The sequence below is a fragment of the Roseiflexus sp. RS-1 genome, from assembly GCF_000016665.1.
Classification (GTDB): domain Bacteria; phylum Chloroflexota; class Chloroflexia; order Chloroflexales; family Roseiflexaceae; genus Roseiflexus.
The window spans coordinates 1,383,214-1,440,884 of the sequence record NC_009523.1 but is presented as its reverse complement, the minus strand read 5'-3'; the positions used below and the strand labels follow the sequence as shown (position 1 = coordinate 1,440,884).

53 protein-coding genes, 1 tRNA gene and 3 rRNA genes (2 of these 57 only partly in view) are annotated in these 57,671 nt (G+C 60.4%); 20 read left to right on the top strand and 37 right to left on the bottom strand.

What is annotated here, in order from left to right; translation table 11 throughout:
* The 5 genes in view from ROSERS_RS05980 to rpsI are tightly spaced (at most 21 nt apart) and all read left to right on the top strand, a layout consistent with a single transcriptional unit that may run on beyond the window.
* Window positions 1-48, top strand: partial view of a DNA-directed RNA polymerase subunit alpha gene (locus tag ROSERS_RS05980; protein ID WP_011955918.1) — the end only. The gene continues 924 nt to the left of window position 1, outside the view; only the last 48 of its 972 coding nucleotides appear in the window; its start codon lies beyond the left edge, outside the window; it ends in the stop codon at window positions 46-48.
* Window positions 49-60: 12 nt separating this feature from the next.
* Window positions 61-411, top strand: coding sequence for a 50S ribosomal protein L17 (rplQ, locus tag ROSERS_RS05975; RefSeq protein ID WP_011955917.1), 351 nt, complete (start codon window positions 61-63; stop codon window positions 409-411).
* Window positions 412-1,224 (top strand): tRNA pseudouridine(38-40) synthase TruA, encoded by an 813-nt coding sequence (gene truA / locus ROSERS_RS05970; RefSeq protein ID WP_011955916.1) that lies wholly within the window; start codon window positions 412-414, stop codon window positions 1,222-1,224.
* Window positions 1,221-1,661 (top strand): 50S ribosomal protein L13, encoded by a 441-nt coding sequence (gene rplM / locus ROSERS_RS05965; protein ID WP_011955915.1) that lies wholly within the window; start codon window positions 1,221-1,223, stop codon window positions 1,659-1,661. Before truA ends, rplM begins: the two co-directional genes overlap by 4 nt.
* A 21-nt stretch (window positions 1,662-1,682) precedes the next feature.
* Window positions 1,683-2,081: a 30S ribosomal protein S9 gene (gene rpsI / locus ROSERS_RS05960; RefSeq protein WP_011955914.1), complete on the top strand. Its 399-nt coding sequence runs from the start codon at window positions 1,683-1,685 to the stop codon at window positions 2,079-2,081.
* 68 nt (window positions 2,082-2,149) lie between these two features.
* Here the strand turns inward: rpsI and ROSERS_RS05955 are convergent, their stop codons facing one another.
* Complete coding sequence (locus ROSERS_RS05955; protein WP_011955913.1) at window positions 2,150-2,923, bottom strand: inositol monophosphatase family protein; 774 nt, start codon at window positions 2,921-2,923, stop codon at window positions 2,150-2,152.
* Between the two features lie 41 nt (window positions 2,924-2,964).
* Here ROSERS_RS05955 and ROSERS_RS05950 point away from each other — a divergent pair, with 41 nt between their 5' ends.
* From ROSERS_RS05950 to ROSERS_RS05900, 11 genes are all read left to right on the top strand, one after another.
* Window positions 2,965-3,930 (top strand): MBL fold metallo-hydrolase, encoded by a 966-nt coding sequence (locus ROSERS_RS05950; RefSeq protein ID WP_011955912.1) that lies wholly within the window; start codon window positions 2,965-2,967, stop codon window positions 3,928-3,930.
* Window positions 3,931-3,950: 20 nt separating this feature from the next.
* Complete coding sequence (locus tag ROSERS_RS05945) at window positions 3,951-4,610, top strand: HAD family hydrolase (protein WP_011955911.1); 660 nt, start codon at window positions 3,951-3,953, stop codon at window positions 4,608-4,610.
* 250 nt (window positions 4,611-4,860) lie between these two features.
* Complete coding sequence (rplI, locus tag ROSERS_RS05940; protein WP_011955910.1) at window positions 4,861-5,358, top strand: 50S ribosomal protein L9; 498 nt, start codon at window positions 4,861-4,863, stop codon at window positions 5,356-5,358.
* A 198-nt stretch (window positions 5,359-5,556) separates the two neighbouring features.
* On the top strand, window positions 5,557-6,891 hold the full coding sequence (dnaB, locus tag ROSERS_RS05935) for a replicative DNA helicase (RefSeq protein WP_011955909.1): 1,335 nt from the start codon (window positions 5,557-5,559) through the stop codon (window positions 6,889-6,891).
* 100 nt (window positions 6,892-6,991) lie between these two features.
* Window positions 6,992-7,711 carry a DnaD domain-containing protein gene (locus ROSERS_RS05930; RefSeq protein WP_011955908.1) on the top strand — a complete coding sequence of 240 codons (720 nt, stop codon included), beginning with the start codon at window positions 6,992-6,994 and terminating at the stop codon, window positions 7,709-7,711.
* Window positions 7,638-8,429 (top strand): ATP-binding protein, encoded by a 792-nt coding sequence (locus ROSERS_RS05925; protein WP_011955907.1) that lies wholly within the window; start codon window positions 7,638-7,640, stop codon window positions 8,427-8,429. The genes ROSERS_RS05930 and ROSERS_RS05925 overlap by 74 nt, the downstream gene beginning before the upstream one ends.
* Before the next feature lie 153 nt (window positions 8,430-8,582).
* A complete protein-coding gene (locus ROSERS_RS05920) occupies window positions 8,583-11,858 on the top strand; it encodes a tetratricopeptide repeat protein (protein ID WP_011955906.1) in 3,276 nt (1,091 codons plus the stop codon).
* Window positions 11,859-12,014: 156 nt separating this feature from the next.
* Window positions 12,015-12,854 carry a diadenylate cyclase CdaA gene (gene cdaA, locus ROSERS_RS05915; protein WP_011955905.1) on the top strand — a complete coding sequence of 280 codons (840 nt, stop codon included), beginning with the start codon at window positions 12,015-12,017 and terminating at the stop codon, window positions 12,852-12,854.
* Window positions 12,855-12,875: 21 nt separating this feature from the next.
* A complete protein-coding gene (locus ROSERS_RS05910; RefSeq protein WP_011955904.1) occupies window positions 12,876-14,231 on the top strand; it encodes a CdaR family protein in 1,356 nt (451 codons plus the stop codon).
* A 29-nt stretch (window positions 14,232-14,260) separates the two neighbouring features.
* The gene (gene gatC / locus ROSERS_RS05905; RefSeq protein WP_011955903.1) at window positions 14,261-14,554 is read left to right on the top strand and encodes an Asp-tRNA(Asn)/Glu-tRNA(Gln) amidotransferase subunit GatC; all 294 of its coding nucleotides are present in this window, start codon (window positions 14,261-14,263) and stop codon (window positions 14,552-14,554) included.
* Between the two features lie 14 nt (window positions 14,555-14,568).
* Window positions 14,569-16,854, top strand: a complete 2,286-nt coding sequence (locus tag ROSERS_RS05900) for a xanthine dehydrogenase family protein molybdopterin-binding subunit (protein WP_011955902.1) — start codon at window positions 14,569-14,571, stop codon at window positions 16,852-16,854.
* A gap of 35 nt (window positions 16,855-16,889) precedes the next feature.
* Here ROSERS_RS05900 and ROSERS_RS05895 read toward each other — a convergent pair whose 3' ends face one another.
* The 29 genes from ROSERS_RS05895 to ROSERS_RS05755 form a co-directional block, all read right to left on the bottom strand.
* Window positions 16,890-17,306, bottom strand: coding sequence for a PPOX class F420-dependent oxidoreductase (locus ROSERS_RS05895; RefSeq protein ID WP_011955901.1), 417 nt, complete (start codon window positions 17,304-17,306; stop codon window positions 16,890-16,892).
* A gap of 191 nt (window positions 17,307-17,497) precedes the next feature.
* Complete coding sequence (locus ROSERS_RS05890; RefSeq protein ID WP_011955900.1) at window positions 17,498-18,496, bottom strand: TIGR03557 family F420-dependent LLM class oxidoreductase; 999 nt, start codon at window positions 18,494-18,496, stop codon at window positions 17,498-17,500.
* On the bottom strand, window positions 18,466-19,134 hold the full coding sequence (cofC, locus tag ROSERS_RS05885) for a 2-phospho-L-lactate guanylyltransferase (protein WP_011955899.1): 669 nt from the start codon (window positions 19,132-19,134) through the stop codon (window positions 18,466-18,468). The genes ROSERS_RS05890 and cofC overlap by 31 nt, the downstream gene beginning before the upstream one ends.
* A gap of 14 nt (window positions 19,135-19,148) precedes the next feature.
* Window positions 19,149-20,093 carry a 2-phospho-L-lactate transferase gene (gene cofD / locus ROSERS_RS05880; protein WP_011955898.1) on the bottom strand — a complete coding sequence of 315 codons (945 nt, stop codon included), beginning with the start codon at window positions 20,091-20,093 and terminating at the stop codon, window positions 19,149-19,151.
* Window positions 20,094-20,112: 19 nt separating this feature from the next.
* A complete protein-coding gene (locus ROSERS_RS05875; protein ID WP_011955897.1) occupies window positions 20,113-20,742 on the bottom strand; it encodes a nitroreductase family protein in 630 nt (209 codons plus the stop codon).
* 22 nt (window positions 20,743-20,764) lie between these two features.
* On the bottom strand, window positions 20,765-21,520 hold the full coding sequence (cofE, locus tag ROSERS_RS05870) for a coenzyme F420-0:L-glutamate ligase (protein WP_011955896.1): 756 nt from the start codon (window positions 21,518-21,520) through the stop codon (window positions 20,765-20,767).
* 167 nt (window positions 21,521-21,687) lie between these two features.
* Window positions 21,688-21,762 (bottom strand) — tRNA-Met (locus tag ROSERS_RS05865).
* A 5-nt stretch (window positions 21,763-21,767) separates the two neighbouring features.
* Window positions 21,768-21,883: ribosomal RNA gene (gene rrf / locus ROSERS_RS05860) — 5S ribosomal RNA — on the bottom strand.
* Between the two features lie 66 nt (window positions 21,884-21,949).
* Window positions 21,950-24,883, bottom strand: a 23S ribosomal RNA gene (locus ROSERS_RS05855).
* A 173-nt stretch (window positions 24,884-25,056) separates the two neighbouring features.
* Window positions 25,057-26,534, bottom strand: a 16S ribosomal RNA gene (locus ROSERS_RS05850).
* Together the 16S, 23S and 5S rRNA genes with 1 tRNA gene alongside form the textbook arrangement of a ribosomal RNA operon.
* A 461-nt stretch (window positions 26,535-26,995) precedes the next feature.
* On the bottom strand, window positions 26,996-28,081 hold the full coding sequence (locus tag ROSERS_RS05845) for a Gfo/Idh/MocA family protein (RefSeq protein ID WP_011955895.1): 1,086 nt from the start codon (window positions 28,079-28,081) through the stop codon (window positions 26,996-26,998).
* A 14-nt stretch (window positions 28,082-28,095) separates the two neighbouring features.
* Window positions 28,096-29,562, bottom strand: coding sequence for a sugar transferase (locus tag ROSERS_RS05840; RefSeq protein WP_011955894.1), 1,467 nt, complete (start codon window positions 29,560-29,562; stop codon window positions 28,096-28,098).
* Between the two features lie 23 nt (window positions 29,563-29,585).
* Window positions 29,586-30,938 (bottom strand): NAD(P)/FAD-dependent oxidoreductase, encoded by a 1,353-nt coding sequence (locus ROSERS_RS05835; protein WP_011955893.1) that lies wholly within the window; start codon window positions 30,936-30,938, stop codon window positions 29,586-29,588.
* 222 nt (window positions 30,939-31,160) lie between these two features.
* Window positions 31,161-31,538, bottom strand: a complete 378-nt coding sequence (locus ROSERS_RS05830; protein ID WP_041333120.1) for an EamA family transporter — start codon at window positions 31,536-31,538, stop codon at window positions 31,161-31,163.
* A gap of 82 nt (window positions 31,539-31,620) precedes the next feature.
* Window positions 31,621-32,712: a non-hydrolyzing UDP-N-acetylglucosamine 2-epimerase gene (gene wecB, locus ROSERS_RS05825; RefSeq protein WP_011955891.1), complete on the bottom strand. Its 1,092-nt coding sequence runs from the start codon at window positions 32,710-32,712 to the stop codon at window positions 31,621-31,623.
* 2 nt (window positions 32,713-32,714) lie between these two features.
* On the bottom strand, window positions 32,715-33,467 hold the full coding sequence (locus tag ROSERS_RS05820; RefSeq protein WP_041333116.1) for a glycosyltransferase family 2 protein: 753 nt from the start codon (window positions 33,465-33,467) through the stop codon (window positions 32,715-32,717).
* Between the two features lie 145 nt (window positions 33,468-33,612).
* A complete protein-coding gene (locus tag ROSERS_RS05815) occupies window positions 33,613-34,590 on the bottom strand; it encodes an acyltransferase (protein WP_011955889.1) in 978 nt (325 codons plus the stop codon).
* A gap of 42 nt (window positions 34,591-34,632) precedes the next feature.
* Window positions 34,633-36,120, bottom strand: a complete 1,488-nt coding sequence (locus tag ROSERS_RS05810; RefSeq protein ID WP_011955888.1) for a polysaccharide deacetylase family protein — start codon at window positions 36,118-36,120, stop codon at window positions 34,633-34,635.
* Window positions 36,121-36,153: 33 nt separating this feature from the next.
* Window positions 36,154-37,497 (bottom strand): long-chain fatty acid--CoA ligase, encoded by a 1,344-nt coding sequence (locus ROSERS_RS05805; protein WP_011955887.1) that lies wholly within the window; start codon window positions 37,495-37,497, stop codon window positions 36,154-36,156.
* Window positions 37,498-37,526: 29 nt separating this feature from the next.
* Window positions 37,527-38,234: an SDR family NAD(P)-dependent oxidoreductase gene (locus ROSERS_RS05800; RefSeq protein WP_011955886.1), complete on the bottom strand. Its 708-nt coding sequence runs from the start codon at window positions 38,232-38,234 to the stop codon at window positions 37,527-37,529.
* An 11-nt stretch (window positions 38,235-38,245) separates the two neighbouring features.
* Window positions 38,246-38,569, bottom strand: coding sequence for a hypothetical protein (locus ROSERS_RS05795; protein WP_011955885.1), 324 nt, complete (start codon window positions 38,567-38,569; stop codon window positions 38,246-38,248).
* Between the two features lie 213 nt (window positions 38,570-38,782).
* A complete protein-coding gene (locus ROSERS_RS05790) occupies window positions 38,783-39,892 on the bottom strand; it encodes a LamG-like jellyroll fold domain-containing protein (protein WP_011955884.1) in 1,110 nt (369 codons plus the stop codon).
* Entirely contained in the window at window positions 39,892-40,848 is a 957-nt protein-coding gene (locus ROSERS_RS05785) for a LamG domain-containing protein (RefSeq protein WP_011955883.1), read from the bottom strand. Before ROSERS_RS05785 ends, ROSERS_RS05790 begins: the two co-directional genes overlap by 1 nt.
* A 276-nt stretch (window positions 40,849-41,124) precedes the next feature.
* Complete coding sequence (locus tag ROSERS_RS05780) at window positions 41,125-42,345, bottom strand: LamG domain-containing protein (protein ID WP_011955882.1); 1,221 nt, start codon at window positions 42,343-42,345, stop codon at window positions 41,125-41,127.
* 5 nt (window positions 42,346-42,350) lie between these two features.
* On the bottom strand, window positions 42,351-43,376 hold the full coding sequence (locus tag ROSERS_RS05775; protein WP_011955881.1) for a TIGR03617 family F420-dependent LLM class oxidoreductase: 1,026 nt from the start codon (window positions 43,374-43,376) through the stop codon (window positions 42,351-42,353).
* Window positions 43,373-43,972, bottom strand: coding sequence for an imidazoleglycerol-phosphate dehydratase HisB (hisB, locus tag ROSERS_RS05770; RefSeq protein ID WP_011955880.1), 600 nt, complete (start codon window positions 43,970-43,972; stop codon window positions 43,373-43,375). The genes ROSERS_RS05775 and hisB overlap by 4 nt, the downstream gene beginning before the upstream one ends.
* Entirely contained in the window at window positions 43,972-45,294 is a 1,323-nt protein-coding gene (locus ROSERS_RS05765; protein ID WP_269627564.1) for a S41 family peptidase, read from the bottom strand. Before ROSERS_RS05765 ends, hisB begins: the two co-directional genes overlap by 1 nt.
* Before the next feature lie 114 nt (window positions 45,295-45,408).
* A complete protein-coding gene (locus ROSERS_RS05760; RefSeq protein ID WP_011955878.1) occupies window positions 45,409-47,163 on the bottom strand; it encodes a peptidoglycan D,D-transpeptidase FtsI family protein in 1,755 nt (584 codons plus the stop codon).
* 2 nt (window positions 47,164-47,165) lie between these two features.
* Window positions 47,166-48,317, bottom strand: coding sequence for a sensor histidine kinase (locus tag ROSERS_RS05755; protein ID WP_011955877.1), 1,152 nt, complete (start codon window positions 48,315-48,317; stop codon window positions 47,166-47,168).
* A 302-nt stretch (window positions 48,318-48,619) separates the two neighbouring features.
* Here ROSERS_RS05755 and ROSERS_RS05745 point away from each other — a divergent pair, with 302 nt between their 5' ends.
* The gene (locus ROSERS_RS05745; RefSeq protein ID WP_011955876.1) at window positions 48,620-49,723 is read left to right on the top strand and encodes a calcium/sodium antiporter; all 1,104 of its coding nucleotides are present in this window, start codon (window positions 48,620-48,622) and stop codon (window positions 49,721-49,723) included.
* 95 nt (window positions 49,724-49,818) lie between these two features.
* Window positions 49,819-50,667, top strand: a complete 849-nt coding sequence (locus ROSERS_RS05740) for a phosphodiester glycosidase family protein (RefSeq protein ID WP_011955875.1) — start codon at window positions 49,819-49,821, stop codon at window positions 50,665-50,667.
* A gap of 15 nt (window positions 50,668-50,682) precedes the next feature.
* On the opposite strand, the gene ROSERS_RS05735 is transcribed toward ROSERS_RS05740, so the two are convergent.
* The 5 genes from ROSERS_RS05735 to ROSERS_RS05715 all read right to left on the bottom strand — a co-directional run bounded on the left by ROSERS_RS05735 (window position 50,683) and on the right by ROSERS_RS05715 (window position 55,837).
* Window positions 50,683-51,555 (bottom strand): ABC transporter permease subunit, encoded by an 873-nt coding sequence (locus ROSERS_RS05735; protein ID WP_011955874.1) that lies wholly within the window; start codon window positions 51,553-51,555, stop codon window positions 50,683-50,685.
* Window positions 51,552-52,457 carry an ABC transporter ATP-binding protein gene (locus tag ROSERS_RS05730; protein WP_011955873.1) on the bottom strand — a complete coding sequence of 302 codons (906 nt, stop codon included), beginning with the start codon at window positions 52,455-52,457 and terminating at the stop codon, window positions 51,552-51,554. Before ROSERS_RS05730 ends, ROSERS_RS05735 begins: the two co-directional genes overlap by 4 nt.
* Before the next feature lie 81 nt (window positions 52,458-52,538).
* Window positions 52,539-53,738 (bottom strand): alpha/beta hydrolase-fold protein, encoded by a 1,200-nt coding sequence (locus ROSERS_RS05725; protein WP_157040983.1) that lies wholly within the window; start codon window positions 53,736-53,738, stop codon window positions 52,539-52,541.
* A gap of 103 nt (window positions 53,739-53,841) precedes the next feature.
* Entirely contained in the window at window positions 53,842-55,305 is a 1,464-nt protein-coding gene (gatB, locus tag ROSERS_RS05720) for an Asp-tRNA(Asn)/Glu-tRNA(Gln) amidotransferase subunit GatB (protein ID WP_011955871.1), read from the bottom strand.
* A 43-nt stretch (window positions 55,306-55,348) separates the two neighbouring features.
* The gene (locus ROSERS_RS05715; protein ID WP_011955870.1) at window positions 55,349-55,837 is read right to left on the bottom strand and encodes an adenosine-specific kinase; all 489 of its coding nucleotides are present in this window, start codon (window positions 55,835-55,837) and stop codon (window positions 55,349-55,351) included.
* A gap of 104 nt (window positions 55,838-55,941) precedes the next feature.
* Between ROSERS_RS05715 and ROSERS_RS05710 the strand changes: the two genes are divergently transcribed.
* Window positions 55,942-56,454 carry a hypothetical protein gene (locus tag ROSERS_RS05710; protein ID WP_011955869.1) on the top strand — a complete coding sequence of 171 codons (513 nt, stop codon included), beginning with the start codon at window positions 55,942-55,944 and terminating at the stop codon, window positions 56,452-56,454.
* Between the two features lie 7 nt (window positions 56,455-56,461).
* Here ROSERS_RS05710 and ROSERS_RS05705 read toward each other — a convergent pair whose 3' ends face one another.
* Together ROSERS_RS05705 and ROSERS_RS05700 are read right to left on the bottom strand one after the other, a co-directional pair.
* On the bottom strand, window positions 56,462-56,821 hold the full coding sequence (locus tag ROSERS_RS05705) for a hypothetical protein (RefSeq protein ID WP_157040982.1): 360 nt from the start codon (window positions 56,819-56,821) through the stop codon (window positions 56,462-56,464).
* 26 nt (window positions 56,822-56,847) lie between these two features.
* Window positions 56,848-57,126: an Lrp/AsnC ligand binding domain-containing protein gene (locus ROSERS_RS05700; RefSeq protein WP_011955867.1), complete on the bottom strand. Its 279-nt coding sequence runs from the start codon at window positions 57,124-57,126 to the stop codon at window positions 56,848-56,850.
* A gap of 114 nt (window positions 57,127-57,240) precedes the next feature.
* Here ROSERS_RS05700 and ROSERS_RS05695 point away from each other — a divergent pair, with 114 nt between their 5' ends.
* A protein-coding gene (locus tag ROSERS_RS05695; protein ID WP_011955866.1) for a protein-tyrosine phosphatase family protein crosses the window boundary here: on the top strand, window positions 57,241-57,671 show its 5' portion. The gene runs 115 nt beyond the window's last position; the window shows 431 of its 546 coding nt (coding positions 1-431); it begins with the start codon at window positions 57,241-57,243; the stop codon falls past the right edge of the window.

Here is a 57,671-nt window from a genome sequence, read left to right as displayed (position 1 = left end):
CGGATCGGTCAAACATCGCACGCGGCTCGTGCAGAGATCGAGGGTTGATGAGGAAGTGCTATGCGACACCGCAAAAAGGGATATCTGCTTGGCAGAGAAAAAGAACAGCGTGAGGCGCTGATCCGCGGGTTGATGATCGCTCTGATCGAGCATCGCCGCATCCGGACGACGCTGGCAAAAGCTAAAGCCGTTCAACCAGAAATGGAAAAGTTGATTTCGCTGGCGCGCCAGGATACGCCTCATAACCGGCGCATGGCGCTTTCGCGGCTGGCGAGCAAAACGGCAATGCGTCGGCTCTTCAGTTTTGCGCCAACTCAGTATGCCGATCGCACAAGCGGTTTTACCCGCATTACGAAGTTGGGGCAGCGCCAGGGCGATGGCGCGACAATGGTGCAGATCGAACTGCTCTAAATGCGAAACATTGCGCTGCGGATCGAGTATGACGGCGCCGACTTTGTCGGCTCTCAGTGGCAAACGAATGGCCGCTCGGTCCAGGGGGTGCTTGAGGCTGCCTGGCAACAACTGACTGGCGAGCGCCGCCGGATGACGCTGGCTGGACGTACCGATGCCGGGGTGCATGCCCGTGGACAGGTGGCGAATGTCCGAACCGATACCCGCCATACAATATCCACGATTGTGCGGGGGTTGAACGGCATTCTCCCGGAAGATGTCGGCGTCCTTGCCGCCTGGGAAGCGCCCGATGATTTTCATGCACGCTACTCGGCAGTACGTCGCGAGTATCGCTACGTCATCGACAATGGTCGCACGCCCTCACCGCTGCTGCGCCGCCACGCGGCATATGTGCCGCGCCGCCTCGATACAGCCGCAATGGACGCTGTAGTGAGGCAGGTGATCGGAACACACGATTTCGCGCCGCTGAGCGACGGACCGCAGGAAGGATCGACGGTGCGGATCTGCTACGAGGCGCGCTGCACGCGCACTGAAGTGTGGGGACAACCGCTGGTGCTGATCGATATTGCGGCGAATGCGTTCCTCCGCCATATGGTGCGGAATCTGGTCGGGACGCTTATTCAGGTCGGCGAAGGGCGAATCGACGCCGACCGGTTTGCAGCAGTGCTGGCAGGTGATGACCGACGCGCCAGAGTGCTGGCGCCAGCCCATGGTCTCTACCTGATGGCAGTGCGCTATCCGGAAGATGGAACGGGTGCGGCGGACGAACCTGCTGCACCGCATGGAGTGACCGAGACAAGGATGCAACTATGAAAACCTACGCGCAAAAGGCGTCGGAAGTGCAGCGCGAGTGGTATGTGATCGACGCGACGAATCAGACTCTCGGTCGGCTCGCAACGCAGATCGCAACCCTGCTGCGCGGCAAGCACAAACCGACGTTTAGCCCGTATATCGATGGCGGCGACTTCGTGATCGTCGTCAATGCCGAACGTATCCGGCTGACCGGCAGGAAGCCGGAACAGAAAATGTATTACCGCCACTCGAACTACCCCGGCGGGTTCAAGGCGGTATCGTTCAAACAGTTGATGGCAAAGCATCCGGAGCGTGTGCTGCGCTTCGCCGTGAAAGGTATGCTGCCCAAAACTCGCCTGGGACGTCAACAGTTGACGAAACTGAAGATTTACGCCGGACCGAAACATCCACACGCGGCACAGCAACCGAAAGTCTACGAACCGCGACCTCGCGGCTAGCAGTGTGTACTGGAGCAACCCATGATCGAAAAGCGCTATTTTCAGGGAACGGGCCGCCGTAAGACCGCTGTGGCGCGGGTCCGGCTATTCCCCGGCAGCGGTGAGATCGTTGTCAACGGCAAGTCGATCCGCGAGTACTTCGGTGCACGCGAGTTGTACGCCCGTGAGATCCTCCAACCGCTGGAACTGACCGGTACGACCGGCGCCTACAATGTGCTGGTCAAGGTGCGCGGCGGCGGCGTCAGCGGGCAGGCGCAGGCAGTGCGCCACGGTATTACCCGCGCGCTGCTCGATGCCAATCCCGATTTCCGCCCCACCTTGAAGAAGGCCGGGTTGATCACGCGCGATCCGCGCATGAAAGAACGCAAGAAAGCCGGTCTCAAGCGCGCGCGCAAGCGGCCACAGTACACGAAGCGATAGCCTGGTCTGGGGTGCGATGCAAGCATACGGTTCGGAGGGTGACATCCCTCCGAACTGTGCTGTTGATTTTAGCGACGCGCCCGAATACGGTAACGGAGCGCTTCGACAGTGCCCGGAGCGCCAAACAGCAATGGCTCGCGTGTGACCCGTCCTTCCAGCAGTGCGGCGTTATCGAGCGGTCTACCCGATAGAGTGACGCCGACACCGCCCGCAGCCTTCAGTATTGCAATCCCGCCCGCCAGATCCCAGATGGTTGCGCAGGTCAGAACGGCGCCCAGCGCCGAACCACGGGCAACATAACAGATCGCGGCCGCAGCAGAACCCAGGCTGCGCGTCTTACCGATGAAATCGATGTCGAGCCGACGATGCGCGTCGGAAGGGATAGCCAGCCAGTCTTCACTGTTCCATTCGTGATCTGCCGCCACAACAACGCTGATCGGCTGCCGACCAAGGAACGCGCGATCCTCAAGCGCCCAGTAACAGTCGTCGGTAACAGGCATGTAAAACAGTCCAGCGCACGGAACACCACGATGCAACAACCCGATCGAAATCCCCCACACCGGCAGACCCGCGACAAACGACGCGGTTCCGTCGATTGGGTCGAGCGCCCATACATACTCTTTCGTTATGTCGATTCTCGTCTGCTCCTCGCCGATGATGCCGTGATCCGGGTAGCGCTGCGTGAGCCGTTCGACCAGCATGCGCTCGATCGTTACATCCGCCTCGGTGACCGGGCTGTTGTCGGCTTTGCGTTGAGCTTTGACGCGATTGAACAGGCGCAGCGCAATATCACCGCATTCGCGCGCCCAAACCTGCAATTCTTCAATGTCGATGTCGATCACGCACGGTCCTTGATGATTCGTTGTACGAAAGGCATGATACCATGGAAGACATCCATCAGGTTCAGTTGCCATTGCCATTCCCATTGCGAATCGTGAACGCCTACCTGATGCGTGATGACGATGGATGGACCATCATCGACGCCGGACTCAATTATCCGCCAGGTCGGGCGGCGTGGCGCGAAGCATTCAACCGCTACGGCGTCGATCCGGCATCGATCCGGCGCATTGTGCTGACCCACGCGCATCCCGATCACTATGGCATGGCAGGCTGGCTCCAGAGCCTGTCGGGTGCATCTGTGGCGCTTTCAGCAGGCGAAGCGGCATTTGCCCGGGCGCAGTGGCACAGCGACTCACGCGCCCACGAGATAACCGCCACATTCTTTGGTGCGCACGGAATGCCGCGCGATCTGATGGCAACAGTAACGGAAGATATTGTCAACCTGCGCTTGATGACCCATCCAACGCCGGTCGTCTTAACCCACCTTCCGGCTGGTGAACCATTGACGATCGGCAGGCGCGTGTTCGTGCCGGTTGCGACACCTGGACACAGCGACGACCATCTGGTGTTCTACTGCGCTGAAGAACGCCTGTTGATCTGTGGCGATGCAGTGCTGATCAAAATTACGCCCAACGTTGGGCTGTGGGGATGGACGCATGGCAATCCGCTGGCACAGTTTCTCGCATCGCTCGACCGCCTGGCGGAACTCGACGTGGCGCTGGCATTGCCGGGACACGGACCGCCGATCACGCGCTTCCACGAACGCCTTGAAGAACTGCGTATCCATCACGCCGAGCGTCTGGCAGCTATGGAACGCGCCGTTGGCGCAGGAGCGACTGCATACGATGTATGCACAGCGGTGTTTCCGCTCCAGGAACTCACATCACACCAGATGCGCTTTGCTATGGCGGAAACGCTGGCACACCTGGAATATCTGGCAACGCAGGGACGCATTGAACAGATCGAACATGATGGCGGACAGTACTCCTGGCGACGATGCACCTGCTGAAGGAAAAGGATCACAACCCTATGATCCGCGCCGTGCTTTTTGACCTCGATAACACCCTGTACGATCTTCGGGCGCACTGGATCGCCTGCCTGCGCAATGCACTGGCGAACGTCGCTGCACATATGCGCTATGATCTGGAGACGCTGGTGCACACCGCGCTGGCTGCGAAGGTCTGGATCGAGCAATTGCCCGACTTTCTGCGCGCCCAGGGTATTGTCGATCAGCGCATCATCGACGACGCTTTCACGCGCTACCGCGATATCTGGTTCGACACGCTCACCCTCGATCCAGAAGCGCCGGCATTGCTGACTGCCCTCGGCGCGCGCTATCGTCTCGCCCTTGTCACGAACGGACCGTCGTGGTCGCAGCGCCCGAAGATCGAACGCTTCAACTTATCCTTATATATGCATACAATCATCGTTTCAGAAGAAGTCGGCTGCGCCAAGCCAGACCCGCAGATCTTCCACATTGCGCTGCGCGCCCTGGCAGTTGCGCCCCACGAAGCAATCTTCGTCGGCGATTCGCCCGAACACGACCTGCACGGAGCGGCTATGGCGGGCATGCGCGCCATCTGGGTCAACCGCCACGGGGCGACGCTGCCGCCTGACACCCCCCAACCGATCGCTGTTGTCGAAGGGTTGCACGACCTTGCGGCGATCATTCATACCTGCACTTCCTGAGATATGGATAGTTGATTGTCATGCGGGCGACGAGAGGGTCGGCGACAGATTGCCCCCGGCAATTGTTTCACACGGCATTGCCTGGACAGCGGAGTTTCCGGATGTCAGCAGCGCAACACTTGCGCCCGTTGCGCTCCTGGCAATCCTGTGATACTATAGTCGCTGTTTGATCGACACGCGCCCGATGCCTCTGCCGGCAACGGCGCTTCCTTATTGTTATCTGGCAGAATATCTTTGCAGGAGCGTGACTGTGGGGAGCAAAATCAAAGTTGTGTTGACGCAAGACGTTGCCAATCTTGGCGTTGCTGGCGAGATTCGTGAAGTGTCCGGCGGATACGGTCGCAATTATCTCATTCCGCGCGGGATGGCAGTACTGGCGACGCGCGGGCAGATCAGGCAGGCCGAAGAGCGCCTTGCCGCGCAACGGCGGCGCGAAGAAGCAACGCGCCGCGATGCACAGGCAATTGCTGCACGCCTGCACGGGCAAACCCTGCGCTTCACCGCGCGCGTTGGTGAACTCGACCGGTTGTACGGTTCGATCACCAGCAGCGATATTGCCGGGAAGATTGGCGAGATCCTCGGCGTAGAATTCGACCGCCGCAAGATTCAACTGGAGGAGCCGATCAAGCGTATCGGCATCTATCCGGTAACGATCCGCTTGATGGCGGGCGTCGAGGCAGTGATCAACGTCGTTGTTGAGGGCGAGGAAGGGGCGATCCAGTTGCCCCCCGATCCAGAGACAGTCTGACCATCTGCGACATTCGATAGGACATCCGGTCTGGATAATGTGCCACGGCAAAGCGCCCTGGCACATTATCGCTTCTCAGGGTGCATGTGGACAGACGTGGGATAACCTGTCGAGAACCGGGTGAAAACGCTTCGACATCGCGTGACGCCAGAAAAGGGCGCTCCTCTGGAAAAAGTGGCGTTCGACGCCGGGGATCATATGACCACACTTCCCGATCTCCCACATAGTATCGATGCTGAGAAGGCAACGCTCGGCTCGATCCTGCTTAATCGCGATGCCATTATTGCCATTGCGCCCTGGCTGCAGGCGGATTACTTCTACCTGCAACGGCATGTTCAGATCTACGAAGCAATGCTGGCATGCTACAACGCCCGCATTCCCCCCGACACCCGCACCGTCGCCGAGGAACTCCGTCGCCGCAACCAGCTCGAAGCGGTCGGCGGCGTGCTCTACCTGGCAGAACTCGTCGATAGCGTCCCAACGTCGTACCACGTCGAATACTATGCACGGATCGTCGAGCGCACCGCTCTGCTCCGTCGCCTGATCGCAGCTGGCGGCAAGATTGCTGCGCTGGGGTACGATGAGCAGCAGGATATCGAGACAACACTCGATCTTGCCGAACAGACCCTGTTCGAAGTCTCCCAGCGCCGCACCAACCAGGATTTCATTCACATCGGTCAGGTCATCGATGCGTACTACGAGCAGATCAACTACCTCCAGGAGCATCGTGGCGAAGTGGTCGGGTTGCCGACCGGCTTCCGCGATCTTGATCAACTGACCGGCGGATTGCAGCGGAGCGACCTGATCATTCTCGCAGCGCGTCCCGGTGTGGGCAAAACCAGCCTGGTGATGAGCATTGCCCACAATGTCGCCACGCAGTACCAGGGAACGGTCGGCATCTTCAGCCTGGAAATGAGCCGCGAACAGTTGGTGCAGCGTCTGCTCTCGATGGAAACCTCGATCGACACGCATCGCCTGCGCCTGGGGCAGTTGCGCGAGGAAGAAATGGAGCGCGTCATCAGCGCGATGGGACGCCTGGCAGCCGCTCCGATCTATATCGAAGATACCGCAGGGTTGAGCATCATGGACGTGCGCAGTCGCGCGCGACGACTCCAGGCGCGCGCCGGAGTAGACCTGATCATTATCGACTACCTGCAACTGATGCAGGGACGCCGCTCCGAGAATCGCGTGCAGGAGGTGAGTGAGATTTCGCGCGGGTTGAAGGCGCTGGCGCGTGAGTTGAATGTGCCGGTGATTGCACTTTCGCAACTCTCGCGCGCCGTTGAAGGGCGCACCAGCCACGTACCAATGTTGAGCGACCTGCGCGAGTCGGGGTCGATCGAGCAGGATGCTGACATTGTGATGTTCATCTATCGTGAAGAGTTGTACGACCCGAACACTGATAAGAAAGGCATCGCCGAGATACACATCGCCAAACATCGGAACGGTCCTGTTGGCGTGGTGCCGATGCGTTTCGATCCATCGACGACACGGTTTATGGATCTGACCTATCGCACACCGGAGGGATACTGATACACCTGCTTTTTGGGACAATCCCTGTTGGAATGATGAACGTCTCGATATATAATCGTTGTAGAACATGCATGTTATGCATACAGGAGTGCAGGCGCGGATGACGTTCACCGGTTTCACAACTGACACCCTGGTCGGGCTGCCGGTTGAGTTCTTCACCGAGGTGCTGCCGCAGATCACGCTTCCCAGCGAACTCAAAGTCACGCTGCACGTGTTCTATCGCCTGAGCCGCCAGCGTGGACCGGCACCACGGCGGATCAGTTGGGACGACCTGGCGGCGGATCGTGTCTTGCGACGCGGGTTGCGCGCCATTACACGCTTACGTCCACCGGAAGAATTACTTGCTGAGGGGATTGACGCCGCCGTGCGTCGCACCACCCTTCTCCACGTTGCCCTGCCCGATGGCGCGCGCAGCGTCAGCTGGTATGTCGTAAACACTGCTGCCAACCGTGCGTGGGTCGAACAGGTGGGTCAGGCGGGCGCCGTACTCACCCCCAACCCATCCGTGCCCGACGAGCGCCCGTCGCTGATAACCCTGTACGAGCAGAATATCGGGCTGGTGACCCCCATGCTGCTCGACGACCTGCGCGAAGCGGAGGAGCGCTACCCGGCGCACTGGATCGAAGATGCACTGCGGGAAGCGGTGCGTGCCAATGTCCGTTCGTGGCGTTATGTCAAAAAGATACTCGAGAGGTGGGCTGCCAATGGACGAAACGATGCGCAGGATCGCGCCGACCGACCTATCGATGTCGAAAAATACACCAGCGGCGCCTACGGCGATCTCTTCCGCCGCGGCAGCGACGTCTCCGACCTCCAGTAGCGCGGAATGTCCGCACTGCGGCGGCGCCGGTTTCTACAAGAAAGCGGTTCCTTACGGTCATCCCGATTTCGCCAGACTCTTTCCGTGCGTCTGCAAACTGGCGGAACAGGAGCAGCGCGACGCGGCGCGTCTGCTGGAGATCAGCAACCTGGCGGCGTTCCTCGATAAGACGTTCGAGACCTTCAACCCCAATGTACCCGGCGTGCGCCGCGCCTATCTGCGCGCGCAGGAGTACGCCCGCCATCCACGCGGATGGCTCATTCTGTTCGGCAACTATGGCTGCGGCAAAACACATCTCGCGGCTGCCATCGCCAATCAACTGCTCCAGAACCACTACCGCGTCCTCTTTGCCGTTGTGCCCGACCTGCTCGACCATCTGCGCTCGACGTTCGGTCCGTCGAGCGAGATCGAGTACGATCAACGGTTTGAGGATATTCGCGAAGCGGACGTTCTCATCCTGGACGATCTCGGCACAGAAAATACCACTCCCTGGGCGCGTGAAAAACTCTTTCAGATCATCAACCACCGGTACAATTTTGCCCTGCCAACCGTCATTACCAGCAATCGCAAACCGGAAGAGATCGATCCGCGCATCTTTTCACGCATGTCTGACCGCGCCCTGTGTGAAGAACACATCATTATCGACGCTGCCGATTACCGTCGGTTGCCAATCGCGCAACGCTATCCAATCGCCGGGGCGCAACGTCGCGTGAAATAGCGCTATCATCGCTCCATCATAGGAACTGTTCCCTGATACGACCGTTTTGTGCTATCATTATCACTGGTTTTTTGCGCGATCCGTCGCGCTGCCGGAGTTATTATGCTCCGATGAAGGAGCATCCACGCCAGTCTGCCGCATCAGAGGTCATTCATGCCAGGCAATCGCGCATTGTTCGACCGTGCTATGGAGCAAAGCCGCGAGGCTGCGCGGCTCATGAACTGGGACGAGGCGCTGAAACAGGCGGTTCGCGCGCTTCAGGAGTTTCCCCAGGATCTCGACGCACGCTCAGCCGCTGCGGTGGCGCTCTTCAACACAGCAAAATATGTACAGGCGCTCCAGATGTTCGATGAACTGCGCCGCGCCGACGCCAGCAATCCGTTCTATCTGGAATACCTGGCGCGCACCCATGAGCGTCTCGGCGATCCAAAGGCGGCAACCACTGCCTATGTGCAACTCGCCGATCTCCAGATCAGTCGAAAACTGGCAGCGCGTGCGATCGATGCGTTGCGTGAAGCGCTGCGCCTGCAACCCGATGCCGATGATCAGCGGGCGCGCCTGGCACAGTTGCTCGCCGATCAGGGTGCACGGGCGGAAGCGGCAGCGCAATACCTCGATCTGGCGCGACGCGCGCAGGCGCACGGGCGCCTCGAACAGGCGGTGGATCTGGCGGAAACGGCGCTGCGCTATGAGCCGGACAACCGCGAAGCCAAAGAATTGATTGCTGCACTTCATGACGCCCTGGCGACAACACTTCAATCAGCAATCGAAGCGACGCCTGCTGCCACCGAGGCAATCCCGCTCCCGATCGCCGGAACCGGCGGTCTGCGCAGCGCACAGATCGCAGTCGAACGCATCGTTGCACTGGCGCACGAACGGCAGGAGGCCGGTGATATCGATGGCGCCATCGAACAGTATGAGCGCGCACTGAAACTGGGCGCCGACCGGAGTGATGTCTTTTACAGCCTGGGACTGCTGTACCAGGAACGGGGCGACTATCAGCGCGCTATCGAGTTGCTGCAGAGCGCCGCCGGTGATCAGGAGTACGCGCTCTCGGCGCACTATATGCTCGGTCAGGCGTATCAGGAGTTGGGGAAACTTCCCGAAGCAGCGCACGAGTATGAACAGACCATTCGCCTCCTGCCGCTGGAGTCGATCGGGCGCGCCGAAGCCGACGATATGATCCAGATGTACGAGAGCGCAGCGCAGATCTATATCCAACTCAACGACATTGCACGCGCGGCGACTCTCTACTCAACGCTGGCAAATTTCCTCCAGAGCAAACGCTGGGGGCGCGAGCGCGCCGATGAGTTTCGTCAGAAAGCCAAAGATCTGACCGAACGAAACATGTTCGCCAAGCTCCGCACGCTTGGCACCGGCGCACTCTCACTCCAACCGCCCGCTCCAGAACCCGAACCGCCGCCCGAAAGCCCCATGCCCGAAACATGGGGCAAGATCCGACCGATCACCGACTTCTTGCGCGCGCCCGAAGAACAAAAGAAGGATGAGACCCGATTCGAAACCACTCCTGTTGCCGTCGAACCGATCGATCCGCTGGCGGCGCTCGAAGCGCTGCCACCTCCTGAACGCGCTCCGACTGCGCCGGTTACTCCACTCGATACGACCGGATTGGACGAACTGTGTGAGCGGTATGTGCAGGCAAGCGAAAAATACATCGAGCAGGGACTGATGCTGGCAGCCAACGATGCCTGCATGGAAGTCATCCGGCTCAACCCGGATTACCTTCCGATCCATCTGCGGTTGGGCGAGATTTATGAACGTGATGGCCGCAGAGATGAGGCATTGATCAAGTATCAGTTGCTGATCGACACGTATGTGGCGCGTGGTGAACCGCGACGTGCCATTGATGTCTACTATCGCCTGATCGAGTTATCCCCCGATACGATCCTGCCGCGTTCGCGGCTGGCAGAATTATTACGCGCCGAAGGACGCAACGAAGAAGCCGCTCAACAACTTTCTGTGGTGGCTGGCGCCTATTTCCGCATGGGGCAGACCAATAAAGCGCTCGAAGAGTACCGTCGCGCGCTGCAATGGTCGCCTGCCAGCGCCGATCTCCACGCGCAGTATGGCCAGGCGCTGCTGAAACTCGAACGCACCGAGGCGGCGCTGGTTGCCTTCCGCCGCGCCCTCGAACTCGATCAGCAGAATCCGGTCAACATCGCGCGCATCAACCTGACGCTGGCGATCATGGGAGAACAATCGGTCGCCGTCTGGCAATCGCTGGCAACCCTGCTCGAACAGATCAAACAGCATCCGCAGCGCCTGAATGACGTGCAGGCGGAATATCGCGCTGCATTTCTGATCGCCGATCTACCGGTTCTCCACTATATTCTCGGAATCATCCAGCAAAACGCCGGTCAGCATCAGTCGGCAATCCTTGAGTTCGAACAGGCGCTCGAACTGCTGCAGAACGAGCGCGATCCATTCCTGACGTTGCATCTTGTTCATCAAGCGCTGGCAGACAGTCACATCGCGCTGGGTCAGGCTGGCGAGGCGCTGGAGCAACTCCAGCGCTGCCTTGCACTGGAACCGGCAGCGCCGCCTCCCGATAGCGCCCGCTATCCCTTCTCGACGCCACTCTCCCAGGGTGAAATTGTGCGTCGCATGGCGGAAGCGTATGCTGCAGTCGGCGATCTGGCGGGCGCTGAACGCGCCTTGCAGGAAGCCAAGCAGTTCCTCCCCTACGATCGGGCGATCTATACGAAACTCTCTGATATTTATTTCCGTCAGGGTCGCCTGAACGAAGCGCTGGCGCAACTCGAAGAACTGGCAAGCCACTATGAACAGCGTCAAATGCTGGATCGCGCTATCGAAGCTCTTGAAAGCGCGCTGCGCCTGGCGCCGAATAATACTGCAATCGGCAACCGCCTGGCGAAAATGTATATCCGACGCGGTTACCTGGATAAGGGCATCGAAGCGCTGGTGCGTGTCGCCGACTTACAGCGCAAAGAGGGGCAGATCAAGGATGCCGTCGCCAGCCTGCAACAGGCGGCTGAAGTTCACTGGACGCTCGGCAAACACGCCGAGGCGCGCGCATTGTACGACAAAATCGTGCATATCGCGCCCAACGATATCGAAGCGCGCCAGTGGCTTTCGTTCATGTATACGCTGGCAGGCATGACGCGCGAAGCTATTGCGCAAAAGAAGCAGATTATCCGTATTCTGCTCCAGCGCCGCGATCTGGATAATGCAATCGCCGAAATGCACCAGATCTACGGATTGGATCAGAACGATACTGACAATCTGTTCCAGTTGGGCGATGCCCTTATGCGTCGGCAGGAGTATGAACAGGCTATTCGCATCTACAACCGCCTGGCAAAACTGCCAGACGTGGAGATTGAGCGTGTCGAAGCATTGCAGGCAGCAGCCAGACGCATGCTCGAACAGCAACAGGCAGAGAAACGGTGATGGGGCGCAACGCAGTGACGATCTCGAAACCACCGGAAACGCACTGCCCTGCATATGCGACTCAAGGCGGCATCGTCACGCCATATCGCCGGGATAGCGGCAGCATATGCTCAACCGCAGGCTACTCCTGGCATTGCCTTGCACCGATGGAACGCTATGCCCGACATTCGTAGCATCCTGGAGTGGATCAGTCGCCTCGCCGATCGCCTCAATCCCTTCGTTGACCCGCGCGCACTGCTTGATATTGCGATCGTCGCACTGATCTTTTACTGGCTGCTCGGCGTTATTCGCGGCACGCGCGCCGTGCAGTTGCTGCGCGGTTTTGGCATTCTGCTTGCGATTTCGATTGCGCTGAGTTCGGTCTTGCCGCTCGAGACGCTCCGCTGGCTGATCGAGAATGCGATCCAACCGGCATTGATTGTGGCTATTCCGGTGTTGTTCCAGCCTGAGTTGCGTCGCGCACTGGAAAGCCTGGGGCGCACCAATGATTTGCTTGGACGACCGTTCTCGCGCTCCAACCGGTCGGAGTTGATCGAAACGGTGATCGGCATCTCGCGCGCCGCGCAGCAACTCTCGCAGCAAGGCATCGGCGCGTTGATGGTGATCGAGCGTGAGACCGGACTACAGGAGTATGCCGATCGCGGCGTCATTCTCGATGCACGACTCGCGGTGCCGCTCCTGCTCAATATCTTCTATCCCAACGCGCCGCTGCACGATATGGCAGTCATTGTGCGTGGCAATCGAATCCTGGCTGCGAACGTTGTTCTGCCGCTCAGTGAAGATATTGTCGGACCACGGCGTCTCGGCACACGCCATCGTGCGGCGAAAGGCATCTCCGAACAATCCGATGCGATTGCAGTGGTGGTTTCTGAAGAAACCGGTGCGATTTCGCTGGTGCACGACGGGCGTATGGTGAGTTATCTGAATGAAGCGCGCCTGCGAAACATGCTGGCAGGTTTGCTCAAGGTGCAACTCGATGAGGCGCTAAAAAACTAGAGCGCTCGAAAGGTCGTCATCGTGGATTTTCTGAACACTCCGGCTTTACGTTTCCTGCTGGCGCTCATCCTGGCATTTACGCTGTGGGTGTTCGTATCCTACACGCAGAATCCGGATCGGTCGATTGCCTATGATAATGTGCCGGTCGATATTGAAGGTCTGGCGCCCGGGCTGGTCGTGATCGACAAGGAAGGTCTGCCACGCATCCAGCGCCCCGAAGTCGATATTACCGTTCTGGCGGATGATGAAACGGTACGGAATGTGCGCGTCAGCGATCTGCGTCCCTTTGTGGATCTTACCGGGCGCGGACCAGGCGAGCATAATGTGCCGGTCAATGTGGTGACGACGCGCTCACTTCGTCTGCGGGCAAGCGCTGAACCCGAATATCTGCTCATTCGTCTGGATCAGGAAATCACCCGAACGGTGGCGCTGACCGTCGAAACAACCGGCATCGTGCCATTCGGTTTCGAGGCGCGTACACCACAGGTCACATCGCGTGGACAACCCGTCACCAGCGTTACGGTGCGTGGACCTCAAGGACGCGTCGAACGAGTGGCTATGGTGCGTGCGCGTGTCGATATCGACCGCCTGACGGCAAATTATAATTCACCACGAACACTCGAACCGGTCGATGCCAACGGTCAACCAATCGCTGGCGTGACCGTTGACCCGGCGACTGTCGATGTATTGGTGCCGATCATTTCGAGTGTTGGTCTCAAACGTGTGCCAGTTGTGCCCTCGGTCACCGGCGTTCCAGCCAGCGGCTCTATCGTTGCCGGTGTGTCAGTCTCACCGCTGCTGGTAACGCTGACCGGCAGTTCAGGACCGCTCGATGATGCAGAGAATGTTGTGACTGCGGATGTCGATATTACCGGCGCTTCACAAACGTTGACCCGCACGGTAGGACTCATACTGCCGCGCGGCACCCAGTTGCGCTTCGGCGAACCGACAGAGGTGGTTGTGACGGTCACAATCGTGCCAATCAACCGACCGTTTCAGGTGACTGTACCGGCATCGGTGCAGGTTATCGGCATCAGTGATGGCTTGCTCGCATCGCTCAGCCCGGGTATTGTGTCCGTTACCGTGGCGGGATCATCGCCACAACTTGAAGCATTGTCCAGCGCACAACTGCTTGGCGTGATCAATGTTCGCGGGTTGGGACCCGGAACCTATGAACTCGAACCAACATTCTCGCTACCGGAGGGAGTGACTCTGGTTCCGCCGGCGCCGCGCGTTTTCGTCACACTTCGTCTGCCGCCTACATCAACACCTGAACCGCTGGCAACCCCTGACATCGATACCCAACCAACGGCGACGCCAGGCACTGCGGAACCTGCACCGACGCCAACTATGACACCCACATCAACAACGCCATAGACATCCAGATCACAGGAGGAAAGAAAACGATGGCACTCACCCTGCAAGATGTTGAACACGTGGCGCGACTGGCGCGCCTGCGTCTCTCTCCTGCCGAACTGGAGAAGATGCGCGATCAACTGTCCAACATTCTCGACCATTTTCAAATGCTGCAACAGATCGATGTCAGCGCAGTGCCGCCCACAGCGCAGGTCACCGATCTGGTCAATGTTCTGCGCGAGGATGAGATTCGCCCGTCGCTGCCGCATGAACAGGCGCTGGCAAACGCTCCTGAGCAGCAGGATGGCATGTTCCGTGTCCGTGCAATTTTTGAGGAAGAGTAGAAGCGAGGAAACCTGTGTCGCACAATGGATCGACGTTTCGCTATCTCGGCAAGGGTCATCGTTTGATCGAAGGGTTGGAGAAGATCACCGGCAATGCAAAGTATGCGGGTGATCTGTCGCTCCCCGGCATGTTGCATGCGTGTCTGGTCTTGAGTCCCTACGCCCACGCCCGGATTGTCGCTATTGATAGGAGCGCCGCTCAGGCTGTTCCCGGCGTCGTCGCTGTGTTGACCGCCGACGACCTGCCAACGCGCGACCGGGCAGTCAATTCACGCCACAGCGCTGTTCTGGCAAAAGATCGTGTCCTCTGGCGCGGTCAACCGGTTGTCGTGGTGGTTGGCGAAACCGAGGCGGCAGCGCGCGACGCTGCCGATCGCGTGGTCGTCGAGTATGAGCCGCTGCCGCCAATTGTCGATGTGCGGAAGGCAGCCGCCCCTGATGCACCGGTTATCTGGCCCGAAGGGTTGCCCAAAGAAGGCGCCGACCTGACCGCAGCGCATGCCGCAGTAGACAAGGGTGAACAGGAAACGACCGGCGCACCTTCGAATATTCACGATGAAGTTCATTTTGCGCGCGGAGATGTTGAACGCGGTTTCGCCGAAGCCGATGTCGTCATCGAACGGGTGTACCGCACGCCGATGGTGCATCAGGGGTATCTGGAGCCGCACGCGTCGGTTGCCGAACCCGATCCCTACCGTGGCGGCGTGACTGTGTATACCAGCACGCAGGGTCAGTTCAGCGTGCGCGACGAGGTAGCGCGTCTTCTGTCGTTGCCAAAGCACAAGGTGCGCGTCGTTCCGATGACGATTGGCGGCGGTTTTGGCGCCAAGTACGGTATTATCGATCCGCTGGTTGCGGCGGTGGCCGTCACGCTCAAACGCCCCGTCCGCATGGTGCTGACCCGTACCGAGGATTTTCTTTCCACCACGCCTTCACCTGCCGCGATCGTGGAACTGAAGGTCGGTGCACGCGCCGACGGCACGCTGACGGCAATACAGGCGCGCGTGCTGATGGACAACGGGGTGTTCCCCTTTACGCTGGGCGGAATTGTCAGTATTCTGCTCGGCGGTTACTACAAATGCCCCAATCTGCGGATCGACTGCTATGAAGTGTTGACACACAAACCGCAGGCAGGCGCCTATCGCGCTCCTGGCGCGCCAACTGCCACCTTTGCCATCGAATCGACGATCGAAGACCTGGCGCGCGCTCTCGGTCGTGATCCGCTCACGTTCCGATTGCAAAACGCGGCTGAAACTGGCGATCCTATGGGCAACAACGATCCCTGGCCCCATATCGGTCTGAAACTGGTGCTGGAACGGTTGCGCGACCATCCTGCCTGGAAGGATCGGCAGGTCGGACCGAACGAAGGCGTCGGCATCGCCATTGGCGGATGGCCCTGCGGTATGTCGCCTGCGGCTTCCGTCTGCCGCGTGGATACTGACGGCACAGTGCGCGTCCATGTCGGATCGGTTGATATTTCCGGAGTCAACTCTTCACTCGTGCTTGTCGCCGCCGAGATTCTCGACATTCCCCCCGAACAGATTGAACTCATTCAGGGCGATACCCGCAGTGGTCCGTTTGCCGGTCCCTCCGGCGGCAGTCAGACGACCTACAGCGTTGCGGGGGCGGTCGCAAAGGCTGCACGCGCTGTGCGTGAGAAGCTGTTCGAGGTTGCTGCCGATCACTTCGAAGCCAGCGTCGCCGACCTCGAACTCCGCAATGGAATGGTGAGCGTGAAGGGCTTTCCCGACAAAGCCGTCTCGATCGGCACACTGGCAGCAATTGCCGAAAGCAAGGCAGGCGGACCGGGTCCGATCATTGCGGAAGGGAGCGCTGCGGTTTCTGAGAATGCACCGGGCTTCGTGGCGCACCTGGCAAAGGTTCACGTCGATCCTGAAACCGGCCAGGTGACGCTGAAGCAGTACGTTGCCGTTCAGGACGTTGGCTTCGCCCTCAACCCGACAATGGTTGCCGGGCAGATCCATGGCGGCTCGGTGCAGGGCATCGGTTGGGGACTATACGAGGCGATGATCTATGACGAGTACGGTCAGTTGCTGACGGCCAGTTTCATGGATTACAACCTGCCAGCGTTCGATCAGGTTCCAGACATCGAGGCGGTGTTGGTGGAAAACCCGTCGCCTCACGGTCCATTCGGCGCACGCGGAGTCGGTGAACCCCCGATCACTGCAGGCGCTGCCGCGATCGCCAACGCTATCCGCGATGCAACCGGCGTCCGCATGACTGAACTGCCAATCCGGGCGGAAGCGCTCTGGCGCGCAATGCAGGAAGCACAGGCATAAACCGGAGCATAGCTTCCATGGTATGGTAGGGCGTGTCACCCCATCACATTGATCTTCTCTGGCGCAATCTTGAACCGAACCCGCCGCTGATCCGGCGGGTTCGACGTGTACCGCTCCGCGCCGGTATATCGCCACGCCAGGTAGTCGATGTGGGCGCGCCCCTGTTCTTCATTAATCTCGACAACCGGGCCGCGCACCTGAATATAACGGTAGATATTCTCCGGGTCGACCACCACCAGCGCCACATAGGGGTTCGCCCGGATGGCGCGATCCTTGAGCCGACCAACGGCGGTATTCAGGTAAATGTACCCTTCTTCAAAATGGAACCAGACCGGCGTTGCCTGTGGTGTACCATCAGGCAAGGTCGTCGCCAGGATCATGATCAACGGTCGTTCGAGCAGGTCGCGGTGCGACTCCGGGATCGCCGCGACGTGTGCCGCAGAGTCAGGCATAGCGCGCTCCATTATCATCTATCAGGCTTTGATGCGATTCTGTAGGATTGCATCGCGTAACCCGTGTTAAATTATGCGACTTACGCGGTTGCCCGCGCGAGGCGCAGGCGGGACACAGCGCGCTGCGCCTTGATCGTGAAGACCACGCTGCCGCAGGCTATGGCAGAGCCAGAATTATGCTACCACGCAACTTACGTTGATGATGCGTTCAGGCGCGGAATAACCTGTTCGCTGAAGGCTTTGATGAACTGCTCCTGATTCCGCCCGACATTATGCACATGAATTTCATCGAAGCCAAGATCGACGAATTGCTGAATATACGCGCGATGTTCATCGAGATCAGCGGAGATGAGCATGCGATTCTTATAGTTTTCGGGCCGGACGAGCTTCGCAATTTCGGCGAAATCTTCCGGGCTGCGAATATCCTGTTTGGGAAAGGGCATCCCGCCGTTGGGCCACTCGGTCAATGCGTTCTGCATCGCCTCCTCGTAGGTTTCCGCCCACGACATATGCAACTGGAGCAGTTTGGGCATCCGTGCCGGGTCCTTTCCGGCTTTTCGCGCCCCCTCCTCGAACTTTCCCAGCAGCATGCGCAGTTTGTCGAGACTCGCCCCAGGCGTAATGATCCCGTCGCACTCTCTTCCCGCCCATTCAGCAGTCACCGGTCCGGCAGTTGCGATATAGATCGGCGGCGGGGTCGGCGGCAACGTCCACAGGCGAACGCGCTCCATTTTGAAATACCTGCCATCGTCGTGGCGGGCAACTTTTCCGGTGAACAACTTCTTGATGATGCCAACCGCCTCCTGGAGCATCTGCAAGCGGATGTGCGGCTCGGGCCAGACGCCGCCGACCACCCGTTCATTCAGCGCTTCACCACTTCCCAATCCCAGCCAGAAACGACCGGGGGTCATCGCTGCCTGCGTGGCAGCCGCCTGCGCAACAATTGCCGGATGGTATCGAAACGATGGACAGGTCACGCCCGGACCAAACGTCAGCGTGCAGGTCGTTGCGCCAAGCGCTGCCATCCAGCTCCAGACAAAGGCGCTATGACCCTGTTGCGGCACCCATGGCTGGAAATGATCGGCTGCCATCACACCTTTGAATCCGTGCCGTTCGGCAAGTTGACAGTATGCCAGCAGATCGTTCGGATGAAACTGCTCTAATGCGGCGGCATATCCGATGATTGCCATAGCTGTGCTCCTTTGCGCTCCAGAAACATCCTTGCCAGGCGTTGCGCCGACGTATCGCCGGGTTGTTGCGCCAGCCAGATCAGATCGTCGATGTCGTCAATATCCCGTTCGAGATGCGGTAGACGCAGCAGATGCACCGGCAGATGACGCTGTCTTGCTGCTGCGATATGATGCGTGAGACTATCAGGACCAAAGAGAAACGTCCATCCCACCACAGGACTCACAAGGAGAAGGTTCGTTCCACCATCGTGAGCCGGTGCAATTGCTACTCCCGGCTTGTCGCCAGATATGCAGGTCAGTGCTATGACATCCTCCGCACCAAGAAGCGGCAGATCGGACGGCGCCACCAGCGCTGCAGCATGATCGGGTATATCCGCTGCAGCCTGATGCAATGCATCGTTGAGAGCGGCGGATTGATCTATCACAAATGCAGCGCCGTGAGCGCGCGCTGTATGACCCGTTTCCACATCACGACCGATCACGATGATGCGACTGACCGGCGAGTACGATAATGCGACCAGCACATCATTGAGCATCGCCAGCGACAACGCCCGCCGTTCATGCGCGTCGAGTACACGCGCGAGACGCTGTTTCGCCCTGTGCAATTCCTTTACCGGAACAATCGCGTGGATGACCATGCAACTCTTTTCTCTTACGGTCGGCGACGGGTTGCGGTTCTTGCTGCGCTCAGAGTCGTTTCCGCCAGGCGACGCTTCGCGGCGCGTCCGTGCATGATGGTATCGGTAACCACCACCTCTATGCCAAATGCGCGGATCTCGTCAGCCAGCCCGGCATCAGCCTGATCAATAATCAGTGTGTCAATCACGCCACGGTAGCAAACCGCCACACCACGTGCAGACACGTCCAGCCCAACCGCACGCATGAGCGGCGCTGCCGGACCCTTGATTGGCGCGCCTGCCACGATCGGGCTGACTGCCACAACCGGCGCCGGTGTAGAAGTAACTGCATCACGCATACCGGGCACCGCCAGGATTGTACCGACACTGACGACCGGATTGCTCGGTGCAATGATCACCGCGTCTGCCTGCTGCAACGCCTCGATCACTCCCGGCGCCGGGCGCGCCCGGTCGATGCCGATGAAACGCACCCCAAGCACCTCATCACGTGCGCGGCGTTGCACCAGATACTGCTGAAAATGCAGCCAACCCACCGGAGTGCAAATCTCAGTCGCCACCTGATCATCACTCATAGGCAGAAGCCGGACACCCACCTTCAATGCACGACGAAATGCATCCGTTACTTCAGAGAGCGTCCACCCCGCCCGCAACAACTCGGTGCGACGGATATGCACCGCCAGATCACGATCGCCGAGTTTGAACCATGTTTCTGCGCCCAACTGCGCAAGCATCGACAGCGTATGCGTAGTATCGTCGCGCACTCCCCATCCCTGCGACTCATCGACAATACCTGCCAGCGTGTACGTGACAATATCGATATCCGGCGACACATGCAATCCGTGAAAGACCATGTCGTCGCCGGTGTTAATGATCGCAACGATTTCCTCCGGTGGCGCAACCTGCACCAGACCTTCAAGAAAACGGGCAGCCCCGACGCCACCCGCAAGCACGACAATCATGAGGAGACCCTATCTTATATCAGTCAAAGAGGACGATTAAGGCATCAAGCGGCAATCGCTCCCGGCGCACCGGTTCGACCGCAGCATACCCGACCGTAATCAGAGCATGGGGTGTAAGCGCAGGATCGAGATCGAGCGCCGTCGTCACGACCGTCGGACAGAACAACGGTGCGCACATCCAGCCGCAGTCCAGTCCCAGTGAATACGCTGTCAGCAGCATATTCTGGATGGCGCATCCAAGACTCTGCACTGCCATCGTCGTTTCGACAGCGTTGCGCAGTGCATCAGGATACACATCGAGATCGACAGTGTAGAGACATGGCAGAATGACCACCGGAGCACCAGTAATGCGCTTATACGACGCCTGCGCACGCAACTCGATAATAGCCTCGTCCTGACCATCGAGAGCGAGTTGTCGTCGCCACTCGGCGCCCATAGCTTCAGCCAGGATGCGCTTAGGTTCAGCGCGGGTCAATACCACAAAACGCCAGGGTTGCCGTCCATGCGGCGACGGCGCCCAGCGAGCAGCTTCCAGTATTGCCAGAACATCATCGCGTGGAACAGGGCGATCCGCCAGTCGGCGCACCGACCGACGTCCACGAATAATGTCTGCCAGCGAGAGTGACAAACGGTTTGCTTCACCAGACATCGCCGTCCATGTCTTATGTGTCTTAACGAAACAGATCGCGTTCGGGCGCACGAATCAATGCTCGTGCACCCACATCGGAGTGCACAACACGATACCCTCGCACAACCGCGACAGGTATCTGATCCGCCTTTCCCATCACCAACTCCGCAGCCGAAGCCAACTCATCAGCTACCGCGATGACGCTTGCGTGCAGGGTATAGCCATATGCGTCCTGCTGACCTGCATAATCAACCAGTGGCGCAATGCCTGCGGCGCCAATTGCGACATTTACCTGCCCTTCGCGCCATGGACGCCCAAATGTATCCGAAATAATAACTGCCACCTCAAGATTGTAGCGTTCAAGCAGTGCCTGACGCAAGCGCGCCGCTGACGCATCCGGATCGGTCGGCAGCAACGTCACAAAACGCCCGCCCGCCACATTCGACTCATCGACTCCAGCATTCGCGCAGATAAACCCGTGGTGAGTTTCAGTAATCAGCACACCACGATCCATCCTGACAATACGTCGGCTCTCGCGCAACACCACTTCGTAGTATGCTGCATCTTTTCGCCCCTGCAACGCAGCCATACGCGCCAGATGCGACGGCTCGACTGTTTGCAGATTTACCAGGCGACCTTCCGCTTTAGAAACAATCTTCTGGGTAACGACCAGCACATCCCCATTCTCCAACACGATATCGTTGCGCGTAAGTGCACCGACAAGAACGCTGGCGAGGTCATCACCAGGCTGCACATCGCCGATGCCGCGAACAGGGATGATACGAATACCATCGTTCATTGGATGAATGCCTCGATACAGATGATGAAGCGTCAGACATTGTACCACGTGACAAAGAGTAAAGGTTTGTCTTCTGCAAAACACGCTTCACGGCGAGGAGTCTGTGACATCCGAGGAGAAATTAAAAAAACAGACGGCTTACAGTTGCTCTGTAAGCCGTCAACACGTGGTAGCGGCGGGTGGATTCGAACCACCGACCTTCGGGTTATGAGCCCGACGAGCTGCCACTGCTCCACGCCGCGGTGCTGCGGCGCACGGACCTACTCTCCCGGCGGGCGTCCCGCCAGTACCATCGGCGCTGCCGCGTTTCACGACCCGGTTCGGGATGGCGCGGGGTGGGTCCGCGGCGCGTCACGCACGCCACTGGTGCAGGGGGGCGGATCAGCACACCTTTTCTCCGGGTGCAGCGCCGTCACGTCCGGCGTCCCAGCAGGGAAGCCCTCGTCCATGCGCACGCCTCGCCTCTACCCCTCACGGGGCCTCCAGCTGGCGCCGCCTTCCCGGTCGTCTGCCGGGGGACTTACCGGCCTGTTGCCGTGAGTGGCGTCATCTTGGGGGGCATTTCCCACTTAGATGCTTTCAGCGGTTCTTGCCTCCGGACATGGCTACGGAGCCTGCGGGCCGCCCCACAACTCCTCCACCAGCGGTCCGTCCACTCCGGTCCTCTCGTACTAAGAGCAGCTCCCCGCACGCCACTATGCGCCCGTAGCGGATAGAGACCGAACTGTCTCACGACGTTCTGAACCCAGCTCGCGTGCCGCTTTAATGGGCGAACAGCCCAACCCTTGGGACCGACTCCAGCCCCAGGATGCGACGAGCCGACATCGAGGTGCCAAACCGTGCCGTCGATGTGAACTCTTGGGCACGATCAGCCTGTTATCCCCGGGGTAGCTTTTATCCGTTATGCTACGGCCCTTCCACGCGGTACCGTAGGATCACTAAGGCCGACTTTCGTCTCTGCGCGGCATGTCCGCCTTGCAGTCAAGCGCCCTTCTGCCTTTGCACTCCACGGCGGATTGCCATCCCGCCTGAGGGCGCCGTTGCGCGCCTCCGTTACCTTTTAGGAGGCGTCCGCCCCAGACAAACTACCCGCCAGCCACGGTCCCCGTGCTCCACGGGTGAGGGCGCACGCCGCGCCAGAGTGGTATTTCACCGGCGCCTCCCGCGCCCCCGCAAGGGCGCGTTCTCCGGCTCCCACCTATCCTACGCAAGCGCGGAGCGCGCACAATGGCAAGCTGTAGTAAAGCTCCACGGGGTCTTTTTGTCCTGCTACGGGTTGGCCGCGTCCTAACGGCCAGCGCAGTTTCACCGAGCCCCTGGTCGAGACACTGCCCAGATCGTGATGCCTTTCGTGCGGGTCGGAACTTACCCGACAAGGAATTTCGCTACCTTAGGACTGTTATAGTTACAGCCGCCGTTCACCGGGGCTTCGGTTCAGACCGTGCAGCCCTCCCCTTAACCTTCCGGCACTGGGCAGGCATCAGCCCGTATACGTCGCCTTTCGGCTTCAGCACGGACCTGTGGTTCTGGTAACCAGTCGCCTGGGCCGCTTTGCTGCGACTCGGCGGGGCTCCCTCCGGACGGAGTTCACCCCCCGAGCACCCCTTCTTCCGAAGGTACGGGGTCAATTTGCCGAGTTCCTTAACCAGGGATCACTCGTCCACCTGAGCTTCCTCAGCCAGCCTACCTGTGTCGGTTTGCGGTACGGGCAGGAATGGTCCTCCGTAGCAGGCCTTTCTCGGCTGTTCGGGTTCAGCGCGCTTGCGGTGCGCCGGATGGCGCCCGCTCGCACTCGCCTCTCGGTCAGCGACGGCGCGGACTTGCCTCCGCCGTCTCCCTACCGGCTTGGACGGTCCTCGTCTGACCGCCGCGCCTACCCCTCAGCGTCCCGCATCCGTCAAACGGCCCATTCCTGGTACAGGACTGTCTACCTGTTGTCCATCGGGTGCTGCTTGCGCATCCCCTTAGGCCCGACTAACCCGCCGCGGATCACCCTTGCGGCGGAACCCTCAGGCTTCCGGTGGCGGGGGTTCGCACCCCGCTTCTCTGTTACTCGTTCCGGCATTCGCACTCGTCGACGCTCCACGGCTGGCTTCCGCCGCCGCTTCGCCGCGTCCACGACGCTCCCCTACCACCCTGACGGTCCTGAGCTTCGGTACGACCCTTTGCCCCGCTGGATTGTCGGCGCAGCGGCACTCGACCAGTGAGCTGTTACGCACTCTTTCAAGGATGGCTGCTTCTAAGCCAACCTCCTGGTTGTCTGCGCACCGCCACATCCTTTCCCACTCAGGGTCGATTTCGGGACCTTAGCTGCAGGTCTGGGTTGTTTCCCTCTCGACGTACAACGTTTGCGCCGCACGTCTCACTCTGCGGGCGACCGCGCGGCATTCGCAGTTTGGCGTCGTTTGGCAGGCGGTGAAGCCCCCGCACCACACCAGCGCTCTACCTCCGCGCGCCCCTGCCGCAGGCTGCACCTCAATGCATTTCGGGGAGAACCAGCTATCTCCGCTTTCGATTGGCATTTCACCCCTACCCACAGGTCATCCGAGCGGTTTGCAATCCACACCGGTGCGGGCCTCCACGCGCCGTTACGCGCGCTTCACCCTGCCCATGGGTAGCTCAAGCGGTTTCGGGTCTGCCCCCTGCGACCGTGCGCCCTGTTCAGACTCGCGTTCGCTCTGGCTCCGGCTGTGACTGCCTTAACCGGGCCACAGAGGGCAACTCGCCGGATCATACTCCAAAAGGCACGCCGTCACCTCCCGAAGGAGGCTCCGACTGCGTGTAAGCACACGGTTTCAGGTTCTCTTTCACTCCCCTCGCCGGGGTGCTTTTCACCGTTCCCTCACGGTACTGGTCCACTATCGGTCGCTGCGCGTAGTTAGCCTTGGAGCGTGGTCGCCCCCGCTTCACGCCGGGTTGCTCGTGTCCGGCGCTACTCAGGCAAGAGACTCACGCGCGGACGCGCCGTCGACTACGCGGCTGTCACGCTCTCCGGCGCCGCTTTCCAGTCGGCTTCGTCTGACGCATCACGCGCGTGGAGGGGGAAGGCAGCCCCCTCGGGTCTCTCCCTGCAACCCCACGACCGCAACGGCTGCCTCCTTGCCACGGTCGTGGTTTAGGCTGCCCCCGGTTCGCTCGCCACTACTACGGGGATGCTTTCTCTTCCTCGGGGTACTGAGATGTTTCAGTTCCCCCGGTGCCCTCCGCCATTGGCGGTGTCCGTCGGAACGGACGGGTTGCCCCATTCGGAGATCGTGGGATCACAGCCTGCACGCGGCTCCCCCACGCATATCGCCGCCTTGCCGCGTCCTTCATCGGCGCGCAGCGCCGAGGCATCCTCCGTGTGCTCCTTCTGTCTTCCCTGCTGGAACGCTCGACGTGCCCGGCGTTCTGCATCCGTTATGATAAAGGTGTCCTGATCTGCACTTGTCAAGGTGCACCGCCGACCGACGGGTCGGGGGGGCGCCTTCACCCCTGAACCGTGACATCCGCGCCGTGGCGGGCGCGTGCTGCGGTCTCAGCCGCTGTGTCCCTAGAAAGGAGGTGATCCAGCCGCACCTTCCGGTACGGCTACCTTGTTACGACTTCGTCCCAGTCGCTGCCCCTGCCCTCGGCCGCTGCCTCCGGAAACCGGTTAGCTGGCGGACTTCAGGCATTGACAACTCCCATGACGTGACGGGCGGTGTGTACAAGGCCCGGGTACGTATTCACCGCGCCATGGCTGATACGCGGTTACTAGCAACTCCGCCTTCACGGGGGCGAGTTGCAGCCCCCGATCTGCACTGGGGCGCCGTTTGGCGATTAGCATCCGCTTGCGCGGGAGCGACGCATTGTCGGCGCCATTGTAGCGTGTGTGTCGCCCCAGACGTAAGGGCCATGCGGACTTGACGTCATCCCCGCCTTCCTCCCCGAAGGGCAGTCCGGTTAGACACGGGTAACTAACCGCAGGGGTTGCGCTCGTTGCGGGACTTAACCCAACATCTCACGACACGAGCTGACGACAGCCATGCAGCACCTGTGACGGACCCTCGCAGGCGACGACGTTTCCGCCGTCTGCACCGTCATGTCCAGTCTGGGTAAGGTTCTTCGGGTTGCGTCGAATTAAACCACACGCTCCGCTGCTTGTGCGGGCCCCCGTCAATTCCTTTGAGTTTTAAGCTTGCGCTCGTAGTTCCCAGGCGGACCACTTATCGCGTGAGCTAGGGCGCGCCGCGACGTCAATAGTCGCCACACGCCGAGTGGTCATCGTTTACGGCGTGGACTACCCGGGTATCTAATCCGGTTTGCTCCCCACGCTGTCGCGCCTCAGCGTCAGCCTGCGGCCAGCCCCCTGGCTTCCCCCTTGGTCTTCCTGCCGATCTCTACGCATTTCACCGCTACACCGGCAATTCGAGGGGCCTCTCCGCAGCTCGAGCGACCCAGTTTGCCATGGCCTCCCCCGGTTGAGCCGGGGGCTTTCACACGACACTTAGGTTGCCGCCTGCGCGCGCTTTACGCCCAGTGACTCCGGACAACGCTCGCCCCCTCTGTCTTACCGCGGCTGCTGGCACAGAGTTAGCCGGGGCTGATTCCGGGGGTACCGTCAGGGTCGTCCCCCCGAAAAGCGGTTTACAACCCGAAGGCCGTCATCCCGCACGCGGCGTTGCTCGGTCAGGCTTGCGCCCATTGCCGAAAATTCCTTGCTGCTGCCTCCCGTAGGAGTCTGGGCCGTGTCTCAGTCCCAGTCTGGCTGGTCATCCTCCCAGACCAGCTACCCGTCATCGGCTTGGTAGGCCCTTACCCCACCAACGACCTGATGGGCCGCAGGCCCCTCCCCCGGCGCGCACTGCGCTTTCCCCCGAAGGACGTATGCGGGATTAGCGCAACTTTCGTCGCGTTATCCCCCACCGGGGGGCGGGTTCCCACGTGTTACTCAGCCGTGCGCCACTCACCCGCCGAAGCGGGTGCGTGCGACTTGCATGCATTAGGCACGCCGCCAGCGTTCGTCCTGAGCCAGGATCAAACTCTTCATTGGATGGGCGGAGCGGGGTGCGCTCCGCCGGAGCGCCCGACACGGATGGATGTCACGGTTCAGTTGTGAAGGTGCCGACGGCTGGCGCGCGGCGATAAAAAACCAGGCGGTCTGCCTTGCGGTTCGACCGGCCTGGCGACAGCGGGTTGTCTTCCCCTGTCGCGTCCTCGTTTGGCGCTAGCCGCTCACGTCGTGCGTCTCTCCTTTGGATGAGACGTGTAATTGACAACGAGCGATACTATACCATGCTTTCTCATTGCTGTCAAGCGGTGTATCGCCTTGTTTCGCCACGCTGACAGTTTCTTTTTTGCAACGTAGCGCCCGCGTGATTGCTGTCGTATCGTTGCGGGCAATGTGTTATAGCACGTTTCACGGCGTCTGTCAAGAGCCAAAAAGGCAAAAAAGGCGAGGCGGCGTGCCTTGCCGCCTCGCCTGATGCATCGGGAGCATCCATTCATCATCATCTAGGCGATTGCGCCTGCTTCCATTTCGGCGAGATGACGACGGCGCGGTTGCAGCGGTTCCCAGATCTCGCCATGGTCATCGACCGCGCACAACGTCTCGCCATACGCGCCCGACTCGATCAGTTTCTGCGCAACCATGAGCGCCAGCAGTGCATCTTCTGGACGCACCGGCGGTGGTCCGCCACTTCGTACCGCTGCTGCAAAGGCGTCGAGTTCGGCGCGCAGCGGTTCTTTCTTGTTGACTTTGAAGCGGATCATACGGCCTTCGGTGACGCCCATAAGCGCTGCTTGCGGCCATTCCGCTCCGTATGGCGCCAGATCGTTTTCGTAGAGGGTCAGATCCTGGGTGATGTAGTTGGCAACGAACATGCCCCGCTCGCCGATGACCGAGAGTTCGCGCACTTTGTTGGGCGACAACCAGTTGATGTCCAGCATGCCGATAATGTCGTTCTCGAAGCGCAGGACGGCTGAGAGCAAATCTTCGTGTGCGGTGTGCAACCGACGCCCAATCTCGGCGTGCAACTTGATCACGATCGAGTCGGTCAGGTAGTGCATAATGTCGAGGTCATGCGTCGCCAGATCGATAACGACGCCGACATCCTTGATGCGGCTGGGGAACGGACCGATGCGACGCGACGTAATCTGGTACACACGCCCCAACGCGCCGTGTTCGAGTTGCCCTTTCAGGGCGATGATTGCCGGGTTGAACCGCTCGATATGACCGACGGTGAGCAAGACGCCCGTTTCGTGCGCCAGTGTGGTCAGTTCAGCGCCCTGTTGAACGGTTGCTGCAATCGGTTTTTCGACCAGCGTTGCCACCCCTGCGCGCAACGTGTCACGGGCCACCGTAAAGTGATGCTCGGTTGGCGTTGCGACCGATACCAGATCGAGTTGTTCGCGCTCGAGCATTTCGCGATAGTCAGTATAACCATGTACCCGAAAGCGCTGAACCAACCGCGAGACGGTTTTCGGATCGACATCGGCGACGGCAACCAGTTCGACATCCTCCATTTCGGAGTAGACGCGCGCGTGATTGAGACCCATGATTCCCGCGCCGATCAGTGCTGCCCGAAGTATTTTTGCCATGGCATCGCTCCTTGTCAGTAGGCTCCGCGACCGGTCAGCAGTGCCGGTATCGTCTGGAAGAGTATTTGCAGGTCCAGCCAGATGGTGTGGTTACGGATGTAGTGCATATCGAGGCGCACCCGATCTTCGTAGGAGAGATCACTGCGACCGCTTACCTGCCACAGACCGGTCAATCCCGGCTTTACGGTCGAGAGGTTGTGTTGCCATTTACCGAACTTCTCCAGTTCCTGGCGTGTAATCATGCGCGGACCGATCAGGCTCATCTCGCCGCGGAGTACGTTGACCAGTTGCGGCAGTTCATCGAGGCTGTACTTGCGCAGGAATGCGCCGACCCTGGTAATGCGCGGGTCGTCTTTCAACTTGCCATGTTCTTCGAGTTCGCGTTTCTGCTCCGGAGTGAGCAACCGGTCGCCATCGACGTGCATGGTGCGCAGTTTGAAGGCATCGAATTCACGCCGCCCCTGACCCACGACCCGTCGCCGGTAGATGATCGGCCCGGGAGAGTCACGCTTGATCAGGTACGCGACAATAATGAAGAAGGGAAGCAGGACGATCAACGCAGTTGCTGCGATGGTGTAATCCAGGATGGTCTTCGCAATCAAGTGTACGCCGGTGATGCGGGTTTTGTTGAGCACCAGCAGCGGCACGAACCCCTCTTCGCGCACCCGCACGCCGGTTGTCAGCAACTCGAACAAGCCCGACGCCAGGCGTACCTCGACATCCTGAAAGGTGTCGAGCGTGCTGTAAAGTGAGAGCAACTGCTCGCGCATCATAGCGGTATTGGCGACGATGACCGTATCGATGTCGTGGAGGCGGATCTGCAGTGCAAACGATGCTGATGTGCTCAACACCGGCACACCGGGGATTGGCTCGCTTCCCACAGGAAGGTAGTCATCGATGAACCCGATGATATGCATGCCATTGACTTTTGCTGAGCGCAATTGCTCGGCAATCGCGATCCCTTCCGGGTTTGCGCCGATGATCAGAGCGCGATCCACAAATCGCCCGGCCCGACGCTGCGCATAGACAAAACGACGTGCCACGAATCGCCCGCTAATACCGCAGACGACCAGCAATCCCCATGACAGGAGCAGAAAGCCACGTGCAACGACAAACTCTGGGAACAGGAAACTGACGATGATGACCAGCAACATTCCTGTTGTGACGGCGTTGAACATGCGGGCGTACTCGGTTGCGCCGCCGAGCAGGTTGACCGGGTTGTACAGCCCGTAGATGTGGAAAAGGGTGAGATACACCGGCGTCATTGCCAGCACAACGGCGGCGTAGAACTGCGGATTGACCCATCCCTCATTGAAGAAAGGCAGTCCGCTCCAGAAACGCACTGCATACGCCACTGCGAAACTGGTCAGTACGATTAGAATGTCATTGAGGACCAGCATGCCGAGTAGAAGCCGCCGATCAACGCGACGGGCGCTGCTCCGTGGCTGTGTGGCGGTTGCAATCCCTTCATAGATAGCCATCCGTGATTCTCCCTGTGTACACTTCAGGTTGTGATTGCCTGCTGCAATTCCTCATTCACAGGTATCGTCTGTTCGATGACCCTCGCCGCCTGTGCTGCGTGAGCAACTGCGGCCTCACCATTCGTCAGTTGCGGGTAGATCTGGCTGCTGTTCACCAGGTATAGCCCGGCAATATCAGTCGTGAAGGGAGGAATATCGTCCGTGCGACCGATCGGATGGAGCGGTTCGACATACCGTTCGCGTCCGATCCGTAGCGCTGCAATATCCTCCGTCTGAAGATCGGGGAACATCTGGCGGAGATAGACCAGGAACGAGCGTTGCAACGCTTCATCGTTCATCTGAGCGAAGAGATTGTCGGGTGCGACATACTTCGGCAGATAGACCAGGTGATACCCGTTGGTGAATTGCCGGTCGATCAGATTGGTAGTTTCGATGACGCCGGTGAACGGAATGCGCTCATCGGTGATGTTGAGTGTGTAGTAGGGCGAGAGAGACCGGCGTAGCACCAGGAGCATGCAGACGATGCCAAGATAGTCTTCCAGCGCGCTCCAGCGTGCGTTGACATCCGCTGCTTCCGGGGGAAGCAGCCGCCGTGCGATTGGTGTTTGCAACGTCAGAACTGCACCATCGCTGGCGATCTCGCCATCGCTCAACCGCAACCCGCACACCTGTCCGTTGTTTATGCGCACCTGCTGGACTGCCACGCTAGTGGTAATCCGCCCTCCCCGTGCGATGATCGCTTTCGCCAGCGCATCGATGAGCATGGCGTAACCACCTGGAAGGAAGCACATCTTCTCGACTGCGCCACCCTTCTCGCGGGTATCGGTCGTGCGCACCAGCCGCGACCAGATGTAGGTCGCCGGTACGTTGTCGAAGCCGCCATCGAATTTGGCGCGCAGCAACGGCTTCCAGATATGCTCCACTGTTCGCCGTCCGCTCAGGTTTGTGAGCCATTCGACCACCGGAATCTGCTCCAGGGCGCGCCAGTCCTTCACCTGGCGTGCGCGCAGAATGGCAAGCCCCAGGCGGAAACGATCAATTGGCGAGAGCGGCGGGAAGCGCAGGAAATCGAGCGGAGTTGACATCGAGTAGAGTTTACCGTTGTGGTAGAACCCCATTGACGTCGCGGTCATCCGCAGTTCGCTGCGCAGCCCCAACTCCTCGAACAGGCGCATCAGCGTGCGGTCGCTGCTCAGAATAGCGTGGTAGTAGCGGTCTACTTCCAGACCATCGAGTTCATCGAAACGGGTGCGCCCCATGAGACCGCCCAGTTCGTGGCTCCGCTCCCAGATTCGCACGCCAATACCGCGTTTGATCAGGTCGTAGCCGAGTGCAAGCCCGAGGATGCCGCCGCCAACGATATCGATTGTGGGCATGGTCGAGAACTCCTGTAACTGGAGGCTACCACTATTACAGCCGTACTGTACCAGCCAGCTTTGAAATCAGAGTGAACGCAGGAACACTGTGCATAAACTCTTTGTCAGCAGCCTGCCGGTGCAAACAAGAACTGGAGAGCGATATGCTCTCCAGTCGGGTGTATCTGCCAGGCAAGGACGAAGCGCATATGAGATGATGGCTCTGGATGCCTGCATGTCGCTTCAACTCCGCGCAACCAGCATAACGCCGATACAAATGACCACCAACCCGATCCAGCGCAGTGGTGGAACTGCTTCGTGGAGCAGCAGCCATGATGCCAGCGTGATCAAGACGTAACTGAGACTGGCGAAAGGATAAACGTAACTCAGATCGGCGCGGTTGAGCGCCAGCAGCCAGAAGAACACGCCGCCAAAGTAGATCGCCAGACCGACGATAATGTAGGGCGAAAGGATGATCCGCATGATCAGCGATGGGATCGCGGCGACGCTGATCTCCAGCGCTCCCAGTTGGGACATGCCGACCTTCAGCAGCAGTTGACCGGCGACGCCAGTGACGGTCGGGATGAGAATCAGTATCAGGGTCAGCATCATGGGGGTCATCGATGATCCTTTCGAGGCGCTCTGTTCACGCCGATGAGCCTGTACCTTTGTTGCTTGCATAGTGCTTTCTTTCCTGGGCAATTCAGGCGATGCTTTCTAAAACGTCGATCATCGCCGCCACTGCGCGTTCGCTGGCGCCGCTGCGGATCGGCGCTGGCGCTGCACGCAGTCGGGCAAGCGCCTCTGGTTGCAACCACCGGCGCGCCCCGGCAAGGATTGACTCATGGGTGTTACCGATCAACACATGCCTGCCGGCATCGACCAGATAGCGCCACTCAGTCTCATTCCGAAGGATGAGCGCCGGCGTTCCCAGTGCGCCGGCTTCCTCCTGCAATCCGCCAGAGTCGGTCAACAGCGCACGCGCCTGTTCGACCAGCCTGAGGGTGTCGAGGTACCCCAGCGGCTCGCTCACACGAATACTGCGCGGCATCTCGATGCCACAGGTTCGCATCGCAGCGGCAGTGCGCGGATGCAGCAGGAAGATGATAGTGTGCTCTTCCGCCAGTTCTCCGAGCGCGCGGATCATGCCCGGCAATACGTCGGGGGTAGTATTCTCGCTGCGGTGTAGCGTCAGCACCAGGTAGTCGCCGGGGGTCACCTCCAGACGTTGCAGGATGGTTGAGCGTAGGGCGTGCTGCCGGTTGCGTTCGACCGCATCGATAACGCTCGAACCAACCATCCGGATCCGCTCCGGCGGCAACCCTTCCGCCAGCAGGTTGCGTTCAGCCGTTTCATCGGCAGCCAGCAACAATGTCGAGATGTGATCGAGAATGATGCGGTTGAGTTCTTCGGGCATCTGACGGTTGAAGGATCGCCCGCCCGACTCCAGGTGCGTGACCGGAATGTTGAGTTTGGCGGCGCAGAGCCCGCCAGCCATTGCAGTGTTGGTGTCGCCCTGCACCAGCACCATATCGGGTCGGGTTGCAAGCAGGATCGGCTCCAGCCGCGAGAGCATGCGCGCGGTTTGTTCACCGTGCGATGCCGAACCGACCGCCAGGGTGTAATCGGGCGCTGGCAGACCCAACTCCTCGAAAAATACTGCGTCCATCTCGAAGGAATAGTGCTGCCCGGAGTGCACCAGGATGTGGCGAAATCGCTCGCGCAGCAGCGGGATGAGCGGTGAGAGTTTGATGATCTCCGGGCGCGTTCCCAGCACGGTCACCACAGTTTTCATTGTCACTTCACCCTGCCGGTTGTGACCGGCGCAGCACGGAGCAACCCTGCCAGCCGTCGCCGCAGGATGTGCGCCTGAAAACGCAGATGCGATTTTGTAATGCGCCAGATTTTCGCTTTCGACTGACCGAATTTGCGCACATGCAACACCGCCGGGTATTCGACGACGTGGTACCCCGCCAGCAGTGCATTCACCAGAATTTCCGCCATAACGACATACCCTTCGAGGGTCGGCGGAACCTGCTCGATGACGCGGCGACGGTAGGCGCGGTACATTGCGGTGTACGTATGAATGTGGCGGTTCACCAGCAACCGGTAGATCAGCGATGCGCCCTGGCTGAACAACAGACGGTAGGCGGGTACGCCTTCCACGCCGCCCTGTGGGTGATACGCCGATGATGTGACAATATCGACGTCGGGCGTCATCATGTCGAGCATGGCGGGAATGGTGGTGAAAGGATATGTGCCGTCACTGTCGGTCACTACAATGACCTCGCCGCGCGCGTGGGCAAAACCGGTGCGCAACGCAGCGCCAAGCCCGCGATTGCGCTCGTGTCGTGCAATCTGCACGTGCTCCCAATCGGCGAAGGCTGCCTTCAGTCGCTCATAGGTGTCATCGGTGCTGCCATCATCGACCAGCACTAACTCGAACGAGCCGCGCCGCGCCAGTTCCGGGCGTATGGCGTTCAGTTGCGCACGCATCTGATCGATGCTGTCCGACTCGTTGAAGCATGGAATGACCAGCGAAAGATCCATTCCGGCGCCTTTCTTTATGACCTGCCAGAGGGAAACGGTGAGCGCCATCTTTTCTGGCGCTCATGGGATGTGTTGACAGATGCATCATGAACGGCGCTGATGACGAGTTGATGAACGGAATGTCTGGCGTGCCGTGACAATTCCGTTACGTCGCGGGGTCGAGATATTCGATCTGAATCCCGTAGTAGCGCATCAGAAAGGTGCGCAGCGCTTGATGGATCGGGTCGCGGCTGCGCGGGGTGCGGCAGGTGATCAGATCGAGCGGGTAGATCGCTGTTCCGGCAGGCGGCGTCCACTCCGGGCGTGTCACCAGGGCGACAACCCGATCTGCACGCCGATCGGCGAGGGAAGGCGGGTCGGCGGCGGATGGGATGCAGGCGATCAGATATGGCGTGCCACGATAGCGAAACAGCACCTGTCCATCGCGCTGCTCGACATGATGGAGGCGCAGTTCGCGGCGCAGCCCAAGTTCAACGAAGTGGTCGAGGATCTGGCGCGCGGCAGCATCGCGGCGCAGCGGCGACATGGTGCGTTTCAGGCGGTCAATCGTTGTGAGGGTGCGCGCCGGAAACCCTTCCAGCACGTCGCCGGATGCAACATCCTGCGTGATCACCGATCGCGAATTGACAAAAACGTGATCGCCGATGGTTACGCCGGGATGGATAAACACACCGGCTGCGCACCACACATAGTTGCCGATCGTCACCGGACCGAACCGGACCCAGTACCCTTCGGTGTAGGGAAAGAAGGAACCGTGGGTGTAGACCATACAGCGCGCGCCGAGTGCGGAGTAGTCGCCGATCCGGACACGCTCATCACAGTTGATAAGGGTTTGCGGTCCGATATACGCATGATCGCCGATGATCAGGTCTGCCGCACCATACGCCAGGACGAAACTGCTCACAATCGAGTAGCGCCCGATGATGACGTCACCGTGGCAACTGATGAATGTCAGCGCACGGATTTCGCTTTCGTCGCCGATAGCGATGTGATGCGCGGCGATTCCGGCAAACCAGCCGATACGCACATTTCGACCAATGCGCGCACCGAGCAGGATGCGCATCAACCAGGGCTTGAGCGGCGGCGGCGCGAGCAGGATCAGCGCAACGAACAGCACGGACATAGGCAAACCCGGACAATCAGACGAAGGCGCCGGTTCGTGCGATTACGAACCGATACCGAAGGCAGCCCCACAGATGTTGGCGAAATCGACGCTCGCTGCAAGCAGGCGCTGATACCGATGCCGCCAGTGAGCGGCAATCGCAGCTGGCGTCGCCATCCAGAAATCTCCACGTGCGACCAGGTATTCCCACAAATGCCGGACAGTCGCCGACCATCCCGGAAAGAGGGCTTCATCAAACACATAGTCATGGACGTTAACCAGCAGCAACCCGCCCTGCGCAGCGGTCTGATCAGCGAGAGCGCGCAACACTTCATTGGGTGAACCTGGATTTGCCGCGCGCTGCAGAAAGAGTTGACTGTCCATCCAGCCTGTCGGCAATTGCAGCGTGCGCAGTTCGCGCCGTTCGGCTTGCAGCAGCGGGAAGTAGGGCCAGCACGATCCGCGCCGCCAGCCGATATACCGGTCGTGGGTCAGCGATGCGTCATATGCGAACCCGAGTTGCTCGTGGATCGCCAGGGTCGCTTCAGGATTGGCGGGATCCAGATGCCAGTAATGATGTCGGTTGCCCACGACCGGTACGCTGGCGACTTCTTCCAGCAGGCGTTTTTCGTGCGCAAACTGTTCAATGCTGGCGTATGCATGGTAACTGCTGTGCAACCCGATTTCGCAGCCGGCATCGATCAGGGTGCGAAACAGGCGGCGGAAGTGTGGCGCACGGATGTCATAGAACGAATCAGGGGTTCCCAGTGCATATTCGCGCAATGATCCCTGACGAGCCACAAAGTAGAATACCGATGGTGTGTCGAAGGCGCGTTCCAGCGCCAGCCATGAGTCGAACTGCCAGTGGTGGCGTTTGCCGGTCAGCACATCGAGCGCTGCTGGCAGACCGCGCACTCCCTGACGCATCACCACCCGCAGCGGCTCCAGCCAGCGCACAACTTCCGGGTAGTCCACATCGTGGCTCAGGGCGGCTGCGGCGCGCTTTCCGTGGGGCCAGCGCGGTTCGCCGGGAGGGATGCCGGTTTCACCGATCAGGCGCTCAAAACGGGCGCCGATCCCCGATGCCAGACCTTTCCGTAGTGTCTGATCTTCCAGATATGGCGTTCCGGTCAGATCGACGTGTCCGTGGCGATTCTTCGGGAAATGCGTCTCTTCCTGACCGGTGAGCAACCAGAAGACATCGAACACAATATCACGGTGGATGATCAGACGTCCCGATTCATTCGTGATCAATCGATCATTCCCGTGTTCACCGGCGTATACCGGGTGAACGAACCCATCCGCCGACCCGGCGCCGGCGAGGCGCAGGAAGGTCCGGCGTTTCCAGTAGTGTGGCATTGCCCGAATGACGATTCGCGCATGCCGTGCGCGCTGTGGATCGGGAGTATAAGCAATGTCGCATGGCTCATGGCAAAAGCCTATACGCCACGGATACCCCGCGCCGGTCAACAGATAGCGCCATGTCCACGCGATCTCCGGAGCGAAGGGATTGCCGAGAGACGGATCGATGGCAATGGTGAGTGGTCGCACGTGGTTCTCCGAAGTCAAGGTGCCATAATTAGATCAGGCGCGGCGCATCTTCTTGAAGCGTGCGCTGAACTGATCCCCCCCGGCAATGGTGATCTTGACCGGCACTTTGAACGGTTCCAGGCGCTCGCGGCACCAGGAACGCACCCGTTTCTTGAGCGAATCGAGGTCTTCGGGTTCGATGAGGTTCACCCGTGCGGCAACCATCTGCCCTGTGATCGGATTCTTCTCGCCGTACACTGTGGCGTCCCGTACATTCGGCATCTGCATGATCACGCTTTCGACCTCTGCCGGATAGACCTTTTGCCCGCCGACATTGATGATCTCGGTGCGACGCCCCAGGATGCGGATGTACTCGCCATCGACTTCGACCATGTCCTGGGTGTTCATCCAACCCTCTTCATCGAAAGGGCTGGGCGCATTCAAGTATCCAAGCATCGCCGATTTCGCGCGCACAAAGAGGATACCATCCACCACCTTCGTCTCGAACCCTTCACCGCCGACCTTGACCCACAGTGAGCCGTCGTCGCGCGACTTCGAGCGGAGAATGCCGAGTTCGGAGAGTCCATAGGTCTGCTGGAGACGCACGCCGGGGAACGCTTCGCGCACGCGCAGGAGCGTCGTTTCGGGCATCACTTCGGTGCCGTAGGTGATCAACTTCAGCGATGAGAGATCGTAGCGTCGATACGCCTCTGACATCAGGATCAGGTTGAGAAATGTCGGCGAGGTCGGCAGCAGTTCCACACGATACCGCTCGATGGCAGCGCAGACCTCATCCGGGTCGCGGCTGCGCACCGACACTGCGGTTCCGCCGTTCGACAGGGTGTAAAAGAGGGTATTGATACCGCCGATGTGGTCGAGCAGCAGGAAGGTCAGCGTCACCTGACGATGGCGCGGGGTTTGGAACTTCTCCAGCAGCGGCGTGAAATCGTGCAATGCCGCTTTGCTCTTGCCGGTCGAACCGGATGAGAAGAGGACAAGACCGGGATGCCCGCGTGCGATGAGGGTGCGGGTCAGTTCATGGGTGACCGGAATGCGGCGATGCTCGATCTGCCAGCCATCGCCAGCATCGAAACTGATGACCGCCTGCACTTCGGCGATCGACAGAAACTCTTCATGGTGCACGGCAACCGACGCTGTCAGGGGAACGACAATGGCGTTACGCATAATCAGCGCCAGCAGAAGCGAAATCGCGCCGGGTGAATAATCGCCTTCGATGCTCACGACCTGCCCTTCGGCGATGCCCGCGTCATCGAGCGCTTCGCGCCAGCGCGCGATCCGGTCGATCAACTCGCCATAGGAAACCGATGTTCCCTGCCAGACGACTGCGGTGGTATCACGCGCCTGCGCCATCCGTTCTATCAGCCATTCGATAGCCATGTTCGCCTCCTTGAAAGAAATGCTGCGGTTCAGGACACGCCGCCGAGATAGATCACCTGACCCGTGACATAGTCACTTTCGGGGCGCACAAAGAAGTCGATGACATTCGCCACATCTTCAAAGCGACCTAACCGTCGGATCGCCAGGCTATCGATAATCTTCTGAATCTTCTCCGCCGGCACGCCACGGATGAGGTCGGTCTCGATTGGCGTTGGACCGACGGCGTTGACGGTAATGCCAAGGGGTCCGAATTCGCGCGCCAGGATGCGGGTCAACATTTCGACGGCGCTTTTGGAAGCGGCGTACAGCGCCTCTCCCTCCAGACGCAGGGGAACGGCGACGGTGCTCAGGTTGACGATCCGACCGAAGCGCCGCCGTTGCATTAATCGCGCTGCTTCACGACACACGAGGAAGACGCCACGCACATTCGTGTTGAAGATTCGATCCACCGAGGCGAGCGGCGTGAGGAGCGAATGGTTCATCGCCGCGACGCCAGCATTGTTGATCACAATATCGAGCCGTCCATGACGCCGCCCGATAGCGGTTATCATCGCTTTAACCTGCGCCTCGTCGGTAACATCCGCCAGATGGTGGGTGTACCCTTCCAGCGACCAATCGGGCGGTTCTCGACTGCATCCTTCGACCAGCGCGCCGTTGCGAACGAATCGTTCCGCCAGAAAGCGCCCGATGCCCTTCCGCGCGCCGGTAATCAGCACCACCTGTTGTTCGGTTGTCATCGCTCTCTTTCTCAGGCATTGCGCTGTTCATCGAGCAGCGTGCAGATATAGGTCGCCAGCGAACCAACGGTGAGGAAAGGGCTATGCTTCTGCGACATTGCACGTTCGTTCGCCAGGGTCAGCGCACTGTCGAACGTTTCTTCGATCTTCTGCTCCAGATCGACGATGAGCGTCACCAGACCAAGGGAGTCCAGCGCGGCGCGACGCCCGATAAGGCAGGTGTCTTCACTCAGGTCGCCATCGGCATCGATGCCGTTCTGCTCGTACAGGTCGCGCAAACTCGAGATGATCAACGCAACGATGGTATCGCGGTTTGCAGCGGATAGGGTTGTCATCGGCATTCCTCCTGCCTCGATCTGCAAGGTGTGCGCCTGAGCGTCCGGGCAAAGCGCGAGTCGATTCGGTTCGTTGCGCAGGCGCCTCGCTAATGGATCTGCTCAGATGCTCACGCATATGGTAGCAGAACATCGTGACACGCGCGTAAACTGCTCAGGGCAAGAGGTGACATTTTTGCAAGTTTCCGTGTGTGTTGCGAATGACGTTGATCCTCACGGTCTGGTGATGAGCGGCAGGAAGAGACGCACTGGCGTGAGCGTCGATCCGCTGCCGGTCGTGGCGGTTGGTGAAGCAGTGCCTGTTGGGGTGGATGGTGGTGGAGATGGAAGAGGATTGCTGCCGGGTGAGGAAGTGGCGGTCGCTGATGCAGGAGGCGATGTCGCAGTCGCAGAAGGGGCGCTGGCGCTCGATGTAGGAGTGAATGTGCGCGTTGGCGTTGGCGACGGAAGCGTGCCGCCAAACGGCGTGTCGGTCACATACACCGGACCGGCAGGCGAGCCGCCGAAGCGAAGCACGCCAGGACTGCCGCCACCTGCCGCGTCGTTGATGGTCGTGCCGCTCCCTTCATCGAACCGATACAGCGCCACGGTCGAACCATCCACCGCGTGCGGCGCCGCGGGGCGGGTGAAGGCGCCGGTGTAGCGCACCACATTTGAGATGCGAATGTCGTCGAGCAGACCGATGTATGCAGGGAACGCCGCACCTGCATCATGCTTCTCCGCGCCGAAGACCAGAAAGGGGTCGCTGTTCGGGTAGGCGGTGCTGCGCCCGTTGCGATAACTGATGTCGCCGGTCGGGCCGGTTCCGCTGGCGTCGGGTTGTCCATCGACGAAGATCTGCATCTGCCCGCTGCTGGCGTTGCGCGTGACGGCGATATGCCGCCACTGTCCGTTCGCCACAGTCGTGCTGCCGTAGATCGTGCGCCCGGACGCCCCCTGCGCCACGCCGAAGCAGATGCGCCCGGACGCCAGCGCAATGCCGTAATCGCCGTGGTCGCCGCCGCCATACACATCACGGTCGATGATCGTGCGCCCGGTGATCCAGCCGTCGCCGGAGGCGCCCGGCGTACAGGTTCCGCCGCTTGCGGTCGTTTTCAGCCAGAACTCGATGGTGAAATCGCCGCCGACATCGGCAGGGGTGTGCGGGTCGATCCGCACCTTGACCCGGTCAATATCGCCTGTGCCGTTGCCATAGAACTGGAGCGCATAGCCGCCCGACGGCTGCGCCTGCGCCTGGCGCAGCCAGGAGTCGGCGAGCAGCGCCAGAAGCCAGCCAGACGCAACGAAAAGGACAAGCGCAATTGAGCGCATTTGATGCACCATCAGCGCACCACCAGCGGCAAATAGGCGCGTGGCTCAAGGTTCGGCGGCGGAGGTGGAGGTGTGCTGCCAAATGGCGTATCGGTCACATACACCGGACCGGCAGGCGAGCCGCCGAAGCGAAGCACGCCAGGGCTGCCGCCACCTGCCGCGTCGCTGATGGTCGTGCCGCTCCCTTCATCGAAGCGGTACAGCGCCACGGTCGAACCATCCACCGCGTGCGGCGCCGCGGGGCGGGTGAAGGCGCCGGTGTAGCGCACCACATTCGAGACGCGAATATCGTCGAGCAGACCGATGTACGATGGGTATGCCGGTCCGGCGTCATGCTTCTCCGCGCCGAAGACCAGAAAGGGGTCGCTGTTCGGGTAGGCGGTGCTGCGCCCGTTGCGATAACTGATGTCGCCGGTCGGGCCGGTTCCGCTGGCGTCGGGTTGTCCATCGACGAAGATCTGCATCTGCCCGCTGCTGGCGTTGCGCGTGACGGCGATATGCCGCCACTGTCCGTTCGCCACAGTCGTGCTGCCGTAGATCGTGCGCCCGGACGTTCCCCGCGCGACGCCGAAGCAGATGCGCCCGGACGCCAGCGCAATGCCGTAATCGCCGTGGTCGCCGCCGCCATACACATCACGGTCGATGATCGTGCGCCCGGTGATCCAGCCGTCGCCGGAGGCGCCCGGCGTACAGGTTCCGCCGCTTGCGGTCGTTTTCAGCCAGAACTCGATGGTGAAATCGCCGCCGACATCGGCGGGGGTGGGAGGGTCGATCCGCACCTTGACCCGGTCGATATCGCTTACGCCGTTACCGTAGAATTGCAGCGCGTAGCCTGCGCTTGCCGGTTCTGCGCCGGGATGCGCTGATTGAACCGGCGGCGCTGCGGGTGCAACAGGGGTCAGGACGAGAAACGCGACTCCTGAGAGCGCTGCCAGGATGCGGACGAACCAGAGACGATAGTTGCGCATCTCAACACCTTGCGTTTCAATGATGACTTCACTGCAAAAATGCACCGCTGAGACGCCGAGAGCGCGGAGAATCCTGAAAACAGACCGTGATGAATACACGGCAAAGCATGCGTTTGAGGACGCGATAGCGCCTCTGCCACTGCGGTGACATACCCTTTTTGCGGTGGACTCAATGATACGATATATACAATAATCCCAATGATCAGCATAGCGTGACTATCTTACCATCCGATAACATCTCCGGCGCTCTGGATGAACATTTGGATCAGAGCCGTTTTACCTCCGGCGCATGAGCGCCACCCCGACGCCAGCCAGCGCCAGTCCGGCGACCGCAATGATGAGCAGCCAGTACGGTGGATTGGGAGGCGCGGGCGCAGCGCCAGGCGTTGGCGAGGGTGCAACGATTCCGGCGGTCGGTAGTGTTGGAGAGGGAAGGGATGTGGACGTCGGGGGAGACGCTGCACTCGCTGGTTGTGTTGGTGGAACGGGTGTGTCTGTCGGCAGCGGGACGTTCGTGACGACAGCAATGATTGTGGTGGGCGATGGTTGCGGTGACAGCGCTGGCGCACCCTGTGATGGCGGAGATGTCGGTGAGGGCGGTGATGCGCTCGAACTGATCCAGGGGGTATCTTCGGACCAGGCAGGACCGGCGGGTGATCCGCCGACGCGCAGAGCGCCATCACTGGGACCACCCGATGCGCCCGATGAGTCGCGGACTGTGGCGCCAGCGCCTTCGTTGAAGTGATAGAGCGCAACTGTGTCGGCATCGGGCGTGAAGGGAGCGGTTGGCGGGGTGAACGCGCCACGGTAGCGGATGATGCGCGAAATGCGAACGTCATCGAGCCATCCGCGAAACGACGGATATTCGGGACCGGCATCGTGTTTTTCAGCGCCGATCACGAGGAAGGGATCGGCGGGGTACTGGGTTGCACGCCCGTCGCGGTAACTGACGTCGCCGGTCGGTCCTTCCCCACGGGCGTCGAGGCGTCCATCGATGAAGATTGCCAGGCTGCCATTGGAGGCGGAACGTGTCAGCGCAATATGATGCCAGCGACCGTCGGTTACGTTCGTTTGGCCACAGAGGGTTGTTCCTTCTGATCCGTTATTGACGCCAAACACAATGCGCCCGTCTGCGAGCGAGATGCCGTAGTCGCCGTAGTCGCCGGCAAAGTAGACATCGCGGTCGATGACGACATTGCCGTAGATCCAGTTGTCCTCGCCGGGAGAGCAGGCTGACGCCGCATTATCGCCGGGAAGCGCCTTGAGCCAGAATTCGATGGTGAAATCGCCGCCAACGTCGACCGGACGCGGCGGCGCATCGAGCGGGATCATCACGCGGTCAACGCCATCGCGTCCTGTGCCATAGAAGCGGAGCGAGAAGTCGCCCTGCGCCCGGATGGATTCTGGCAGAACGGTCAGCAGCAGCGCCAGCGCCACGAGCGCACGTCCTGCGCGCTGGAAGCGTTCGTTGAACGGGAATGTGGGAAAGCGACCCATCCCTGCTATGCGCCGCTCACATCGTGCACTGCCTGTCGCCAGACATCATCGAGCGGACCGGGGGTATACGGCAGATAACTGCCCACCCGATCGAGCACGCCCGCATAACGTTCGCGCAACGCCTTACCGATCCGGTCGAGCGGCGCGGTTACCGCGAACACGTCCAGCATTTCATCGGTGATCAGCGCTCCCATTTCGGACCAGCGTCGCGCAGCCGCGAGCCGTGAAAGATGTTCACCGACATCTTCCCATCCGTGGCATGCCAGGACAATGCGGTAGGTTGGCGTCGAGGCGTAGAAGGCGATCTGCTCACGCACGAACGCACGCGCGCTCTGGATGCCTGCTTCATCGGGACCGGTTATGAGGAACACACTGCTCGTCAGGCTGATCTGCGCCGGATCCCGCCCGGCTTTTGCCGCACCGGCTGCAACCTGGGGGCGCACAATATCGTTGATATATTTCACGCTATGAAACGGATGCACGTGGAAGCCGTCGCACAATTCGCCTGCCAGACGCGCCAGTCCTTCGTTGACCCCGGCGATGTAGATCGGAATATGCGGATGGGTGATCGGACCGGGGTTGAAGAACGGCGACATGAGCGTATGGTTGTAGAACTGCCCGCGGTAATCGAGTTTGCCGCCGGTTTGGAACGCCTGCCAGATCGCGCGCAACGCCTGAATATAGTCGCGCAACTTTGGCACGGGCGGATCCCATGGCATCCCAAAGCGCCGCTCAATATGCGCCTTCACCTGCGTCCCCAACCCCAGAATGAAACGACCGCCTGAGAACGCCTGCAGATCCCAGGCGATCTGCGCCGTGACCATCGGACTGCGTGCAAACGCAATCGCCACGGCGGTGCCGAGCTGGATCTCGGCAGTGTGATCGGCTGCCAGCGTCAGCGGGAGGAACGGATTATGCTGCGTCTCCGGCGTCCAGAGACCGGCGAATCCAACCGCTTCGGCAGCGCGCGCAATCCTGCCTGCTTCGTTGAGGCGGCGCGCATCGACAACCAGAGTGGCATCGAGTTTCATAGAACCCCTTTCGTGCTGGGAATGGCGCCGCCCAGACGCTCATCGATGCGCGTTGCCATGTCGAGCGCGCGCCCCAATGCCTTGAACAACGCTTCAACCTTGTGATGATCGTTGCGACCATACAGAACGCGCGCATGCAGGTTCATTCGCCCATGGATTGCAATGCTCTCGAAGAGATGCGCAATCAGATCGGTGCCGAGTTGTCCGACACGCGGCGTCACAAAGTCGGCATCGACCACGCAGTATGGTCGCCCGCTCAGATCGACGGCGACAAACCCCAGCGCTTCGTCCATTGGCACATATGCATGCGCCGTGCGCACAAGACCGCGACGCTCACCAAGCGCCCGGTCGAACGCCTGACCCAGGCAAATGCAGACATCTTCAGCCGTATGATGTTCATCGACGTGCAGATCACCGGAGGCGTGCACCTTCAGATCGAACAGACCGTGGCGCGCAAACAGGTGCAGCATATGGTCGAGAAATCCGATGCCGGTCGCACTATCGACCATCCCCGAACCGTCGATATTCAAGGTCAGTTCGATGCTGGTCTCGCCGGTCCGGCGTTCAATGCTGGCAGTTCGCGTGGATGCAGGCACTACTTTGGTCCTCCGCCGAGCAAACGCAACGCTTCGAGAAGTTGGGGATCATCATCCTCGCTGTAGCGTGTCCAATCGACGTCGAGCAGCACATCGGGAACAACGCCGCGCCCTTCCAGGTTCGACCCGTCGCGCAGGCGAAACCCTTCCTGCGCCAGCCAGAGACGTGAGCCGTCACGCAGCGCGTGGGCGTAAATGGTTTCGGTATTGCCTGCCGAATGCGTACCAACGACAATCGCCTGCGCCTCGGACTGCAACACTGCCGCCATCACTTCGGCGTATGAAGCGGTATCCTCATCGACTAACACCACCAGACCGGCGCTGAGGTTGCGCAGATCCGGTCCGGCAGGCGGGTTGATCACCAGCGGACGCACATAATCGCGCCCGAAGAAGACGCCGACCTGACCACGCACAAAGTGGCTCAGCACTGCCGACAACACATCGCCCCATCCGCCACGGTTCGAGCGCAGGTCGAGGATCAGACCGCGCAGCGGTCCGCCCGCCACCAGATCGGTCAGCGCACCGCTGACCTGTTCGCCCATATCGTGCACCCACAGGGTTGGCACCGACACATAACCAATATCACCGGGGAAACGGCGATAGTAGGGAAGAATGCTGGATCGCACCTCCTGACGGGTCAACAGCACATCGCGCAATTTTGCTCCCGGTCGTGCAATGGTCAGGCGCACCGACGTCCCGACAGCACCCTGGAGATCACCGTCGGACGCTGTGTAGGGTCGTCCATTCACGGCGATGATCCGGTCACGCGGGCGAATGTCGGCGCGCGCTGCGGGGCTTTCCGGGAAGACCTGCTGGACGAAGCCGCCATCCGGCTTGGGCTGGACGATCACGCCGATGCCGACCCGTATCTCGCGCCCGCTGGCGGTGGCATCTTCGGCTTCGACGGCGGCTGGCGGTACGAAGCGCGAGTGATTGTCGTTCAGTTGGGCGACCAGATCGATCATCACCGCGTAGAACTCATCACGCGATTGCGCCTGCATCACACGCGCGCGGTACTCCGGGTACAACCCTTCCCAGTCGACGCCGCCAAAATCGGCATACAGGTACTTTTCGTCCACAATGCGCCAGACCTCATCGAAAATCTGGAGACGCTCGTCGAGGGAGAGAAGATCGGATGTTGGCGTCACGGTTGGCGGCGGCGACGTTGGTGTCGGGACGGGCGATGGGATTGGAATCGTCGTTGCAGGGGGAACGGTTGGAGCGTTCGTCAGCGTGATCTCCGCTTCCCATGAAGGAGTTGCCGGAGATGGAGCGGTTACCGCTGATGCTGGCGCCATGCCGCACCCTGTCAGCGTTGCCACGCTGATAAGCGCGCCTAATCGTATCAGAGTCTTCCCAAGAGCCATTCGCGCAACCGCTGCACAGAACAGGTTGACCGTCAGAGTCGGCGCATGTGCGAAAACAGGGCGCATGCGCTACTGAATCGCCTCGAACGCGGCCCGCAGCACCTGACCTGCCACCTGGGCGCCGAGGCGGGCGCCTTCACCACCATTTTCGATCATAACAGCGACCGCAAAACGCGGTTGTTCGACCGGCGCAATGGCGATGAACCAGGCGTGCGCACACAACTGCTCAGGATTGTCGCGGGTCGGGCACGGATACTCAGCCGTGCCGGATTTGCCGCCCACTTCGACGCCGGGAACCGCGTCGGCTGCCTTTCCGAAGCCGTAAGCGACGCCTGCCCGCATATTCGCGCGCATACGCGCAGCAACATTCACAGGCATGACCCGCCGGATCGGGCGCGGACTGTTGCGCACCACCGTTGTACCGTCAGGGCGCACAATCTCCGCAACCAGAAACGGTCGCATCATCATACCATCATTTGCGATTGTTGCCGCAACCATAGCCATCTGCAACGGCGTGACCTGCAATTCGCCCTGCCCAAAGCCGGTTGCGGCGAGCGCCGCGCGGCTATTGAGAAAGCCGGGGTTTACATAGATCAGACTCGGCAGGGTTGGCAGGTCGGTAAAACCGTCATACGATGCAGGCGCCTCCTGTGGGCGATAGATATCGAAGCGACGCGCCGTTTCGATCAGCAGATCAGGACCGAGCCGCATGGCATATTCAGCGAAAGCGGTATTGCAGGAAAACGCATAGACCCGTTCCAGGTTCGGTTCAGCGGGAAACGGCGTTGAACGAATGATCCCTTCCAGTCCTGTGCGCACAGCATTGACGACCGGCGGTGCGCCGGGTTCGGTTGGGCGCTCATCGGGGCAGTCGATGGCATCGGGACGACCCTGTTCAGGGTGCAGCAATGTTGCGACCGCCGTCACCGTTTTGAATGTCGATCCGGGTGCATAGCGACCCTGGGTTGGGCGGTTGAGCAACGGTTGCCCCGATCCCTCTGCGTTGATCGCGCGCCAGTATTCGTCGATGCGCCGGTTCTCCGCCTGACGATCTGGCGCAGCTGGATTGAACGCCAGCCCGCGTGGATCGAAGCCGGGGCGAGAGACCATTGCCAGCACCGCGCCGGTTCGCACGTCGATCACAACGATTGATCCGCTCCGTTCTCTGAGGGCTGCATGTGCGGCAGCCTGCAAACGCGCATCGATCGTCAGGCGCACTGTATCGCCAATGCGTGGACGATCAAGCAGCGCATCCTGAAGGCGCCGCCACGAGTCGCGATCCCCGGAAAGGTAGTCGTTGCAGGTCGCTTCAATGCCCGATGCACCGAAACGACTGCTGAAGAAGCCAACGATATTGCCGAACACAGTCGGATCGTATGTTTCGGCGAGCGGATAGCGGCGCACGGCATAATCGCCTTCAACCACTTCTGTTGTGACGATTGGTGTTCCATTGCGATCAAGGATTGGACCACGCCTGACTTTCAGCGCCGCAATAACCTTGCGCACATTACTGGTCGGTTGTCCGGTCTGTTGATCGATGAACACTGCACTGGCGATCGCGTCCGCATGGACGAACTGCTGGCGGAGCAACTGGAGCGCCAGACCCGCAAAACCGATGGTTATCGCCAGCGCCAGGTGCTGGATATTCCGCGCAATGCCAGGCGGCATTGGTTGCAACCAGAGGCGTGCTGCGATATACAGCAGCGGCAGCGCGATCCAGAGCGACGCTATCCAGCGACTATCCTGTTCGATCGGTTGCGACAGTCCATAGATCACCAGCGCTGCAGCAGCGCCCAGGCTCACAAAGCGAATGATGGAACGCACGGTCAATCGAGGGGCAACGACGCGCGCACCGTCACGCCGCCGCCATCAAGTTCGAACACATCGAGGCGCCCATCGTGTTCGGCGAGGCGATACTGCATGGTGCGCAGGGTTCGCCAGCCAGGGCGCTCGTATGTTCCATCGAGCAATCCGATCCCATCGTCCTGAATCAACAGGACTACCGACGACGCATCGTACCGGAGCGTCACCGTCACCGACGAGGCGTGCGCATGCTGCTGAACATTGAGCAATGCTTCCTGGGTGAGACGTACCAGCAACTGGCGTTGGGCATAACGCACCTGACGCGCCCGCCCCATTTGCGTCACGCGAACGGAGATGCCGGTATGCTGATTGAAGCGCGATGCCAGGACATCGATTGCCGCGCCCAGTTCGACGTCCGCTGTCGAAAACGGTGCAAACAACAGGCGGCGCAACTCATCGGCGCCATGCTCAGCAGTGCGAATACGAGTCGCCTGGATCACTGGAGACGGCTCGCTGGCATCACGCGACAGCGAGCGACTCCCAACGCTATCACGTGGCAGCAACGGCGTATCAGGCGGCGCAGCACGACGCGGGCGCGTATCCGGTCGTTCCTGTGGACGGCGTGGCGGTGTACGTCGATGTTCGACATAATCGCGTAGCAGTTCAATCAGAGGCGCGACCAACCCGCCGAACAACGGCGGCAGGATCATGATCAGCGCCAGCGTGGCGCCGGAGACTGCGCCGGTCAGGAGTCGATCGGCTGGCGGAGCGCCTGTCGCCCACAGCCCGCTCAGATTGATCGTCACAAAAGTCAGACCGCCCATCACACCGCCGCGCCAACCGTACAGCAGAGCAGGCAGCACCAGAGAGCTGCACGCATAGAGCAGAAAAGGACTATCCCACCCGCCGCTGAGCAGAATCAGGGCGACGCCATAGACGATATCAATTGTCAGGATCGCCGGATTGCGGCGGACGATGCGCACATACGGTTGAGCCAGCGCCACTGCAAGCGCGTTGACCCCCAGTGCTGCAAGCAAGACCCAACTGTACGTTGCATTGAGCGCCCCCTGCACCAATAGCCAGAGCAGCGTCGCTCCCCACAACATCCAGCGGGACGTAAAGAAAATCACGTGGTCTGCCAGCCACGGGTTGGGCGGAAGGCGTGTCCCGCTCACGCTGCACCTCGCGCATAGATGTACGAGCCGGTCAACAGCCGAGCCGCCGGCGGATCTCGACGGAATGAGGACGACATCGTCGGGGCTTGCACGGTAAGTGTAACAGAAAGCGGCGATAGCGGCAAGAGTGAGAACCAAGAACCAGGAACCGAGAACCAGGAACCGAGAACCAGGAACCAGGAACCGAGGGATGGGGAAAGATTCTTTGGGGTGATGGTTGGGAAGTTCCCTTGACGAATCGACGCATGTGCTGCTTCAATAGCAACATTATACGGCAGGGATGTACAGGAAAAGGTAGAGTTATGGATATCGTTACCATCGTGCTCTTTGTTCTTGGGCTGGCGCTTCTGATCGTCGGGGCGGAGGGCCTGGTGCGCGGCGCGTCGCGCATGGCGCTGGGGCTGGGTATTTCGCCGCTGGTTGTAGGGTTGACAGTCGTCGCTTTCGGCACCAGCGCGCCGGAACTGGCAGTCAGCATTCAGTCGGCGTTGTCTGGTCCAAATGGGGCGGATGTGGCATTGGGCAATGTGGTTGGCAGCAATATCGCCAATGTGCTGCTGATCCTGGGGATTTCGGCAGCAATTACGCCGCTTGTCGTTCAGCAGCAACTGATCCGCCTTGACGTGCCGCTGATGATTGGCATATCGGTGGTTGTCTTCGTCATGGCGCTCGATGGGACCATCAGCCGGATCGACGGTCTCATTCTGTTTGCCGGCATCATCGCCTACACCGTTTTCGCCATTCGCCAGAGCCGTCAGGAGAGCGCCGAAGTGCAGGAAGAGTACCATGCAGAGTTCGATGCCAATCGACCGCAATCGATTGGCGACTGGCTCAAAAATGTTGCTTTTCTGATCGGCGGCCTTGCACTGCTGGTCGTCGGATCACGCTGGATGGTCGATGGCGCGGTCAGTTTCGCGCGCGTGTTCGGCGTCAGCGAACTGGTGATTGGATTAACGATTGTGGCAGTCGGAACCTCACTGCCGGAAATCGCAACCTCAATCGTGGCAGCGCTGCGCGGCGAACGTGATATTGCGGTTGGCAATGTCGTGGGGAGTAATATCTTCAATCTGCTCTCGGTACTTGGGCTGTCAAGCGTTGTCGCGCCTGCTGGCATCAGCGTCGCACCCGCAGCGCTCAATTTCGATATGCCGGTGATGCTTGCCGTTGCCGTCGCCTGTTTGCCAATTTTCTTCACCGGCAGGTTGATCGCTCGCTGGGAAGGCTGGCTGTTTTTGGGGTACTATATTGCCTATACGCTCTACCTGATCCTGGCGGCGTCGCAGCACGATATTCTGCCAGCATTCAGCGCAGTGATGGGGCTGTTCGTCCTGCCTTTGACGGCAGTGACCCTCGTGTTTCTGGCATGGCGCGCGCTCCGCGCTGAGCGACGTGTGGCGCTTCCGTGAGTTGTGCGATTGCCAGCGTGGGGTGAGCGGTGGGCGATGGGGTCGTGGATTGAGGTTGAGTGCTGTCCGACGCGCTATGGATCGAGTGACCAGGTATGCGACTGTCGCTGGTGTGGGTATGGATCGTCAGTACGACCCTGATGACCGGGTGCAGCAGGGCGGCTCTCCCGCCGCCGACGCGCCTGGTTCCAACGCGCATGCCAACTCTCGCTCCTTCACCAACGGCAGCAGCGGAACGCTCCGACAGCGGCTGGATCGTCGCTGCCTCCGGCGTCGAAGTACGCACATTCACGACCGGCGAAGACTCATCGGACCCGCCCGTTCCAATCTACGCAGTGCGCCTGGATCCGGCAACGATTCGGCTGCGCATCCGATATGCTCCTGACGCTCCGCAACCGCTGCGCACCTGGTTTGTGGCGCACCGTCCGCTTGTTGCAGTCAATGGAGGGTTCTTTACCGCCGAAAACCGGGCAACGGCGCTCATCGTGAGCGACGGTACAGTCTATGGCACATCGTATGCCGGCTTCGGCGGGATGCTTGCCGCAGCGCCCGACGGACGAGTCTGGATTCAGGCGTTGCGCGATGAGCCGTATGATCCGAATATCCCGCTGGATCAGGCGATACAGTCGTTCCCTATGCTGATCTACCCCGGTGGTGTGGTCGCCAGCATCAACGACAATGGACAGCGCGCCCGACGCACGGTTGTTGCAATTGATCGCGCGGGGCGCGTGTTGCTTATCGTTTGCCCGACCAGCGCATTCTCATTGCAGGAACTGGCGACGTGGCTGGCATCCTCAGATATGGAGATCGACCGGGCGCTCAACCTGGATGGCGGGTCGTCGAGTGGCATCTTCGTGAATGCTGGCGCCGTTCGCTGGCAGATCGACTCATTTGCAGCGCTGCCTTCTGTGATCCTGATCGAATCCCGTCCACCCGGTGGATGATCGTTGCAGCGCCAATCAGCCTGGACCGGTAATGTCGCGGCGGCGGAAGAGGATGAGCGCGAAGGCGAGAAAGAACGCTGAGTAAACGGCGACCACTATCGTTGCCTGAAGCGGCGACGGAAGTTGGGACAGATCGAGCGGTGCGGTCGTTTCCGGGCGCAAACCGAAGGCATGACGGTTCATCAACGTCAGCGTATTGATATTCTGTCCAATCGTCAGATTGTAGACCAGCGCCCACACGCCGCCAAGCACCCGCAGCAACGCCAGTGCGCCGAAGCCCGTTTCGACGATGATATAGGACAGCCCAATAGCCACTCCCCCCAACACCGAGCGTGTCAGGAGCGTCGCGTATGCCGTCAGCAGCACATACGGCAGCAGCACATAGAGTGCGCGGAGTGTCGCCACGATCAGGTTCATCAGATCGCCAGGGGTGATGCTGATCGCTGAGCCGAGGATCGGCGAAAGAACTGCGCTCAACAGCGCCGCCAGCAGCGTTGCCAGCAGTGTTGCTGTCGCCAGCATGAGCATAATTGTCGTCAACTTTGCCAGCAGGTAGCGATCACGCGCCGGATCGCGCGCCAGTTGGGTGCGCAGCGTACCCCAGCTGTATTCGCTGCCGATGGCGCCGGCAGCGAAGATCACCGCAAAGATGCCGCCAAGACCGTTCACGTGGCTCAACGCCGTGGCAAAAATGCCGGGAAAGAGCACGCCGCGCCGCCACTCCTCGAACTGAGCGCTCACGATGCCGCTTCGCACCGGCATGCCAAGGGTCAGCGCAAACTGTGTCAGTATCTGCGCCACGAGCAGAACGAGAAAGAGGATCAGCAGGATCCAGCTCAACGGGCGGCGTGAGAGTTTGAGCCATTCAGCGCGAATGAGGTTGATCATCGCCGTTCACGCTCAGTGGTGACTTCGAGAAAGAACTCTTCCAGACTGCTCTCGTACTTGCGAATCTCTGCCACCGGCACGCCGCCGGCGGTCAGCAAGGCGTTGATGTCGGCAGTGCGATCGCCCGGCGCATCGATCAGGAACGCGCCGCCATGGTCACTGACGCTGGAAATCCAGGGGGTCGCGCGCAATAACGCTTCGGCACGTTCACGTTCGCCAATCGTGCGCACCAGCACACCGCGCCGCACCAGCGTCGCCACTTCCCCCTGCGCGATGATTCGCCCCTGTTTGAGAATAGCGACCCGCTGACAGATCTGTTCGACCTCGTGCAACAGGTGGCTGCACAGAAAAACGGTGCGTCCGCTGCCCGCCAGTGAGCGCACCAGATTCCGAATCTCCAGTTGCCCGGCAGGATCGAGCCCATTGGTCGGCTCGTCGAGCATGATCAGGCGCGGATGGTGCAACAGCGCCGCAGCAATGCCCAGTCGCTGCTTCATGCCCTGCGAATAGGCGCCGAACCGGTCGCGCGCGCGACCGCTCAGATCGACCTGTTCCAGCACCTCGTCCACCCGACGGTCGGGAAGACCGGCGGCGCGCGCCAGGACGCGCAGATTATCGCGCCCGGAAAGGTAGGGGTAGAACGCTGGCGCTTCGATCATCGCCCCAACTTCACGCAACGCCGCAGCCGTTTCTTTCTGAATATCGTATCCAAGCACGAATGCACGCCCGGAAGTGGGACGGACGAGACCCAACAACATGCCGATCGTGGTGGTTTTTCCCGCGCCATTCGGACCAAGGAACCCGAAGATTTCGCCAGAACGCACCTCCAGATTGATGCGATCAACAGCAACGCGGTCGCCAAACCGTTTTGTCAGTTCTTCGGTACGAATGGTCGTCTCCATACCCGAATCCCACCTTTGCATGGCGCCGCAGCCCGATGTTCCCCTTCCTGCGCGGATCGGCGCCCTGCGGAAGGAGGACATTCATTCCAGATGGGCGAACGCCGACATGCCAAAATGAAAGCGCAGTGCATCAGGCAGCGCCGCGCGCCACGCGGCAAAACTGCGCCCGCCCGCCACATCCTGGTACGAAACTGCCGCACCGCCAGACACCAATGTAGCGCACAACGCCTGCGTCGCCTCGATTGCTGCCGGTTCGTCGTACCGCCCGACATCGACGTAGCAGCGTGGTGCACCATACCCACGCGCCCGGTTGCGTTTCAACAGCGTCGCTATGCGCGGCGCCAGCGGCATCTGCGGTGATTGCGCCACCACGCCGCCAAAGACATCGGCACGCTGAAGCGCAATGGTCAACGCACGGGTCGCCTGTGCATCCGCCCCGCCAATAACGCGATCGACCGGATCGCCCGACGTTGCATAGCGTTCATCGATCCAGGGCACAACATCATCGGCGATGAAACGCGCCCAACCGGCAGACGTCAGGCGATGGGCACGTGACGGGGACTCGATCATCACCACAATGACCGGTGTGATCTCATGATCCTCGATCAACTGGTCGAGGATCAACGGCAACCCGGCTGAAAGCAGATACGCCTCGCCATCGAGCAGATACAGCGTTGGATAGCGACGGGTATCAGGATCATAACCGGGCGGAAGATACACCCACAGGCGTTGCCAGCCGCCGGTTGCTGCGTTCTGCAAGACATGCACGCCGGCGAACACCGGTATCTCAGCACATGTATCGCAACTGGCAAGTAGCGATGAGGCGCCAGGCATATCCAGCACCGACATGACGCGCAGCGGATCGGTCATAATCATCCGTTGCGCATTCAGCGGATCTGGCAAACAGGCATCGTTCCAGCGCATATGCAAACCGTTCTCAGGCACATCGACCACGAATGCATAAGCGATATGCGCATCAAGCGGCAGATACGCTGTCCAATAGAACAGATCGCTCCCCTGCAACCTCGTCATCCGCGTCATTTCGGGACGATACCCGATCACGTCGCCGACCACCGACACCGACTGTGCAGTTGAACTGCGGAACAACCAGGTCACAGCCCCATCGTACTCGATAAGCGGAGCGGGTGTATCGCCGCCAGCCGCCAGAAACTTGTCGATCAGCGCCGCAATATCGGCAGGTGAGGCATCGTGCGCAGCCCGACGCTCAACTTCGGCGCGCAGATCGGTAAACGTTGGACGGAACAGGGCGCTGCCACTCATCAGAACCTCCTCAGATGGCGGAACATGCATCGATTGCAGCGCCCCGGCGAGCGCTGCACGACATTCTGCATACGTACCGTCTTCCGGGGCGGAAGAGGTACGATCAGCACGCAGCCTGCTCGCGCGCCAGTTCCTGTTCCAGCGCCTGTTGCACCGCCTGAGGGTTCGCCTGACCGCGGGTGGCTTTCATCACCTGCCCGATCAGGTACTTGATCGCCGTCGCCTTGCCACGGCGGTACTCTTCGACTACCTTCGGGTTCCCGGCGATCACCTGTCGCACCAGGTCGGTCAGGGCATCACCGGCGCCAATCACCGCCAGACCTCGTTCGGCGACGATGACTGCCGGGGAGCGTCCCTCGCGGAACGCCGCCTCGAACGCTTCCTTGGCGCTGGTGCGTGTAATGACGCCGTTGTTCAGCAGTTCCTGCACTTCGCCGATGTACTCCGGGCGCATCCGCTGCGCGGCGTGGGCTGGCGATTCGCCGGTTTCCTTCAACAGGCGGAAGAACTCGCCGGTCAACCAGTTGGCGACTTCCTTCGGCATCACGCCGCGGGTGCGCGCCGCCGCCACCGCCTGCTCATAGTAGTCCGACACTGTCCGTTCATCGGTGAGCACGCCTGCGTCATACGCTGTCAGCCCATACTCCTCGATGAACCGAATGCGTCGTGCATCGGGCAACTCCGGCAGTTCGGCGCGCCGTTCATCGATCCAGGCATCAGTCAAATGCAGCGGCGGGATATCCGGTTCCGGGAAATAGCGATAATCTTCGGCAAACTCTTTTGTGCGCTGGGCAACGGTTGTGCCGCTGACCTCGTCCCACCCGCGGGTTGACTGAACGATCGGCTCACCGGCTTTGAGCGCCCGGATCTGGCGTTCGATCTCATACGCCAGCGCCCGTTCGACGAAGCGAAACGAGTTGATATTCTTAATCTCGACTTTTGCGCCGTACTCCTGCTGACCGGCGGGTCGGACCGAGACGTTGGCATCGCAACGCAGCGCACCCGACTCCATATCGCCGCTGTTGACCCCGATCCAGACCAGGATCTGGCGCAACTTCTGAAAGTAGCGCCGCGCTTCCTCTGGCGAGGAGATATCCGGCTTTGAGACAATTTCCATCAGCGGCACACCGGCGCGGTTGAAATCGACGAGTGAACCGCCATCATTCGTATGGATCAGTTTGCCGGTATCTTCCTCGATATGCACGCGCGTCAGGCGGATCCGTTTCGGACCGCTGTCCCCCTCGATCTCCACCCACCCATCGACACAGAGCGGATCGTCATACTGACTGCGCTGATAGCCGGATGGCAGGTCGGCATAGAAATAGTTTTTGCGACTGATGACGTTGGTATGCGAGATACGGCAGTTGAGCGCCAGACCGGTGAGCGCCGCAAGTTCGATGGCGCGACGGTTCGGTGTCGGCAGCGCGCCGGGCAACCCCATACACACCGGGCAGACGTGCGTATTAGGCGGCGCGTCTGCATAGTCGGCGCTGCAACCGCAGAACATTTTCGAGCGGGTCAGAATCTGCGCGTGTATCTCAAGACCGATGGTAACCAGGTAGTCCATGCATTTCCCCGCACTGATACTTCTCCTGCAACAAATTATAGCATCAGCCGAGCTTATACCCGATCTGCCGCAGGAACCCTTTGCGCCAGGCAATATCCTCATCACCTTCGACTCCCAGTGGCGAAGCGCCATCGATTACCCCAAGAACGCCGCGACCCTGATCGGTAACGGCGACGACTACCTCGAGCGGGTTGGCGGTGGCGCAGAAGATGCGGCAGACTTCGGGGACTGCCTTAATTGCGTTGAGCACATTGATGGGATAGTATCCCGTCCCCAGAACCACGATGAACGTATGCCCGGCGCCGATCGCCAGTGCATTGCGCCGCGCCAGGTCGATCAATGCCTCGTCGGTGCCGCTCCAGCGCACCAGACGTTTGCCGGACGCCTCACAGAACGCCAATCCGAAAGCGATGCCGGGGACGGTGTTGACCAGCGCTTCGTGAATGTCTTCGACGGTCTTGATGAAATGCGTCTGCCCCAGGATGATGTTCAGTCCATTCGGGTTTTCAACCGGTACGATGGTCAGTTGCATATGCGTCTCCTTCTGCTTTCGGCGCATTTGACGCGCTTTTCTCCGGTTGGTATAATCCGTGTGAATTATAGATCAATGGTTCCCCGAGTGCAGGAGACGCCCCCATGGACCTGAGTTACTTTACCACCCCGAATCCTGACTTTGGCGCCCCGGAGTGGGTCTTTTTTATTGCTCAGTTCGCGGTGGCTATTGTTGGTGCGTACCTGTCTTTCATGCACAGCGACGCGAACCCGGTGCGCGGTCCGGCGCTGCGGCGTCTGGGATACGCTATGGCGATCCTGGGTCTGCTGGGGGCTATGGTTGGCGCGTTGCGCCGCAGCGCAATTGAGCCGTTCACTGCGCCCTACTGGATGACGCTCGTCACGGTTCTGTCCGTCCTGCTAATCATCTACGCCATCTACTACGCTACTGCGGTTTATCCCGGTCGTCTGGCGGCATGGGAAGCGTCGCAGCGTGGCAAAGGCGCGCGCTCAGCGGTGCGTGTTCAGCAGGTTCAACGTTCAACACCGCGCGAGGGAAGCGCCCAGAGCGAAAAAGTCGTCTCCAACGGCGCAACGCCACGCCATTCGAGCGGGCGACGCGCCGCCCGTCGTGAGCACAAACGCCGCAACAAGTGATGCGTGGCTATCCAGGATCGGCGAACGTCGCCTTTCGCACCAGAAGGAATCCGCCGACCCGGTATGTCAGGGTTGCATCGATCCGATAAGGTCCGCCGGGATTGCCAGCCAGCGGTACTTCCACGAACTCCTGATCGCCCGGAATGCTGGCGCTGCCGGTGGCACCCTGTGCGCCGATGACATCCAGCACGGCGACGCGCGGGCGCGCGCCCCGCGCATAACGGAGCGCAATGCTTGCCACAGGCGGCGTGCTGTTGCTGACATGCGTCACCCGCGCCAGACGCAGCCGCGCGGGGCGCGCGCCGATGATCAGCGCTGCTGCCGCCGCAACTCCAATGCCAATGGCAACCCACCGTCGTTGTCGCATCAGATACTCTGCCGGACTCATCGGCGCTACGCCACCCCCATATCCCACGCCGCCTTCAGGTCTTGCGCTGAGTAGCGCCGGAACGCCAGGATGGTGCTGGTGCGCGTGATGCCGTCGATCCGCGCCAGACTTTCGGGCACAACCTCGGCAAGTTGTTCGTATTCCGCCAGCCGGAGCACCGCAATAATGTCGAAATCGCCGGTGACGCTGTACACTTCCGCGACATTCGGCAGGTTTGCGATTGCCTGAGCAGTCTGGGCGATCTTCGCCGGTTCGGTCTGAATGAGCACAAAAGCGGTAAGCATCGAGGTTCCTTTCGTTCTCGTGTATAATGCGCGCGACACGAGCGCCTGCCTGTAGATACCTGTCTGCTCCGTCCGGATCTGCAGGCGGGTTCTTCAGGAAGCCTATCATACACCATGACCGACGAACAACGGCAACTGTCTGCTATGATTGTCTCCCGCGAAGATGTTGTCGCCTGGATGTGGCGGTACACGACAGCGCAATGGAACCGTTTCTTCGGGCTGAATGTCAGTCGCGTTCATGATCTGCTGTATGTTGGCGGCGAGTTTCGCGCCGATCAGTGGCCGCAGTTGCGCATGATAGGCATTCGCGCAGTGCTGAGCCTGCAGGCGGAGCGCGAGGATGTGTTTGACGGACCGCCGCCAGAGCGTGTGCTGCGTCTGGAAGTGATCGACTTCCACCCGCCAACGATTGAGCAGTTGCATCGCGCGGTAGCGTTTGTGCGCGACGCGCATGCGGATGGACTGGCAACCCTGATCCACTGTCACGCTGGCGTTGGGCGCGCGCCGCTGACTGCCGCAGCATACCTGGTAGCACAGGGCGCAAC

Coding starts and splice junctions, on each gene's coding strand:
- rplQ (WP_011955917.1), top strand. CDS start 61: ATGCGACACCGCAAAAAGGGATATCTGCTTGGCAGAGAAAAAGAACAG.
- truA (WP_011955916.1), top strand. CDS start 412: ATGCGAAACATTGCGCTGCGGATCGAGTATGACGGCGCCGACTTTGTC.
- rplM (WP_011955915.1), top strand. CDS start 1,221: ATGAAAACCTACGCGCAAAAGGCGTCGGAAGTGCAGCGCGAGTGGTAT.
- rpsI (WP_011955914.1), top strand. CDS start 1,683: ATGATCGAAAAGCGCTATTTTCAGGGAACGGGCCGCCGTAAGACCGCT.
- ROSERS_RS05950 (WP_011955912.1), top strand. CDS start 2,965: ATGGAAGACATCCATCAGGTTCAGTTGCCATTGCCATTCCCATTGCGA.
- ROSERS_RS05945 (WP_011955911.1), top strand. CDS start 3,951: ATGATCCGCGCCGTGCTTTTTGACCTCGATAACACCCTGTACGATCTT.
- dnaB (WP_011955909.1), top strand. CDS start 5,557: ATGACCACACTTCCCGATCTCCCACATAGTATCGATGCTGAGAAGGCA.
- ROSERS_RS05930 (WP_011955908.1), top strand. CDS start 6,992: ATGACGTTCACCGGTTTCACAACTGACACCCTGGTCGGGCTGCCGGTT.
- ROSERS_RS05925 (WP_011955907.1), top strand. CDS start 7,638: ATGTCGAAAAATACACCAGCGGCGCCTACGGCGATCTCTTCCGCCGCG.
- ROSERS_RS05920 (WP_011955906.1), top strand. CDS start 8,583: ATGCCAGGCAATCGCGCATTGTTCGACCGTGCTATGGAGCAAAGCCGC.
- cdaA (WP_011955905.1), top strand. CDS start 12,015: ATGCCCGACATTCGTAGCATCCTGGAGTGGATCAGTCGCCTCGCCGAT.
- gatC (WP_011955903.1), top strand. CDS start 14,261: ATGGCACTCACCCTGCAAGATGTTGAACACGTGGCGCGACTGGCGCGC.
- ROSERS_RS05895 (WP_011955901.1), bottom strand. CDS start 17,306: ATGCCTGACTCTGCGGCACACGTCGCGGCGATCCCGGAGTCGCACCGC.
- ROSERS_RS05890 (WP_011955900.1), bottom strand. CDS start 18,496: ATGGCAATCATCGGATATGCCGCCGCATTAGAGCAGTTTCATCCGAAC.
- cofC (WP_011955899.1), bottom strand. CDS start 19,134: ATGGTCATCCACGCGATTGTTCCGGTAAAGGAATTGCACAGGGCGAAA.
- cofD (WP_011955898.1), bottom strand. CDS start 20,093: ATGATTGTCGTGCTTGCGGGTGGCGTCGGGGCTGCCCGTTTTCTTGAA.
- ROSERS_RS05875 (WP_011955897.1), bottom strand. CDS start 20,742: ATGTCTGGTGAAGCAAACCGTTTGTCACTCTCGCTGGCAGACATTATT.
- cofE (WP_011955896.1), bottom strand. CDS start 21,520: ATGAACGATGGTATTCGTATCATCCCTGTTCGCGGCATCGGCGATGTG.
- ROSERS_RS05845 (WP_011955895.1), bottom strand. CDS start 28,081: ATGGCAAAAATACTTCGGGCAGCACTGATCGGCGCGGGAATCATGGGT.
- ROSERS_RS05840 (WP_011955894.1), bottom strand. CDS start 29,562: ATGGCTATCTATGAAGGGATTGCAACCGCCACACAGCCACGGAGCAGC.
- ROSERS_RS05835 (WP_011955893.1), bottom strand. CDS start 30,938: ATGCCCACAATCGATATCGTTGGCGGCGGCATCCTCGGGCTTGCACTC.
- ROSERS_RS05830 (WP_041333120.1), bottom strand. CDS start 31,538: ATGACCCCCATGATGCTGACCCTGATACTGATTCTCATCCCGACCGTC.
- wecB (WP_011955891.1), bottom strand. CDS start 32,712: ATGAAAACTGTGGTGACCGTGCTGGGAACGCGCCCGGAGATCATCAAA.
- ROSERS_RS05820 (WP_041333116.1), bottom strand. CDS start 33,467: ATGGATCTTTCGCTGGTCATTCCATGCTTCAACGAGTCGGACAGCATC.
- ROSERS_RS05815 (WP_011955889.1), bottom strand. CDS start 34,590: ATGTCCGTGCTGTTCGTTGCGCTGATCCTGCTCGCGCCGCCGCCGCTC.
- ROSERS_RS05805 (WP_011955887.1), bottom strand. CDS start 37,497: ATGGCTATCGAATGGCTGATAGAACGGATGGCGCAGGCGCGTGATACC.
- ROSERS_RS05800 (WP_011955886.1), bottom strand. CDS start 38,234: ATGACAACCGAACAACAGGTGGTGCTGATTACCGGCGCGCGGAAGGGC.
- ROSERS_RS05795 (WP_011955885.1), bottom strand. CDS start 38,569: ATGACAACCCTATCCGCTGCAAACCGCGATACCATCGTTGCGTTGATC.
- ROSERS_RS05790 (WP_011955884.1), bottom strand. CDS start 39,892: ATGGTGCATCAAATGCGCTCAATTGCGCTTGTCCTTTTCGTTGCGTCT.
- ROSERS_RS05785 (WP_011955883.1), bottom strand. CDS start 40,848: ATGCGCAACTATCGTCTCTGGTTCGTCCGCATCCTGGCAGCGCTCTCA.
- ROSERS_RS05780 (WP_011955882.1), bottom strand. CDS start 42,345: ATGGGTCGCTTTCCCACATTCCCGTTCAACGAACGCTTCCAGCGCGCA.
- ROSERS_RS05775 (WP_011955881.1), bottom strand. CDS start 43,376: ATGAAACTCGATGCCACTCTGGTTGTCGATGCGCGCCGCCTCAACGAA.
- ROSERS_RS05745 (WP_011955876.1), top strand. CDS start 48,620: ATGGATATCGTTACCATCGTGCTCTTTGTTCTTGGGCTGGCGCTTCTG.
- ROSERS_RS05740 (WP_011955875.1), top strand. CDS start 49,819: ATGCGACTGTCGCTGGTGTGGGTATGGATCGTCAGTACGACCCTGATG.
- ROSERS_RS05735 (WP_011955874.1), bottom strand. CDS start 51,555: ATGATCAACCTCATTCGCGCTGAATGGCTCAAACTCTCACGCCGCCCG.
- ROSERS_RS05730 (WP_011955873.1), bottom strand. CDS start 52,457: ATGGAGACGACCATTCGTACCGAAGAACTGACAAAACGGTTTGGCGAC.
- ROSERS_RS05725 (WP_157040983.1), bottom strand. CDS start 53,738: ATGAGTGGCAGCGCCCTGTTCCGTCCAACGTTTACCGATCTGCGCGCC.
- gatB (WP_011955871.1), bottom strand. CDS start 55,305: ATGGACTACCTGGTTACCATCGGTCTTGAGATACACGCGCAGATTCTG.
- ROSERS_RS05715 (WP_011955870.1), bottom strand. CDS start 55,837: ATGCAACTGACCATCGTACCGGTTGAAAACCCGAATGGACTGAACATC.
- ROSERS_RS05710 (WP_011955869.1), top strand. CDS start 55,942: ATGGACCTGAGTTACTTTACCACCCCGAATCCTGACTTTGGCGCCCCG.
- ROSERS_RS05705 (WP_157040982.1), bottom strand. CDS start 56,821: ATGCGACAACGACGGTGGGTTGCCATTGGCATTGGAGTTGCGGCGGCA.
- ROSERS_RS05700 (WP_011955867.1), bottom strand. CDS start 57,126: ATGCTTACCGCTTTTGTGCTCATTCAGACCGAACCGGCGAAGATCGCC.